We start from the raw sequence: 57,671 nt of genomic DNA, 5'->3' as shown, positions 1-57,671 counted from the left end.
CCCCGGCCGTGGGTGGCCGCGTACAGGTCGCCGTCGGGGCCCCGCTTCAGCTGGAGGACGGCGGTGGTGGGCAGTTCGCCGCCCAGTACCCGCCAGGTGCGGGAGTGCGCCGGGCGGTAGAACACGGCCAGGTCCGTGGCGAGGGCGAGGCCGCCGCCCGGCAGCAGCTTCACCGAGTTCGCCGGGATGTCGGGCAGGTCGGCGGAGATGTCCGTCCAGTGGGCTCCGCCGTCGCGGGACTCGAAGAGGTGGCCCACACCCGCGCCGGGACCCTCGGTCCACTTGCGGGAGAAGCCGTTGACCGCGACGTAGACGTGCTGGGCGTCGGCCGGGTCCACCTCGAAGCCGGAGAGGTAGCGGTTGGGGACGGTGCCGTCGACGGGCAGGTCCAGCTGGTGCCAGCCGGTGCCGTCGGCGTTGCCCACGGCGATGCCGCGTGCGAAGCCCTGGTTGTTGCAGGGGCCGCACCAGGCGGCGTACACCGTGCCGCCCGACGCGGCGACGGCGGTGGCGACATGGCCCGCACCGAGGTCGAAGGCGCTCTTCCACTCGGCACCCGAACGGATCGCGAACCCCTTGGTCTGCACCCAGACGTGGCGCCCGCCGGCCACCCAGGTGCCGGTGTCCTTGGCGTCGGAGGCGAGGGGGGCGATGAAGCGGGCCCCGTCACCGCCGAGGTCCTTGTCGGGCGGGGCGACCTCGTACTCGGTCGCCCTGCTCGGGTCCTTGGTCCAGCTCCCGTCGTTGACGCCGCAGTCCTGGGTCACCCACATGTCGAGGTAGACGTACTCCTCGGCGATGTCGCAGCCATTGGCGGGGTCGGCGATGGTGTCGCCGCCGTCGCCGCCGAAGTCGGAACCCATGACCCTGTCGTGGCCGCGTAGGATCGACTGGCCGTTGTCCTGGAGGCCGCCGGTGACCGAGACGCCGCCGTTGGTGAGGTCCTTGCCGACGCCGACCGAGTAGTACTGAAGGGTGTCGAGGGTGCCGTCGTTGAGGGACTGCCAGTCGTTCGCGTGCCCACCGGCGTCGAGCGTGCCGTTCAGCGGGCGGCGGTAGATGCCGCCGTCGTTGCCGACGTAGGCGTACGCCTTGCCGCGGTACGAGCCGACGGCCACCGCGTGCTGGTCCGCGTGGGTGGTGGGGGAGCAGTCGCCGGTCTGCTTCGCCGGGTCGATGCTCCAGCAGGGGAACCCGAAGTTCCAGTACGGCCCGGGAGTGGACCAGCTCGTACCGCCGTCCTTGGTCTCGAAGACCTCTTCCAGACCGAGGTAGACGTGACCGGCGTCGGTGGGGTCCACCTGGAGGAACTCGTTGTACCAGGACTGGATGCCGGGCATGTATCCCGCGCCCTGGAGCGCGGAGCCCGACGCCCTGAGCCGGGAGTAGTCGGCGATCCGGGTCCACGGGCCGAACGGGGAGCCCGACCTGGACACGTACACGCCCTTCAGGCCGCTGTCCGGGTTGGTGGCCGTCTGGGCCGGGGACTGGTCGACGGCGTACAGACGGGAGCCGTCAAAGGCGGCGGCGAAGGTCAGGTTGCCCACGTCGTCGCTGTTGGTGGGCAGGTCACCGAGGCCGCTGACCGGCTTCCAGCCGCCGTCCGCCTGCCGGGCGTAGAGGCCGTTGTAGGTGTCACCGCCCCGCCAGCCCACCGCGAGGAGGACCTTGGCCGGATCCTTGGGGTCGACCGCGATGTCATTGGCGATGTTCTTGTACGGGGCGGAAGGATCGGACGCCTTCGAACCGCCGGGCAGATACTCGGGGTTCGGGGCGAACTCCAGCTTCCACGGTCCCGCCAGGCGCGTCGTCGAATGCGACCAGACGCCCCGGCTGGTGGCCGCCCACACCGTGGTTCCGGCGAAGCGCAGGGCATGGATGACCGTGGACTCCAGCTCGGCGCCGCCGACCCGGCCGCCGGGGCGGAACTGCCCGTGCCGGGGGTCGGCCAGGACGTACACGCCCGTGCCCACGAAGGAGGTCGCCCCGGTGTTGGCCTCGCCGGTGGCGTACCAGAGCCGCTGGGAGCCGTCGAGGGCGAGCGCGCCGGTGGACAGGGAGGGGAGCGCGTCGGCGATGGGCTGCCAGTGTCCGCCGCCGGTCCTCGAACGGAACACACCGCCGTTGGCGCCGCCCGCGTACACATACCCGTGGTCGTCGGCGGCCACCCCGGTGATCCGCCCGGTCACCTTGCCCGAGCCGCCACTGGAGTTGGAGTTGATGTCGCGGTAGCGCGGATCGTCGGAGTCGTACGTCTTCTGAGTGACGTGGTTCCAGTCCCCGGGCGTGTGCCGCATCGACTGCAACTGGTCCCAGGCCGCGCCGTAGGCCCCGGGAGCGACGACGCCGGGTGCGGTGCGCGCCTCGGTGTACTGGGCGGTTGCCTCGGCGGAGTTCTCCGCCTCGTCGGAGCCGTCGTCCTCGGACGCGGCGAACGGGGACCTGCCCGCGTGCACCGCCTCGATGTGCTGTCGGCCGATGTCGGCCTGGTGGCGCGCGGGCCACGGCGCGGGTCTGGCGCCGTCGGCCGCCGCGAAGGACTGGGCGCCCACCAGTCCGAGGGCGGCGGCTGCGACGGTGCAGGTGATGAACCGCCGGTGCCGTTGGGGCAGCATGCCTTCTCCTCCCTGTGCCGGGCGGCGAGGTGGCCCGGCGCGGGGGAGATTCTTGGCGTGCGCGCGACAGCGCGGGAAGGGGGAGGGGAAAAGCATGGGGCGGAATTTGCTGATCGCGTCGTACGGGATGGTCAACAGGCGTGTGGTGTGGGGGACTTGGGGTCGGGGAGGATCGGGCGTCGGATTGATGGGCGGACCGTGGGCGGGCTGCGCATCAATCCGGGGTGCGCTGGGATCGGTACGCCGGACACGGCCGTACCCGCTGGATCCGCAGGGTCTCGTCACCGACCTCTGCCGACGCGTCCGCCAGGAATTCAGTGCGAAGCAATGGCACGACCTCATCCCCGAGGCCGGTCGCCGCAAGCTCTGCTGACGCCTTCGGCCGTGAACTCCGTGCCGGTTGTTCCTATGTGTCGTCGCGCGGCTCGTCGAGACAGAGGATGACGGTGATGGAGCTGGGGCAGAAGAACACGCTGGCAGCGCTGTGCGTCGCGCGCCCGGGTTCGGCCGGGCCGGTGTCGCGGCCCGCGAGCGTCTGCAAATCGAGGAGTACCACGGCTGTGCCCTCTTTCCGCGGTGTGCCGCAGCGGCTGCTGCTGCCGGAAGTGTAGGAGCCGCCATGGGCCAGGGGCAGCGGAAAACCCGACAGGAAGGGGGCCGGAGGGGTGGGGGCCGGATACCACCCGGACACCCCCGGAGGGGGACGCCGCCCCGGCTCGGGGCCGGGGCGGCGTTTTCGGACGTGTGGTGATGTGCTGAGGTCACACCGGCCGGTGTGGGCGCCGCGTCAGACGACGATCTGGACCGCTTCCAGACGCAGGGCCGCGCCGGTCGTGCCGACGGTGATGGGGTTGCCGTTCTGCCAGCCCATCCAGCCGTAGTTCTGGACATGGGCCTGTGCGCCGACCGTACCGGTGGAAGGACTCAGCCACAGGGCTTCCATGGGGCGGGACTGCCCGGTCGTGCCGACGGTGACGGTCTGACCGTCGGCGCCGCACCGTACGTTCTGCCAGCCGGTGCCCGCCACATGTGCTTGGGCGCACATCCCGCCGACACCGTACGTGGTGATCTCCAGGGCCTCGATGGCCCGGCCCTGCCCCGTGGTGCCGGCCACCTGACCGTTGCAGACGGGGCTCTGCCAGCCGATGCCGGCGACATGGGCGCGGTAACACGCTCCCCGGGCGGCGGTTCTCGCTCCGTGCCCGCGTGCGGCGACGACGGCCTTGGCCGCCTCGGCGGAGGTGCGGGCCGTGGTGTTCTTGCCCGAGGCGTTGAGGGAGCTCGTGTGCGACTGGGCCTGAGCGGCCCCTGCGCCCGCCGCGGCGAGCACAGCCGTGACGGACAGGGTGAGCAGTGTTCTGGCGCTCTTGCTGATGATGCCGTTCACCATGGTTCCCTTCCGTTGCTGGACGACAGGCTCATGTCTAGCGAGCCGGCCAACCTCCGGGCAGTGCTTTGCCGCGCAACGGCCGGGAACCGTGGGGCCGCGGCCAGTTCGCACACCATCCGCTCCCAACCGCGCGGCCCCGCGCGCGGCGAGCACGGGATCGCGGCTCCAGGGTCTGCCGGTCCCTGGATCGGGCGGTCTCTCCCCACGCCCTTTCAGCCCGGCCAGAGTGGTCCCGGGCCGGTGGTTCGGCCCGCCGAACGGATCGGGTTCGTACCTCACGTGGCCCGTACTTCGCAGGAGGAGATGGCATGCCCAAGGTTTCCGCCCAGGACGAGAACCTGACCGTCCTCAACATCTTCACCACCGACGCCCCGGAGAAGCAGGAGGGGCTGCTCGGTGCGATGCGCGAGATCGTCGACGCCGCGGCCTACCCCGGTTGGATGTCCTCCACCGTGCACGCCGGGGTGGACAGGCCGGGCACGGCCAACTTCATCCAGTGGCGCAGCCGCGCCGACCTGGAGGACCGGTACAACGCCGAGGAGTTCGAGCACCGCACCCTCCCGCTCTTCGGTGAGCTCACGACCTCGATCCGGCTGCTCCAGAACGAGATCGCGTACTCCCAGAGCGTGTCGGGCGACCGGGTGGAGATCTCACCGGCGCGCTCCGACTACACGGTGATCGCGGTCTTCGGCGTCGAGGAGAAGGACCAGGACGCGCTCGTCGACTCGCTCGGCCCGTCGATGGCGTTCCTGGACGCCGTGCCCGGCTTCGTCTCGCACACCGTCCTCAAGGGCATCGCCGCCCGCGGCTTCGAGGGCTCCTTCGTGATCTCCTACTCGCAGTGGGAGGACAAGGAGGCGTGGGACGCCTACCAGGCCGTGCCGCAGGACGCGAAGCCCGCTGCCCGCCAGGACGCCGAGCGGCGCACCGCCTCGGTCATGACCTCGGTGGACTCCAACACCTACCAGGTGGTCCACACCCGCGCCGCCGGGGAGTGACGAGCGGCGGCGGGGCCGCTCGCGCGATTGCGCGCCGGCCTCGTCGTGCCGGGCCTACCAGGGCACGGTGTTGCCCTCGTGGTCGAGGAAGCGCAGGCCGGGCTTGCCCTGGTTGCGCTCGATCGTCTCCACCACCCCGGGGACGCTCTCCTCCACGCTGAGGTCGGCGTCGGGGCCGCCGAGTCCGGTGCGGACCCAGCCCGGGTCCATCAGCAGCAGCGTCCGGGTGTCCCCGGTGCGGCGGGCCGCGTAGCACCGCATCAACTGGTTCAGGGCGGACTTGCTGGCCCGGTAGAGGTCCTGCCCGCCTTCCGTGTTCAGGGAGACGCTGCCCTGGTCGGAGGACATGACGCCGATGGTTCCGTGCGGCGCCACCAGCGGGCGGAGCGCTTCGACCACGCGCATCGGGCTGAGCGCGTTGGTGACCATCACGTCGGTGAACATGTCGGTGGGAACGTCTGTGATCGGGAGGTCGCCGCGTGTGATGGCGGCGTTGACGAAGAGCAGGTCGAGCGTGCGCCGCGCGAGCCGTTCGCGCAGCGCCGCGATCTGTCGCGGGTCGGTCATCTCCAGCGACTCGACGGTCAGCCGCCCTCCGGAGGAGTCCGCCAGGTCGTGGAGGCCGGTGCGCCGATCGCCGCGGACCGTGCCGACGACGTCCCAGCCGCGGCGCAGGTACGCGGCGGCGAGCCCGAGGCCCAGGGTGCGTGAGGCACCGATGATGACGGCGGTCTTGCGGGTGTCGGTCATGTGCTGTTCCCTCGTGGTCGGTTCGGGGTGCCGGGGGAGCCGTGGCGGTGCCGCGCACGGCCGTCGTCGGCCGGTGACCGCCCGCCGCGTGACCGGCGGTCCGGGCCTCGCGCTGAGCGTGGCGATCACGCCGCAAGTCTCCGAGCGGTGCGGGGCGGGCGTCCAATACCCTTCGGGCCCCATTGATACCGTGACGGTATGGATCTGGACCTGCGCAAGCTCCGCTACTTCGTCGCGGTGGCCGAGCACCGCCACTTCGGCCGCGCGGCACAAGCGCTGTTCATCGCGCAGCCGGTGCTCAGCAGGCAGATCCGCGCTTTCGAACAGGAGCTGGGGTGCCCGCTGTTCACGCGGTCGACGCGCAGCGTGGAGCTGACTCCCGCAGGGCGGAAGCTTTTTGACGAGTCGTCAAAGATCTCGGCCGTGGTGGAGGGAGCGCTGCGGCGCGTCCACGAGGCGCACCGAGGCGAACAGCGGCTCGTCGTCGGCTTCTCGCCCGGCCTCCATGTGTCGGACGCGATCCGGGCGTTCACGGCGAGCCACCCGGACGTCCAGATCGATGTGTTTCCCCTGCGCTGGTGGGAGCGGGACGCACCGCTGCGTGACGGCCGCGCGGATGTGGCCTACCTCCGGCGCCCCTTCGAGGACGCGGGGCTGCACACCGTCCCCATCGGCCACGAGAACAAGGTCGTCTGCCTGCCCGTGACCCACCGGCTGGCCGGCCGCCGTACGCTCACGACGGCCGACCTCGACGGCGAACGGCTCGTCGACAGCGGCAAGCGGCGGGCGTCCTCGCTGGAGGCGAAGTTCGAACTCATCGCCTCCGGCCAGGGCATCTCACTGGTCCCGGTGAGCGTCGCGGACACCTACTCCCGCCCGGACCTCGTCTATTTGACGGTCACCGACGCACCCCCCGTCGAAACGTGCCTGGCGGTACCGCGGCCCAGCCCCGCCGACGACCTCGTTCCGGCATTCCTGAGCGTCGCGGCGCAGGTGCTGCGGGGGGAATGCGGCGGCGAGCTCCCGCCATTCGGCCGGATGCGCGAAGAAGCCGAGTCAGAGCAGTAAGGCCCTGGTCGGAAGGGCGGAAGGGCCGGGAAATAGGGGTCAGTGGTCCTTTGTGGAATGCGCGAGGAAAATGCGCCGTTCGGCTGGCGCCTGCGACGGTGGGCGTTCGGGAGTATTCCGTTTCCGGTAGCGTCGCGGACAGCCCAGGTCACAGCAGTGACAATCAATCCTTCCGGCTTTGCGAGGCGTGATTTCATGAGTCTGTCCATTCGTAACCAGCTTCCCGGCACCGTCACCTCCGTCACCACCGGTGCGGCGATGGCGTCCGTGAAGGTGCGCCTCGCCGGTGGGCAGGACATCACCGCCGCCATCACCGCCGACGCCGTCAAGGACCTGGGCCTGGCCGCGGGCTCGCCGGTCAAGGCGCTCGTGAAGTCCACCGAGGTCGCCCTCGCCGTCGGCCCGGTCGCGGGCATCTCCATCCGCAACCAGCTCGCCGGCGCCGTGACCGAGGTGTCGACGGGCGGGGCCATGGGATCGGTCAAGGTCCTCGTCGAGGGCGGGGAGCTGACCGCCGCGATCACCAAGGACGCCGTCGACGACCTCGGTCTGAACCCGGGCACTCCCGTCGTCGCGCTGATCAAGTCGACCGAGATCTCGCTCGCCGCCGCCTGATCCCCCCTCTGACCAGCAGGAAGGGCCGCGCCCCCCCCCGCCAGGGAGCGCGGCCCTTGCGCGTACAAGGGGCTCAGGGGCCGTCAGCGGGTCAGAGGGCAGCGGGTCAGAGGGCGACGACCGTCGCCTCGGTCGCCTTGACGCTGGTCCACACGGACACCCCGTCGGCCAGGCCGAGTTCGGCGGCGGCCTGGGGGGTGATCTCGGCGACGAGGTCGGGTGCTTCCTCGGAGGTGACGAGGACCCGCAGACGGCTGCCGCTGCTGGTGATCTCGCGTACGGTCCCGGGCCAGACGTTGCGGGGGCTTCCGGCCGGCTTCTCACGGTGGACGGAGACCGCCTCGGGGGCCACGATCGCCAGCGCCGGGGTGCCGGAGGGCGGCGGGTCGGTGGCCACCAGGACGCCGCCGCCGTCCATCGCGAGGCCCTCCGGGGTGGCGGTGCCCGGCCAGGCGTTGCGGCCGAGCATCCGGGCCACCCAGGGGGAGCGGGGGTGGCGGGTGACCTCGGCGGGTGAGGCGTCCTGGAGGGAGCGGCCCCCGTCGAGTACGAGGACGCGGTCGGCGAGCGAGACGGCCTCCACCGGATCGTGGGTGACGATCAGACAGACGCCGCCGAAGCCGGTCAGATGCGCGCGCAGGGTGTGGCGCACATGGGCGCGCGTGGTCTGGTCGAGCGCGGCCAGCGGCTCGTCGAGGACCAGCAGCCGGGGACGCGCGGCGAGGGCGCGCGCCAGGGCGACGCGGCCCGCCTGCCCGCCGGAGAGCTGGTTCGGCCTGCGGTGCGCCAGCGCGCCGACCCCCAGGCGGTCGAGCCAGATCTGGGCCTCGCGCCGGGCCTCGGCACGCGGTACGCCCTGTGCGCGCAGCCCGTACGCGGTGTTGGCGAGGGCCGTCATGTGCGGGAAGAGGGCGCCGTCCTGGGGCACCCACGCCACGCGTCTGCGGTGCGGGGGCAGGGGGGTCACGTCGGCGCCGCCGAGGGTGAGTTCGGCGTGGGCGCGCGGGGTGAGTCCGAGCAGGGCGCGCAGCAGGGTGGTCTTGCCCGCGCCGTTGGGTCCCACGACGGCGATGGTGGTGCCGGGTTCGGCCGCCAGGGTGAGCCGGGTGAAGCCGGTGACCTCGGCGTGCAGCGCCCAGCGCGCGTCGGAGGGCGCGGGCGGGACGGGCGCGGCGGCGGCGGGCGGCTCCGGGGCGGCCGGTTCCGGTCCGGCCGGTGGGGTGGCGCGGCGGGTGCGGTCGGCCGGGGTGCCGGTCCACCGTCCGCGCAGGGCGATGAGCACCGTCATGGCGATGGCGAGCAGCAGGAGCGAGACGGAGGTCGCGGCCTCGGGTTCGTCCTGGAGCAGGAGGTAGACCTGGAGCGGCAGGGTCTGGGTGGTGCCGGGCAGGTTGCCGGCGAAGGTGATGGTGGCGCCGAACTCGCCCAGTGCGCGCGCCCAGGTGAGGGCGGCGCCCGCGATGACGCCCGGGGCCACCATGGGCAGCGTGACGGTGAAGAAGACCCGGGCGGGCGAGGCGCCGAGCGAGGCCGCCGTCTCCTCGTAACGCGGCCGGAGTCCGCCCAGCGCGCCCTCCAGACTGATGATCAGGAAGGGCATCGCGACGAAGGTCGCCGCGAGGACGGCGCCGGAGGTGTGGAACGGCAGGGTGATCCCGAAGGTGTCCTCCAGCCACGGGCCCAGCACCCCGCGCCGGCCGAAGGCGAGCAGCAGCGCGACGCCGCCGACGGTCGGCGGCAGCACCATCGGCAGCAGCACCAGCGAGCGGACGAACGCCTTGCCGGGGAAGGGGACCCGGGCCAGCAGCCAGGCCAGCGGGACGCCGAGGACCAGGGACAGGCCGAGGGCCCAGGAGGAGACGATCAGGGACAGCTTGAGCGCCTGGACGGTGCCCGGCGAGCCGAGGTGCCCGGCGAGCTCGCCCCATTTCGTCCGTACGAGGATGCCGACCAGGGGGAGCGCGAGGAGCGCCACGGCCAGGAGCGCGGGCACCGCCAGCGCGAGGGGCGGGCGTGCGCCGCGGGTGCGTGCGCCTGATCGTTTCATCGTTGATCCCGAGTCGGTCCCGAAGACAGGCGGTGCGAAGGCGGAGGGGCTGTCCGTTCCCTCGACACGGACAGCCCCCGACCCGAGTGGTCCCGGCCGTTACGGCTTCTGGAAGCCGGCGTCCTGGAGGATCTTCTGGCCCTCGGGCGAGGAGAGCCAGGTCACGAACGCGGCGGCGGCCTCGGCGTTCTTGGAGCCCTTGAGCGCGGCGGCCGGGTACTTGGCGATCGCGTTCTGGTCGTCGGGGATCTGGACCGCGTCGACCTTGCCCTTGGCGCTCTCGGCGTCGGTCTTGTAGACCAGACCGGCGTCGGCCTCGCCCAGTTCGACCTTGCTCAGCACGGCGCGCACGTTGGGCTCCTGCGAGACCGGCTTCACCGTGATCTTCTGGGCGTCGAGGATCTGCTTGCTGTACTTGCCCGCGGGCACCTCGGGGGCGGCCAGGACGACCTTGAGCTTGGTGTCCGCGAGGTCCTTGAGGGCGCCGACCTTGTGCGGGTTGCCCTTGCCGGTGGCGATGACCAGGCGGTTCTTGGCGATGACGGTCGGAGTGCCGGCGTCGGCCTTCACCTTGTCCATGCTCTTGGTGTCGGCGGTGACCAGGACGTCGGCGGGCGAGCCCTGGGAGACCTGGGCGACCAGCTCCTGCGAGCCCGCGAAGGAGAAGGTGAGCTTCGTCCCGGGGTGCGCCTTCTCGTAGGCGGCGCCCGCCGTCTTGAACACGTCGGTGAGGGAGGCGGCGGCCAGGACCGTCAGGTTCGCCTTGGGGGCCGTACCGGCGGAGCCGGACGGGGTGGACCCGCCCGTGTCCTTCTTGTCGTCGTCGTTCGAGCAGGCGGCGAGCGGTACGAGGAGGGCCGCGGTGAGGGCGGCGGCAGCGGCACGGCGGCGGTTGAGGGTGAGGGACATGAGGGTCTGGACTCCTTGGGGACGAACGGAAAGTGCGGAGGTGGGCCGGCCGCGCCCGACGGCCCGGGTCTCTTCGTGCCGCGTGAGGGTCAGGTGCGGTCGATGTGCACGCTGGTCGACTTCACGCGGGCGGTGGCCTGCATGCCGACTTCCAGTCCCAGCTCCTCCACGGCCTCACGGGTGAGGAGGGAGACCAGCCGGTGCGGACCGGCCTGGATGGTGACCTGGGCCGCGATGTCGCCGAGCTTGATCGCCGTGACGATGCCGGGGAAGGCGTTGCGCGCCGAGGTGTACGACGCGTCCTCCTCGTCGCTCTGCGCGATCTCCACGGAGAACGCGGCCAGCGACTTGCCGTCGATCACGCGCCGGCCGCTCTCGTCGCGGTGCGTCGCCACCCGGCCCGCGTCCGCCCAGCGCCGCGCGGTGTCGGGGCTGACGCCCAGCAGGCGGGCGGCCTGGCCGATTGTGTAGGACTGCATGTGCGACACGTTAGGGCGCCCCCGCTCTCATCTGCAACTGCTTCGTGGGAGCCTCCATGGCGAATGAGACCCTCACTGGAGGAAAGGACGAATGAAGTCGGCCTGGGCGTCCTCGCTCCCGCGCGGTCTCAGCTCCGGGGCGCACCGGTCTCCGCGGGCGGGCAGGGGCCGATCCAGATCCCGGTGACCGCGCTGATGTAACGGGCGCCGCAGCGGTCGGAGGGGACGACGAGCTGGGTCCCGGCCGCGCCGAGGTCCTCGTCGTCCATCCGGGTGGCGAGCAGCACGGGCGCGTTCCCGAAGTCGGCGTCGATCTCCGCCCACGACAGGACCGCGTGGTGGCCGTCGCCGCCGCGCACGGCCAGCAGGTAGCGGGAGCGCTCCTTGCGGCGGGCCGGGTCGAAGTCCGGGCGCGCCCGCGCCACGACCTCGCGCAGCAGCGGGCCGTCGAAGGTGTGGTGCTGCGGCCCCGCGGTGGCGCAGTCGAAGACGACCTCGGCGTGGTGCTGCTCCCAGCCCCGGCGCAGGTCGGCCACGGTGAGCGTGGCGGGGTGGGCCACGCTCCCCCAGAGCGCGAAGGATCCGGTGCGGGCGGACCCCGGGCGGGGTGCGGCGCTCGTGCGGCTCATCGTGACTCCCCTTGGGGCGCTCGGTGCGGCGGCTGCGCCCAGTGATACCCGGCCGCCGGAGCGGGGAATCTCGTGTGCCACCCATATTCGGCTCCTCCTCCGGTATTTGTGAGCTTGGTACGAGTGCGCCACTCGCATCGTCCGGTCTATCCGCCAACGGTGCGGGCCGCCCGGTCCAGGGCGAGCCACACCCGGTCGCGGGTGACCGGCAGCTCGGTGAAGCGGATGCCGGTGGCGTCGCGCAGGGCGTTGGCGAAGGCGGGGGCGACCGGGTTGAAGGGGCTCTCGCTCATCGACTTGGCGCCCAGCGGGCCGATGGCGTCGGCGGTCTCGGTGAAGTGGACCTCGGTGCGGGGCACGTCCGCGTACTGGGGGAGGCGGTAGCGGCGGAACGCCGCGGTCGTGACCTCGCCCCGCTCGTCGATCCGCACGGTCTCGAAGAGCGTCGCGCCCAGGGCCTGCGCGACCCCGCCCTCGACCTGGCCCCGGCACTGCATGGGGTTCATGACCTTGCCCGCGTCGGCGGCGTGGACACTGCGCAGGATCCGGATCTCGCCGGTGCCCGGGTCCACGGCGATGCGGAACCACTGGGCGTTGAAGGCGACCGAGCGGGGCGAGCCGCCCCAGTGGCCGTCGGCCGCCAGCTCGTCCGCCGCGCCGAGGGCGTGTCCCGCCTCGTACAGCTCCTTGAGGGTGACGAGCCGTCCGGCGCAGTCCACGGCCTCGGCCCCCAGTACGCACGCGTGGCGCGCCACACCGGTGTGGCGTGCGGCGAGCGTGCGCAGGCGCTCCGCGAGGGAGGTCGCGGCGAGCAGCACGGCCTTGCCCGCGACGACCGTGCCGGCGGAGCCGAACGCTCCGGTGTCATGGCGCACGACGTCGGTGTCGGACTGCCGGATCGCGATCCGGTCCTCGGTGGTGTGCAGCGCCCCGGCGGTGATCTGCTTGTGGACGGTGGTGGTGCCGTTGCCGAACTCGGCGGTGCCGATGGCGATGTCGTACGTGCCGTCCTGGAGCAGGGTGACGCGGGCGTCGGCGTAGTGGCCGCCGGGCGGCCCGGTGGCGATCATCGCCATGCCCGTGCCCTGCCCGACCAGCCACCCCTCGGGGGCCTTCTCCGCGCTGCGGTCCTCCTCGATGGCCCGGCGCACGACGGAGAGGCACTGGTCGAGCCCGTAGGAGGCGATGTGCAGGTCCTCCTCCTCCCCGATGGGGCTGTGCATGGCCTCGCCCGGGCCGATGATGTTCTTCTCGCGGAAGACGAGCGGATCCATGCCGAGGCGGCGGGCCAGCTCGTCCATGACGGACTCCACGGCGAAGGTGACCTGGCCCAGGCCGTAGCCCCGGAAGGCGCCCGCGGGCACGACGTTGGTGTAGACGGAGTAGGCGTCGACCTTCTTGTGCGGGGCGCGGTAGACGGCGAAGGACTCGCCCACGCTGTGGAACATCACCGCCGGTCCGTGGTTGCCGTACGCGCCGGTGTTGGCGACCACCCGCATCCGCACCGCCGTGAGCGTGCCGTCGGCGCGGGCCCCGACCTTGATGCCGATCGTGAACGGGTGGCGCGTCGTGGCCCCGTAGAACTGCTCGGCGCGGGTGTACTCCAGCTTCACCGGCCGCCGCAGCTTCAGCGCGGCCAGCGTGACGATGTCCTCGGTGAGCATCTCCTGCTTGCCGCCGAAGCCGCCGCCCACCCGGCCCGCGACCACCCGCACCTCGTCGTGCGGCAGCCCGTACAGCGCGCACAGGGCCCGCCGGGTCAGGAACGGGGTCTGGGTGGACGACCGGACGGTGAGCCGCTCGCCGGTGCCGTCCTCCTTCGGCTCGAAGTAGGCGACGCAGCCGTGGGTTTCGAGGCTGGCGTGCTGCACCCGCTGGGTGCGGAAGGTCTCCTCGTACACCACGTCGGCCGCCGCGAAACCCTGCTCGACGTCGCCGATCTCGCCGTGCACCTCGCCCGCGACGTTGTTCTCCACCCGCGCGATGCGCACCTCGGGACCCTTGCCCGCGTGGACGACGGGCGCGCCCGGCCGCATCGCCTCCTCCGGGTCGGTCACATGGGGCAGCACCTCGTAGGTGACCTCGATGCGGCGGCAGCCCTCCTCGGCGGCCCGTTCGCTCTCGGCGACCACGGCCGCGACACGCTGGCCGACATGGCGCACCACGTCGTCCAGCACCCGGGTGTCGTCGGGGTCCTCGGTGGGGTGTTCGTGCCGCGCGGAGGAGTACAGGGTCGCCGGCGCGTCCTCGTGGGTGAGGACGGCGACCACCCCGGGGACGCGCAGCGCGGCCGTGGTGTCGATCGCGAGGATCCGGGCGTGCGGATGCGGTGAGCGCAGCAGCTTCAGGTGCAGCAGGCCCGGGACCTCGACGTCGAAGGTGTAGCGGGCGGTGCCCGTGACGACCTGCGGTCCGGCCGGGGCGGCCACGTTGCGGCCCACCGCCTCGCCCGCGCAGGGCCGTTCGACGTGCCGGACGCCGCGCACGGCGTCCTCGACGGCCCGGTAGCCGGTGCAGCGGCAGATGTTGCCCTTGAAGGCGCGCGGCAGGTCGTCCAGTTTGCCGTCGTCGTGCGCGGTGCCCCGCTCGGCCTCCAGGGCCGCGGTGGTCATCAGGAATCCGGCCGTGCAGAACCCGCACTGGTATCCCTGCGCGTCGAGGAACCGCTGCTGGACGGGGTGGAGTTCACCGTTCGGGGCGGCCAGGCCCTCCACGGTCGTGACCGCGCGGCCCGCCGCGCGCACCGCAGGGTAGAGGCAGCTGTGCACCGGCTCGCCGTCCACGTGGACGGTGCAGGCGCCGCAGTCCCCGGCGTCGCAGCCCTTCTTCACCCCGAACCAGCCGCGCTCGCGCAGATACGTGCGCAGACACTGGCCGCCGCGCGGCTCCTCCTCGAAGGGCCTGCCGTTGATGTCGACGTGGAAGCTCATCGGGTCTCCTCCTGGTCGGTGCCGGTCAGTTCGCGCCGCACTTCCTCGGCCAGACGCAGGCCCATGTGCCGCCGCCAGGCGGGCAGTCCGTGGATGTCGTCGAACCAGTCGGCCTCGCCGACGGCCGCCTCGACGGCCCCGCGCAGCCGCCCGGCGCCGGGGGCGAGCGGGAACCAGAACCTGAACGGGCGCACGGTCGCCGCGCTGATCGTCACCGCCAGCGAGCCGTCCACCGGGTCGAGCGTCCCGATCACCAGCGCCCCCGAGCGGCCCAGACCGTACAAGGACGCCTGGCGGAAGGCCGTACGGCACTCCAGCGCGCGCCCGGGCAGGGTGACCGAGCGCAGCAGTTCGCCCTCGGCGAGGTCCTTGGTTCCGGCGCCGGTGATGAAGTCGACCACCTTCACCCGGCGCGTGGAGCCGTCCTGCGCCTGGAGGAGGCACTCGCCGCCCAGGGCCGCGGTGAGCGAGATCATGGGTCCGGCGGGCAGCCCGTTGCAGAGGTTGCCGCCGACGGTCGCCATGTTCCAGATCTTGAACGAGGCGAGGAAGGCGCGGCAGCACTGTTCGAACAGCGGGGCGGCGGGCGCGTCCAGCGAGAGGCGGCCGAAGCGGGACAGCTGGGCGACGGTGCAGGTGGCCGCGATCTCCAGCGAACCGTCCGGGTGCCGGGTGAGCGGCTCCCAGCCCATCCGGCTCAGATCGACCAGCCGCCGCAGGTGCGGCTGCGGCTCGGAGAACAGATACGTCCCCCCGCCCAGCCAGGCGTCCCCGGGCCGCCACGGTTCGCGCCGACGCGCGTCCCGTACGTCCGTGACCGTGTTCAGATCCATCCCTGCCCCCGACCGCCGACCGATGTCTTCAGGCCAGTGAAGCCGGGGGGAGCGCGACGGCACGACTGGACGCGAACCCGGAAAACCTCCACCTCCGCACGGTGCTCGCTGGAGGATCAACCAAGAGCTGTTTCGCGCCTCGGATTGGGCATCTACGATGTCTCTTCTCGCATTCGCCTCGTGAATGTGAGTCCGGGCCCGTCCCGTGACCGCGCAAGGAGCCACCTATGCACGTCGACCACCTCCTCCGTCTGGACCGGCTGGACCTCTCCCTCGTCTGGGGTGACGAGGGCCTGCTCGGCCAGGAGATCGGCGGAGTGACGGCGACCGACCTGGAGGACCCGGCGCGGTTCCTGCAGCCCGGGGAGATCGTGCTGAGCGGTCTGGTGTGGTGGAGCCGGGACGGTGACGCGGCCAAGACCGAGCGGTTCGTCTCCGCGCTGCGCGAGTCGGGCGCGGTGGCGCTGCTCGCCGGTGAGGAGACCCACGGCGAAGTCCCGGACGAACTCGCCGAGGCGTGCCGCAGGCACCGCGTCGCGCTGATAGCCGTGCCCGGTCACACCAGCTTCCGGGCCATCACCGAAGCGGTGTACCTACGGCAGTGGGGCGAGCTGAGCCGCCGCCCCACCGACCACTACGCGCTGGCCGAGAACGTGCGCACCGACCTCGACCGGGCGCTGGAACGGGGCGCGACGGCCGGGGAGTTGCTCGACCGCGCCTTCGCCCACCTCGGCACGCCCGTCTGCCACCTGCTGACCAGCAGCGGCCGTACGGTGGCCCGGACCGGCGAGGCGCCGCCGCTGCCCGCCCGGCGGGCCGTGGAACTCCTGCGGGCCGGACAGGGCACGACGGTCCGCGTGGAGACCGACGCCACCGACTTCGACACCTGGCACCTGCACCTGCCCGAGCCGGGAGCGGTGCCGCCCCGGGTCCTCCAGGAGATAGCCGAACTCCTCGGCCGCCACCGGCTCCGCCTGGAGCGCGGACGCGCGGCGAACACCGCGGCGGCCGGGGACCTCGTTGACGCCCTGGGGGCCGCCCGCTTCGACGCCCAGCGGGTGCGGGACGCGCTGACGGCCTGCGGGCTCGCCGACACCGACACGTACACCGTGGTCGTGGCGGCCTCCGAGGTGAACGGGGGAGCGGGCGGCGACGGCGTGGCCGCGCTCACGGAGGCGCTGCGCCATCTGCCGTCCGCCGCCCTCGCCGTGGCGCACGGCCCCGGCGGCGAGGCGGTGGCGGTCCTCGCGCACGAGCGGGGGACGACACCTGACGTACGGGCGGGGCTGCGCGAGGTGTGGCCGCTGATCCACGGCTGTCGGCCGGAGTCCGAGCTGCACGCCGGGGTGAGCGCCACAACGGACACGCCGGCGGGGCTCAACACCGCACTCGCGCAGGCCGGTTACGCGCTGGCGGCGGCCCGCGCCGCGACACCGGGGACGCCGTGCGTGCTGGGTCTTGGGGACCTGGACGGGCTGGGCCGGCTGATGGCGGGGATCCCCGCCGATGTGCGCGAGGTCTACCGGCAGACGGTCCTGGGGCCGCTGCTGGAGGCCGGGCGCGGCTCGGGGGCGATGCTGCTGGAGACCCTGGAGGTGTTCCTGGCCCACGACTGCTCCTGGGCCAGGACCGCCGAGGCGCTGCACGTCCACGTCAACACCGTCCACTACCGCGTGGAGCGCATCGAGGCGCTCACCGGCAGGGACCTCTCGCGCCTCGACCACAAGGTGGACCTGCGCGCCGCGCTGCTCTGCCGCTGACGGGCGGGCAGCGGGGCGGCAGGAACGCGGACGCCCGGCCGTCGTCACGACGGCCGGGCGACCGCGGTGGGTGTGTCAGATGCGGCGGGCGCCGTAGAAGCTGCCGAGGTAGCTCATCTTCTCGTAGCGGACGAAGGCACCGGGCTTGGGCGCGTGGAGCACCATGCCGTCGCCCGCGTAGATCCCGACGTGCAGAAGGTTGTTGAAGAAGACCAGGTCGCCGGGGGCGAGCTGGCTGAAGCTGACCGGGCTGCCGTCATTGATCTGCGTGTACGTGACGCGCGATATGTGGACGTTGACCTGGGCGAAGGCCCACTGGGTCAGCCCCGAGCAGTCGTAGGAGTCGGGGCCCTCGTGGCCGGACTGGTACGGCTTGCCGATCTGGGTCGCGGCGGCCTTCAGGGCGGCGAAGCCGCGCCCGGACCCGGGCTTCTCGCTGCCCAGGTCGACGCGCTGCCCGGCGTCGCGGCTGGCGCGCTTGTCGTCCTGCTGGATCTTGGCGCGCTCGGCGGCGGTGAGGGTGTTGAGCAGCTTCTGCGCCTCGGCGAGCTTGCCCTGGAACGCCTGCTTGCGCTCGCCGACCGTCTGGCGGACCTTCGCCAGGTCCGCCAGCTTGCGGGTGGCCTCGGCGCGCTTCTGCGCCAGCGTCCGCTGCTTGGCCTGGATGGCCTCCAGCGCCTGGGTCTGCTTGGCGCTCAACTGGTCGACGGCGGACGCCTTGTCGAGATAGCTGTCCGGGTCGGCGGAGAGGAAGAGCGCCAGCGACGGGTCCAGACCGCCGGAGCGGTACTGGGCGCTGGCGAGCGAACCGAGACCGTTGCGCAGGGTGTTGAGCTCGGCCTGGCCGCGGGCCACCTGGTCCTGGAGCGTCGCCACCTCCTTCTGGAGGGTGGTCTGCTTCTCGTTGGCCCCGTTGTACTCCTCGGTGGCCTTCTCCGCCTGGTGGTAGAGCGCGTCGACCTTCGCCTTCACCTCGTCCTTGCTCGGCTTGGCAGGCGCGGCGTTGGCGGCCTGGGAGCTGAGCGCGACGGCCGCGGCGGCTGTGGCGGTGAACACGGTGACACGGGCGCGGCTCGGGTTCTTGGGACGACGGTGGGACCCCACTTAGGGCAGCTCCTTCTTCCTCAGAGCCGCCGAACTACGCAGACATGGCGGCCCCTTCGCCTACACCCCGATTGGGTGATCGATCGCGCGAAGGTTCGAACCACGACCTTAGTGACCATGTTGTGATGGGTTCAAATCCTCGTGAGCAAAATCTGCCGCGCGACGCACAGTTTTTACACACCGTGCGTACGGACCGCACGCACCCGGGAACCCTGCGCAGGGCGGGTGTGCTCCCGCGCCTCCTCCTCGGCGGCACGGGCCAGATACTCCGCCGCGAGGTCGGTGTACCCCTCCCGGTCGGCCAGCCGGTGGGCCCGCTCGAAGTGGTCCCGGGCCTCCACGGGCCGGCCCATCGCGCGCAGCGCCTGCCCGCACAGGTCCAGCAGCATGGCGCGCCGGGCCGCCACCTGGTCCGGCGGAGCCAGGGTGAGTGCGTGCCGCGCGTGGTCGAGCGCCTCCTGGGGGCGGCGGACCAGGAGGTGGCGGCGGGCCACGTGGTAGAGCGTCAGCATCTCGGTCTGCGGGTGGCCCGCGTCGCGTACGAGCGCGGCGGCACGGGTGAACCCGGCGACCGCCCGTTCCCGCTCGCCCAACTGCTCGTGCGCCTGCGCCAGGTTGACGAGCGCCAGCGCCTCGCCCGGCAGGTCGTGGGCCAGCCGGGCCAGCCGCGGCGCGTGCTCCAGCTGGGCCAGGGCCTCGTCGTGGCGTCCACCGTCGCTGAGGACCCAGCCGAGCAGGGTGCGTACGCGCGACTCGGCGTCCGGATCGCCCACCCGGCACGCGGCGTCCAGGGCGTGGCCGAGGGTGGGCTCCCACCCGGCGCGCGGCTGCTGCACGACGAGCGGCCACAGCATCACCCCCAGGCGCCAGGCGCGGTCGGAGTGTCCGGCCACCGCCGCCGCGGCGGTGGCGGCCATGATGTTGCGCCGCTCCTCGCCGTACCACCGCATGGCCTCGGCGCGGTCGGCGAAGGCGAACGGCACGAGCGGCCGGCGGATGTCGTCGGGCAGTTCGCAGCAGGGCTGGCTGCCCGGCTCCGCCGCGGTCGCCGCCGCCAGCGCACCGCACAGATAGTGGTCGAGCAGGCGCGGCAGGGCGTCCGGGCTGCCGCTGGAGGACAGGGAGCGCGCGAACAGCCGGACCAGGTCGTGCAGGGCGTAGCGGCCGTCCGCACGCTGGTCCACCAGGCTCGCGGCCACCAGGTGCTCCAGGGACGTGCGGCCCGTCTCCAGGTCGCAGTCGGCCAGCGCCGCCACCGCCGTGTCGTCGATGTCCGGGCCGATGTGGCGGGCCAGCTGCCGGAACAGGCCGTCGGCGTGCGGGGTGAGCGGGCGCAGGCTCAGCCGCAGCACCGAGACGAAGTCCACGTCGTCGGTGGTGAGCAGGGAGAGCCGGCGGCGCTCGTCACGCAGCTCCTCGGCGGCGTCGTACAGCGAGCGCCCCGGGCGGCCCGCCAGGCGCGCACCGGCCAGGCGCAGCGCGAGCGGCAGACCGTCGCAGAGGTCCACCAGGTGCTGGGCCGCCGCCGGTTCGGCGCCGACGCGCGCCCGGCCGAGGACCGCGCCGAGCAGCCCGACGCCGTCCTGGTCGGCCAGGCGCTCCAGCGGGAGCGTGCGGGCGCAGTCGGTGGCCACCAGGCCGGACAGCCGGTTGCGGCTGGTGACGACGGTGGCGGAGCCGGTGGTGCCCGGCAGCAGGGGCCGCACCTGGGCGGAGGAGCGGGCGTTGTCGAGGACCACCAGGACGCGGCGCCCGTGCAGCAGCGACCGGTACAGACCCTCGGCGGCGCGGGGGCCGTCGGGTATGCCGTCGGGCGCGGTGCCCAGCGCGAGGAGGAAGTCACGTATGACCGACGGCGGTTCGGCGGGAGCCGCGGCGTCGGAGAAACCGTCCAGGTCGGCGAAGAGGACGCCGTCCGGGAACCGCTCGGCGGCCCGGTGCACCCAGTACGACACGAGCGCGGTCTTGCCGATGCCCGCCGGTCCGGTCACCGCGCACACCGAGGGGTCGCCGGTGTCGGCCACGGCCGCGTCCAGGGTGGCGAGTTCGGTGGCGCGCCCGGTGAAGCCGGCCGGGCGGCGCGGCAGCAGGGGCCGGGGCCGCACCGGGGCGGCCGGCGGCGGGGACGGGGGCGCCGCGGGGGAGTCCGCGGCGGGCGCCAGCAGGTCCGGGTCCCCGTCCAGGATGCGCGCGTGCAGCTCCCTGAGCCGGGGCCCCGGCTCGACGCCGAGCTCGTCGACCAGGGCGCGCCGCACCGAGGAGTAGGCGGCCAGGGCGTCGGTCTGGCGCCCGCACCGGTACAGCGCCAGCATCAGCAGTTCGTGCAGCCCCTCGCGCAGCGGGTGTTCGGCCACCAGCGCGGTCAGGCCCGGCACCGCCCGTACGTGCTGGCCCAGTGCCACCTCGCACGCGGCGGCGCGCTCGGCGGCCTCGGCCCGCATCTCGGCCAGCCTCCGGCGCTGGGCCTGCGCGTACGGGCCGGGCAGCCCGGTCAGCGGCTCGCCGTGCCACAGCTCCAGCGCGCGCCGCAGGGCGTCGCGGACCCGGGGGTCGGTGGGGCTCGCCGCCGGCTCCCCGGCCGATTCCACGAGCCGGGCGAAGACGGCCGCGTCGAGCGCCTCTTCGGACAGGGCCATCCGGTAGCCGCCGCTCGCGGCGACGATGACCTCGGACTTGGCGTGGCTGGCCCGCCCGGGGTCCAGGAGTTTGCGCAGCTGTCCCACATAGGTGCGGACCATGCCGACGGCCCGGGCGGGCGGCTGCGCCCCGAAGACCCCGGCCACCAGGTCGGCGACGCCGACGACCTCGGGGGCGCGCAGGGCCAGCATGGCGAGCACGGCACGCTGCTGCGGCCCGCCGAGCGGCACGTCCCGCTCGTCGAGGCGGACGCCCACCTCGCCGAGCACCCGTACGCTCAGCATCGCGGCGCTCCGGAGCACCCGGCAGCGCGGAGGCGGGGCGGACCGGACGGTCTTCTCGCGGGAGCCATGCTCGTGCCTCTCTCGGCCGGGGTACGGGAGCGGGGGGGGGGGGGGGGGGGGGGGGGGCCGGACGGGAGCGGTGACCGCCGCCGGGGGTGCACCAGGGTAATTGATCAGGGTGCGGTGTGATTGGGGCGGTATGCCTGACGGTGTGACGGGGGCGGTGTGCCGGGGGCTCCCTGGCCGTGCCGGACGGCCGGGCGCCGCGCAACCGTGCCCTGCGCCCGGGTGTGGCGGGAGTACGAGTCCGGGGTGGGGTGAAAGGGGTCCACCAAGACGTACGCCCATCACGCGGCGGCTGCCGTGCGGGTGAGCTGCACGGGCTGATGGCGGTGTCCCCGGCCCGCGGCACTTCTCCGGGCCGGGGCGCACGCCTTCGCGCGTCCCGGCCCGGAGCGTGTGCGTGGGGCGGTGTGCCTCAGTGGAACAGGCGGTCGCCGCTGTCGGCCATGCGGTGGGTGGAGCCGTGACGGTTCACCCAGTCGCGGATGAGGTTGATGCTGTTGGCGCACTGCCAGCTGTCGTCGTACTCGCGGACGCCGGTGAAGGCGCCGTAGCCCGCGATGATGCCGTCCACGCGCGCCTCGCCGAGCAACTTGTCGACGTACCAGGGGTCGTTGTAGGTGGTGGTCCAGGACAGGGTGGCCCCGAGCCGTCCGGCGTCACGGTCCTGTGCGCCCTTCTTGAGCTCGGCGCAGGTGTTGTAGGTGGGTTCCGTGCAGTTGCCGAAGCCCTTGGTGATGTCGCTGTCGCCGTAGTCCATCGCACGGCGCCCGGCGGGCAGGCCGGAACCGGACCGGTTGTACGCGCCCATGACCTGGTCGCGGCTGCCGGTCGTCGTGATGCCCTCCAGCGCGCCGAGCTTGCCCTGGAGGCTCTGCCAGCCCCGGCCGCCGACGTCGGGGGTACTGCCGCCGTGGTACTCGTAGAAGCCGTAGAGCACCTGGATCCCGGCGGCCGTGAGCCGCTGCGCCTTGTCGTGGAGTCCGGCGACGCTGCACGCGCGGTTGGGCGCCTCGCCGCAGTAGTTCGGGTCCTTGACGTCCAGCCAGACCAGCGAGAGGCGGCGGCCCGCCTTGGCGTGGGAGACGATGCGGTCGATCATGCTGTCGAAGCTGGGGCCGAGCCGCTTGTCACCGGCCGACGAGCAGTCGTGGTAGGCACGCCATTCATTCGGGTTCCACCAGGCGCAGACGTCGATCTCGATGCCGTTGGCGCCGTGCTTGAGGGCGGCGTCCACCCCGTCGAGGGTGTCGACCCGGTGGGCGATGGCGTAGATGGCGTGGCGCTGGTCGGCCGCAGCCGCCGGTGAGCTGGAGAGCGTGGTGGCACCGATGATGCCGCACAGCGCCGCGACCAGCGCCAGCAGCGTCCGTGGGCCGGCGCCCTGTCGAAGGTGAGTGGTCAAGAAGAGTTCCCCCTCAGAGAGGCATGTGTGGGTGTGCCGGATCGAAGAGCGGCGGGCGGAGTGCGCGGTCGCGCCGCGTACTCCGCCCGCCCACCGGTTCGGTCAGGACCGGTGTACGCCTTTCCCGGACCCTCAGAGCCTGCGCGAATCCCGCCCCCGACCGCCAGGTCGTGGCGGTACTCAAGGACGCGGGAGCACAGACCGGAGGGTTTTCGGGCAGTCGGCCGTGCCCGCGGGGCCCGTGCCGCCGCGCGTTCAGCGCACGTGCACGGTCCGCACCGCGGAGCTCTGGTGGATCCACTGGCGCTTGGAGGTCGGCGAGGACGCCTCGGTGAGCACCGCGCGGTACTGCCACTGGCCGCGGTGGGACGGGCGGACGGTGAAGTCGAGGCTGCCGCCGCCGTTGTAGCCGCCGCGCGAGCAGCGCACGTTCACCCAGCCGCCGGAGCCCGAGCGCTGCTGGACGCAGAAGCGGTTGTACGTGGAGTTGTCGTCCGAGCCGTGCCCGGCGAGGTGGACGGCGGCACCGAGGCGCGCGGTGCGCGGACCGGCGTCGAAGGAGATGTCGGACTTCGCCGAGGCACCTCCGGCCGCCAGAACGAGGGCCGCCGTGGCCATCGTCCCGGCGACCGCCCCCCGCAGTGCCGTACGGCGATTACGCATGATCATGACTTTCCCTCTTCCTTGGTTGCTGCGACGAACGCCGGACCGGTCGGGAATGGTCAGCTCTCGACCGAACCGGCGGACTTTCGCAAGGGAAGAGACAGGAGACGTGGGGGGCGTTGCCCCGGCAATGTCACCGTTTCGAAACACGGCGTGCACGATGCCGTCGGGTGAAATGCCCTTTCGTGCAACGCAGTTGACCTGGTCGCGGTCCGTCGTCGGTGCGGGTCAGCCCGCCGGGTCCCGTTCTGGGGTCAGCGCGGGAGGTGTCCACCGGTCGAGTCGGGGCTTGGCCGATGCCACGCCGTAGTCGCCCTTGAGCTCCTCCGGGATGGCGTACTGCATGATCCGCCCCCGGGTCAGCGCGCTCAGTTCGAAGACCGAGGTGTAGTGGCCCAGCCGGTCGAGCGCCCACGCCCCGAACGGGGAGCGGTCCTCGATGGTCTCCAGGACGCCCAGGAACGCGGGGGCCGCGCGCACCGCCGTGTCCCAGGCGCGCGAGCGCGGCACGTCGAGCCAGTCGGCGGCGGTGTCACCGATCAGGAAGCGGATCATCGCCGGGACCACCGGGTCGAAGAGCGTGCCCGGCACCACCTCCTCGTACAGGTCGATCAACTGCCCTGTCAGGAGGGCGCCTTCGGGGGAGGGGCCCATGTGGCGGGCCATGTAGAGGTCGGAGAAGGCGCGGGCCTGTTCGAGGTCGGCGGGCATGTGCGCGAGGTCGATGCCGAGCATGGCGCCCACCACCCGCCAGGCGTAGAAGTACGCGTCGGCCCCCTCGTTGGACATGTGGATGCCCAGCCGGTGCAGGGCGTCCAGCACCTGGATGGAGAACATCATCTGGCCGCCGATCATGTCCTCCTGGCAGATCGGGGTGCCCAGCGCGGCCACGTCCCAGCGGTTCTCGCGCTGGAGGTGGTGCCGGATGGCGGCGTGCAGCAGGCGGACCTTCTGGGCGGCCGGGATGAAGCGGCTGCCCGCCTCGAACGCGCCGGGCTGCATCAGATAGACGGTGAACTGCCCGGTCTCCGCCATGCGCCGGGAGGGGTACTGCAGCGAGTGGGTGGCGCTCAGCAGCTTCGCCACGTGCGGCACCACGTAGCAGGCGGGCATCGAGGCGAAGGAGAGCGCGGTGGAGATGTGCACGTTGTTGTCGATGAAGAACAGCCGTGCCCGCTCCATCTCGCCCCAGTCCACCCAGGACGGCGGCATCGCGGTCGCCTCCAGATACTCCCGCGCCACGTCCGGCAGCCCCTCCGGCAGCTCCTGCCCGGCCGTGGCGAACCAGCGCATCAGGGTGTTGAAGCGCCCCATGTCGCCGCGCTCGAACAGCTCCGCGACGGTGGCGTCGGCGAGTTCGTCGCCGACCCGGCGCAGCCCGTCGAGGCGCTCTTCGGTGTAGTGGGGAGCGGGACCGGTGGACTCGGTGGTGCTCATGTGCGGCTTCCCTTCGCGGCGTGGGCACTCCGGGGACGGGGAGGCCCGGGGACCGGGGTCGGTGGAGCGGGACTTCAGGCCGTACGGCTCAGCGAGCGGGCGGCCAGCGTGTGCAGGGCGTCGGCCGCGTCCGGGGCGAGCAACCGGGCGGCCCGGGCCGTCTCGACGGCGCGGGCGGCGCGGGCCGCGCGTTCCACGATCAGTTCCTCGACGCCCTCGCGCGCGCCGGTGGCCTCGGCGAGCTCCCGGTAGCGCAGCAACTCCCCGCCGCCGGGGGAGGGGTGGTCGAGCAGCGCGCGCAGCTCCAGCCGTTCCGCGTCGGTGGCCGCCGCCATGGTGAGGGCCAGCAGGACGGTCGGCTTGGCGCCGGTGAGGTCGTCGAGGTTGGACTTGCCGGTCGCCTCCGGCGAACCGAACACGCCCAGCAGGTCGTCCCGGAGCTGGAACGCTTCGCCCAGGGGGATCCCGTAGGCGCTGTACGCCTCCAGCAGCGCGGGCGGTGCTCCGGCGAGCAGGCCCCCGATGTGCAGCGGGTGCTCCACGGTGTACTTGGCGGTCTTGTACCGGATGACCTTCAAGGAGTCGGCCGGGTCGGGCACGGCGGTGCCGCGCCGGGTGCGCAGCACCTCCAGGCATTCACCGGCCACCAGCTCCCGGGCCAGCGCGGCCCACAGCGGCCGGGCGCGGTTGAGGTAGGCGGCGGGCAGCCCGCAGTCCGTGAACAGCTGGCCGGACCAGGAGATGAGCAGGTCGCCGACGAGCAGGGCCAGGGCGGGCCCGGTGTCGGGCCGGGCGTCGCCCAGTGAACGGTGCGCCGTCGCGCGGCCGTGCCGTACGGCGCTGCGGTCGATCAGGTCGTCGTGCACACAGGCGGCGGCGTGCACCAGCTCCAGGGCGGCGGAGGCGCGCACGATGTCGTCGCCGTCGCCCCGGAAGGCCCCGCGCCAGCCCCAGTAGCAGAACGCGGCCCGCAGGCGCTTCCCGGTGGCCGCGGTGTCCCGCAGCACCTCGGCGACGGGTGCCAGCTCGGGGTCGACCGCCTCCAGCAGGGCGCTCTCCCGGTCCGCGAACTCGGCCAGGACCTCATCGACGCGCCGCCGCAGCGGGACCGGGTCGAAGGCCGGGCCACGAGGCCCGCCCTGCGGCATGGTCGCCGCGGTGCTCACCCGGCACCGGGCCCGGCGGCGTCCGCGTCGGCGGCCCCCGCGTCCCCGCTCGGTGGCCCGGCCTGCCGCGCCCGCTCGGCCCGGCGCCGGGCCCGCTGGGCCAGCTCCTCCAGATGTGCCTCCGGTGCGGCGAAGGGGGGCGGGCGCAGTCCGCTGTTGCGGCCCCGCGAGACCAGGTCGTCGCGGGCGTCGGCGGCCAGGCTCAACAGGTCGGACCGCCCCAGCAACTGGCGGGTCCGCCGCACCGCCACCTCGGCCTGCTCCAGTACGAGGTCCAGGGCGCCCGCCATCAGCAGGACGGCCTCCTCGGCCGGTAAGGGACCCTTCGGACCGCCGGTCGCGTGCTCAGTCATGCATACCCCTCGGCTCCGCTCGATGTCCTGAGCGGACTGCCCATCGGCCGGGCCGGTGATTCCGCCGTTCACCCGACCGGGTGATGGGTGCGAGGAGCGGGTCGGCAGACGGAGGGCTCGTCGGCGGCGTGACCACAGGCGCCCGTAGCGCGCGGCTCCGACCTGCGCAACCGGGACGCGGCTGCGATAGTGAGTGGGGCACCCGGGGGGCCGCAGAGGGGAGAACCTCATGCCGAACACCCGGATACCCGTGGTCCTCGTCCATGGCCTGTGGCTCCACGCCACGAGTTGGCAGCCCTGGGCGGAACGATTCGCCGATGAGGGCTACGAGCCGGTGATGCCGGCCTGGCCCGGTGAGCCCGACACCGTCGAGGAAGCGCGCGCCCACCCGGAGGCGCAGGCGGGCGTGGGCGTGGAGGCGATCTCCGCCGCGTGCGCGGCCGTGATCGGGAAGCTGCCCGAGCCGCCCGTGCTGGTCGGGCACTCGATGGGCGGCTTTGTGGTGCAGCATCTGCTGGGGCAGGGAATCGGCCGGGCCGCCGTGGCCATCTCCCCGGGGCAGATCAAGGGCGTCAAGGCGCTGAGCGCGACCCAGGGCAAGGCGGTCTTCCCGATCCTCCGCAACCGCCGCAACGCGGAACGGGCGGTGTCCCTCACCCCGGAGCAGTTCCGGTTCGGCTTCGCCAACGCGGTGTCCGAGGAGGAGTCCGCGGCGCTCCACGACAAGTGGTCGATGCCCAGCCCGGCCCGTCCCCTGTTCGAGCTGGCGCTCGCCAACCTCCACCGTGACTCGCCCGGGAAGGTGGCCACCGGCAACGAGGAGCGCGGCCCGCTCCTCCTGCTGTCCGGCAAGCTCGACCACACCATCCCGGACGTGCTGACCCGCTCGACGCACAAGCAGTACAGGCGCTCCGCCGCGGTGACCGAGTACCAGCGCTTCGACGACCGGGGCCACTCCCTCATCGTCGACAGCGGCTGGCCGGCCGTGGCCGACACCGCCCTGGCGTGGCTGCGGAGGAACCTGCCGTAGGCGAAGGGGCCCTACGGCCGCGTGGCCGGTGCCGTCAGCCGGTGCCGGACGTTGACGGCCGTCGCCCTGGCCAGGGCCGCCGGGCTGAGGAAGCGCAGCGGGCCGATGAGTCGGGAGGCGAACAGGTGCATGTGCCGAGCCGTGGACGCGTCGCGTGCCGCCGCCGAGAAGACCAGCCGTTCGACGGGGTTGAACGGCCGGGCCTTGGCGTAGTCGGCGGCCAGGTACTGGTGGCCCGCCAGCTCGCGGCGGTGTCTGCGGGCGTATGCCGCCAGTGACTTGTCCAGGTCGCCGCGGCCGGTCGCGGCCGGGGCGACCGCCTGTGCCAGCCAGTGGGCGGACTGCAGGGCCCAGCCGCACCCCACTCCCCACAGGGGGTCCCCGGTCAGGGCGGCGTCGCCGATGAGGGCGAGGCCGGGCGCGGTCGGCCTGCGGCTGTGCAGGGGGTAGTCCACCAGTCCGGTGATCTTCGTGATGCGCTCGGCGGCGTCGAGGGGCGGGGCCTCGGGCAGCGCGCGGACGAACGCGGCGAAGCTGCCCTCCAGGTCTTCGCGGAAGGCCGGCAGCCGCTTCTTGTCGGGGAGGACGGCCAGGACCGTCACCCCGTCGTCGTTGGGGAAGGCGTAGGCCATGTCGGGTTCGAGGAACCAGACGTTGGCGATCCCGCCCCGCAGGGGAAGGCCGCGGTAGTGCGCCAGATAGCCGAACCGCGCGTTCTCGTACCGGCGCACCGGCAGTCCGGCGTACTTCGCGACGGAGGAGTCCTTGCCGTCGGCGCCGACCACCAGACGGGCCCGGATCTCGCGCTCGCCCCGGGGCGTCGACACGCGCACTCCCGTGTACCGCCCGCCCTCCCGGAGCACTCCGGTGACCTGGTGGGCGAGGAGGAGGTCGACGCCGGGGGTGCGGGCCGCATGGGATCTGATCAGCGGGTCGAGGGTGCTGCGCCGCACGTTGTACCCGTAGGGGAGCTCGGGGCCCGCGGGTGCGGCCTTCGGCTCGATCCACCCCCAGCGGGTGTACCAGCGGGCCCTGTTGGGGACGGCTCCGGCCTTCTCCAGCGCGGGTATGAGACCGAGTTCGTCCAGCACCGGGTAGGCGTTGGCGGTGAGGGAGTGGGTGCACAGCACCTTGTACGCGGCCGGGTCCGAGCGGCGCTCCAGCAGCGCGACCCGGGCGCCGCGCCGCGCGAGCAGGATCGCCGCCGCGCAGCCGGCGAGGCTGGCTCCGCCGATGACGACGTCGTACCCGTCATCCGCGCTTTCATCGCTGGTCATGCGCCGATCGCCCCCTTCGGGTGGTGCCGTGCACGGAAGTTGCCGCAGTGCCACTCCTGTCAGGCTCATGATCGGTTGTCAAGACTCCGCACATGGACAACGGTCACATGCATTCGACACTTGATGATTGGCGCGCATCTATTGACGTCAATCGTTCAGGAAATTTATGGTCCCAGGGCCCCTCGCAGGTGAACCAGAGTGACGGAGAACAATGACGTACTCCCTCGGCGTGCGACCGCGTACCGCCCGGCTGGCCGTGGTGCTGCTGGCCGGAGCCCTCGTCACCTCCGCACCGGCGGCGGCCTCGCAGCCCGTGCCGAAGACGGCCGACACCGCCGCGACCTGCCGGGGCGGCGACGACTGGACGCTCACCGCCACCCGGATGGACGCGGCGGACACCCACCACGCCTACGTCGGCAACGGCTATCTGGGACAGCGGGTGCCGCCCAACGGCGCCGGATACGCCGACAGCACCGCCAAGACCGGCTGGCCGCTGTTCACCCCGCGCTACGACGGCTCCTTCGTGTCCGGCCTGTACGCGCACAACCCGTCGACCGCGGGGGACCGGCAGGCCGTCGCGGCGCTGCCCACCTGGACCGGGCTGACCGTCGGCACCGGGGGAGCGGGAGGGGACACCTTCAGCTCTTCGACAGCGCCCGGCCGCATCTCGCACTACCACCAGTCGCTCCTCCAGCGCTGCGGGATCGTGCGCACCTCGCTCACCTGGACGGCCGCCGACGGCCGCCGCACCGACCTGGTCTACGAAGTGCTCGCCGACCGCGTCCACGCGCACATCGGCGCCGTACGGGTCGCGATGACCCCGCACTGGAGCGGCGAAGCGACCGTCACCGACACGCTCGACGGCCGCGGCGCACGCCGCATCCGGCAGACCGGCGGGGGCGACCGCAGCGGCGGACGCCGCGACGGCCGGACCGCACCGACCATGGACGTCTCCTTCCGCACGGACGGCACGGACGTGGACGGCGCCCTCGCCTCCACCCTGCTCCCCGGACGCGCGGCCCACGGCGCCCGCACCCGACGGGCGGACCCGGCAAGGGAGTTGAGCGCACAGCAGGCCGTCACCCTGCCCGTCCGGCGCGGGCAGTCGTACGACGTCACCAAATACGTGGGCATCGACACGGCCCTCACCTCGCGCGCGCCGCGCCGCGACGCCACCGCCGCCTCCCAGCGCGCCGCCGACCTGGGCTGGGACGCCCTGCTGCGCTCCCACACCGCCGCCTGGGCGCGGCTGTGGCGCGCCGACATCGAGGTACCCGGCCGGCGCGACCTGCGGTCATGGGTGCGCTCCGCCCAGTACGGGCTGCTCTCCAACACCCGCGAAGGCGCGGCCAACAGCATCGCTCCGACCGGTCTGACCAGCGACAACTATGCGGGTCTCGTCTTCTGGGACGCCGAGACGTGGATGTACCCCGGCCTGCTCGCCACCCGTCCCGAACTCGCCAGGACCGTCGTCGACTACCGCTACCGCACCCGCGCCGGGGCCCGTGAGAACGCCCGGAAGCTCGGCTACTCAGGGTTGTTCTACCCCTGGAACAGCGGGAGTTCGGGCAACCTGGCGCAGGAGTGCCACAGCGTCGACCCGCCGCACTGCCGCACCCAGATCCACCTCCAGTCCGACATCTCCCTCGCCACCTGGCAGTACTACCTGGCCACGGGGGACACCCACTGGCTGCGCGAGCGCGGCTGGCCGGTGCTGCGCGGCATCGCCGAGTTCTGGGCGGGCCGCGTCACGCCCGACCAGGACGGCGGCTACTCCGTCAAGGACACGGCGGGTCCCGACGAATACAGCAACGGCGTCGACGACGCGGTCTTCACCAACGCCGGTGCCGTCACCGCCCTGCGCCACGCCGCCCGCGCCGCCGAACTCCTCGGCGAGCAGGCGCCGCCCGCCTGGCAGCGGATCGCCGACCGCATCCGCATCCCCTACGACGCGCACAGCAAGGTCTTCCAGCAGTACGACGGCTACCGCGGCAGCACCATCAAGCAGGCCGACACGGTGCTGCTGATGTACCCCCTGGAGTGGAGCATGCCCGAGGGCTCGGCCGCCGCCACCCTCGACTACTACGCCCAGCGCACCGACCCGGACGGCCCGGCCATGACGGACTCGGTCCACGCGATCGACGCCGCGGGCATCGGGGAGCCGGGCTGCTCCACGTACACCTATCTGGAGCGGTCGATCAAGCCGTTCGTCCGCGGCCCCTTCGGCCAGTTCTCGGAGGCGCGCGGCGACAAGGCGGGCGCCGAGGACCCCCTGGCGGGCTCGCCCGCCCATGACTTCCTCACCGGCAAGGGCGGCTTCCTGCAGGTCTTCACCCATGGCCTGACGGGCATGCGGATGCGGGAGGACCGCCTCCACCTCGACCCGATGCTGCCCCCGCAGCTGGCCGGCGGCGTCACCCTGCGCGGTCTGACCTGGCAGGGACGCACCTTCGACGTCGAACTCGGCGCCCACCACACCACCGTGCGCCTCACCGGTGGCGCGCCGATGACCCTCGACACCCCCCAGGGCGAGCGGATCGTCGGCGCGGGCCACCCGGCCGTCCTCAAGACCCGCCGCCCCGACCTCGCCCCCACCACCAACGCGGCCCGCTGCACCACCGCCACGGCCTCGTCCGAGCAGCCCGGCATGTACGCGGGCGCCGCCGTCGACGGCAACCCGGCCACCGCCTGGGTCCCCGACAGCGCTTCCGGCCGGCTGACCGCGGACCTCGCCCGGCCCGTCCGGGTCGGCGCGGTCACCCCCACCTGGAAGGGTGCCGCGCCCGCCGCCTACGCCGTCGACCTCTCCCTCGACGGCCGGCACTGGCGGCGCGCGGTGACGGGCGACCCGCGGCTCGCGCGCTATGTGCGGGTGACCGTCCAGGGCGACGCGGCGGCCGGACAGCACCCGGGCGTGGCCGAGCTGACAGTGGAGCAGCCGGTGTCCGCGGCGGCGTCAACGAGGGCGACGGCCAGATGATCCGTTGTGCGGGGAGCGGGCGCCACGGCGTGCCATGCTCCTAGCATGACTGAGCGCGAGGAGTCGCTGGGGGCGGCATCGGGGAGCGTTGGCTTCGGCGCGGAGGCGGACACCTCCCTCTTCTCCTCCAGTCGTTACGTGTGCGTGCGGGAGCCGGCGGCCAGGGGCGAACAGCCCTCCGCCGGGCGGGCATCGGCCGTGCAGGAGGTGCTGGACGGGATCCCCGGCTCGGCGATCTTCCTGCGGCCCGTCCTCGGGGCGGACGGCGCGGTGGCGGACTTCCGCATTCTGGCCGCCTCGCCCGAGGCGATCGACATCGGGGCCCGCCGGGGCAGGGAACTGGTCGGGCTGAGCGTCCTGGAGACCTATCCGACGGTGGCCGGGACCGAGCTGTGGGAGGGCTACCTCCAGGCGCTGGAGACCGGTGTCCGCTACGAGGGGCGGCCCTTCGAGTACGAGGAGGTCCTCGCCGGCCTGCCGCGCCTGTCCCGCTTCGCCGTACGGGCCGCCGCCTGCCAGGACGGCCTGATCGTCTCCTGGGTCCGGCTGGACAGCGGCGAGCGGGAGCGGCGCAGGCTCACGGTGATGCAGCGGCTGGGCGGAATGGGCTGGGCCGACTGGGACCTCACGCGTGACGTCATCACGTGGTCGGAGGAGACCTACGCCATTTTCGGCAGGGACCCTTCCCTCGGGCCGATGACGCTGGAGGAGCTGCCCGCCCATGTCCTGGTCGAGGACCTGCCGGAGCTGGGCCGGGCCGTGCGGCGCCTGCTGGCGGACGGCCGCTCCATCGACCACACCTTCCGGATCGCCCTCCCCCAGGGGGGAGTCGGGCATGTGCGGATCGTCGCGGAGAGCGTGGTGGACGCCCAGGGCACACCGGTGGAGGTGCACGGCTTCTTCCAGGACGTGAGCGCCGCGAAGCGGGCCGCGGAGCGGCTGCTGGAGCACGAGGAGGCGGCGCTGGCCCAGCGCGGCGTACTGGCCGCCGAGCGCGAGCTGGCCGCCCGCCTCCAGCACGCCCTGCTGCCCCTGCCCCAGCAGTCGCTGCGCCTGGCCGGGCTCACGGTGGACGTCGCCTACCAGCCCCTGGTGGAGGGGCTGAACGTGGGAGGCGACTGGTACAGCGCCATCGAACTGCCCGACGGCAGCGCCCTGCTGGTGGTCGGCGATGTGGCGGGCCATGGGCTGGACGCGGTGGCGACCATGGCCCAACTGCGCTTCGCGGCCAAAGGAATGGCGGTGAACGGCACACCCCTGGACACGATCCTCACCCGGCTCAACACCCTGCTGCTGCACACCTCCGAGCGGAACTTCCGCACCGCGACCATGATCATGGCCCGGTACGAGCCCGCCACGTCCGTGCTGACCTGGGTGCAGGCCGGGCACCTGCCGCCCCTGCTCGTGCGCCGGGGCAGACCCCGCTACCTGCCGGCCCCGCAGGGCGTCCTCCTCGGCGCGACCACGGACGTCCGCTACGAGGCGTCGACCCTCCACCTGCTCCCGGGCGACCAGTTGCTGCTCTACACCGACGGCCTGGTCGAGAATCCGGGCGAGGACCTCGACGACGGCCTGGCCCGGCTGGCGCACGCCACCGCGGCACACGTCGGCGGCACGCGCGTCCTGGACGGCATCCTGGACGCCCTCGTCACGCCCGCCACCCGCCACGACGACATCTGCGCGCTGCACGTGTGCCTGTGAGTGGTGGCCGGGGATCCGAGGGCCGCCGGGTTCGCGGCCGGGGTGTGTCAGGTGGCGGAACCGGCGGCGGCGCCCGTCTTGAGGTCGGGCCCCCAGCGCTTGAGGGACTCTTCGAGGTCGAGGGCGCCGGGGCGGGCGTTCTCGTCCGCCGTCGGCCAGTCCTCGCGCGGCACCCGCCACATGATCTCGAACTCGTTGCCGTCGGGGTCCTTGGCGTAGAGGGACTTGGAGACCTGGTGGTTGGTGGAGCCGACCAGGGCGCCGCGCTGGTTGATCTTCTCGGCGATCTCGACCAGTTCGCCGAGTGTCCCCACCTCCCAGGCCAGGTGGTAGAGGCCGACGCGGCCCTGCTCGGGCCCGGGCGCGTCCGGCCCGACGGAGAAGAGCCCGAGGTCGTGGTCGTTGAGGGTGCCCTCGGCGCTGAGGAACGCGGCCCGGCCGGGGATGTCGACGTCGAGCCGGAAGCCGAAGACGTCGGTGTAGAACTCGACGGCTCGTGCGACGTCGCGTACGTAGAGCACCGCGTGGTTGAGGCGGCGGACAGGCATGGGATCTCCCTGGGGCGGTGGGGCGCGAAGTGGTGACCTCGGTGGCGACGATAAAACAATGTGAGAGTTCAAGTAAATACCCTCACGTGCGGCAACGGCCGGTGACGGAGTGTGCCGCCCCTTGAGGGCTACAGTGACAAGATGTTCTCCTCTCGCAAAGTACGGAAAGAGGACGTCTGGGACGGCGTCGTCACGGACAAGACGCGCCGCGCCACCGACGGCTCGAACCTCTACCACTACGTCGAAATCCGCCTCCAGGACGGCACCTCCAAGAAGGTCCGCGTCGAGAAGGCGCTGTGGGAGTCGCTGACGCCGGGCGACCGCCTCGTCAAGGAGGCGGGCGCCGAGGAGCCGGCCCGGACGGCGCCGTAGTCCTCCCGTTCAGCGGGGATGTCCGGCGGCGTCCGTTCCGGCCGGGCCCGGTCGTCTGATCCAGAGCGTCAGGAGCACCGACGACAGGGCCGCGAAGGCGCACCACGTCGAGATGTACTCCCGGCGCCACAGGGTGAACGAGACCGCCGCTCCGACGCCCACCAGGACGCCGAACAGGACGAGACCGCGGTCGCCCGCGAGGAGCAGGGAACCGATGGTGGCCAGCAGATAGCCGGCGACGATCAGCTCGGAGTGCGGCAGGCCGAGGGAGTACCCGACGGTGTGCCCGCGGATCTCGGCCGTGACGGTACGGGTCGCCAGCGTGTGAGCGAGCGCCGCCGAGGTCGCGGCTCCCGCGGCCAGGGGTACGAGCAGGCGGCGGCGCGCGCCCGCCGGTGCGGCGCACAGGACGGCGACCGGCACCCACAGCGCCAGCAGCGGCAGGGCGATGACGGCCCAGGCGACGGTGGCGGGCCCGGTACCCCCGTTCCGGTGCCAGACCTCGGCCTCGATGATCTGGTGACCGCCCAGCAGCACGGGCAGCGCGGCCAGCGGCAGGGTCCGGGGGCGGCGGACCGCCGAGGCGACCGCGACCGCTCCCACGGCCGTGATGCCCGCGCCCGCGACCAGGTCGGCTGTCGCGCTCCAGCACATGGCGCCAACCCTACGGCCCCGCGCGCCCCACGCACCCCGGGCGGATGCCGAGTGGTGGGGCGCGCCGGTCACTTCTCCCTCCGCTGCCGGGGTGGTGGTGGCCGGGCCGCGTACGGATGCGGTCACCGTCGGTGATCAAGACTTCCGAATAACGGACAGAGCGGACGGAAGATCGCGAGATCGTCTCACAATCAGGGGTACTTCGATCTCAGCAATTGGACAGGCCCCACCCTATGAGCCGGACACTGACCTCCCCTTCCCCGCAGCGGGAGCAGCAGCAGGACGAGCACCCGCAGGGCACACCGCTCTCCAACGGGCTCAAGCAGCGACACCTCTCGATGATCGCTCTCGGTGGTGTCATCGGGGCCGGGCTCTTCGTCGGCTCGGGCGCGGGCATCGCCGCCGCGGGGCCGTCGATCGTGCTGGCGTACGCGCTCTCCGGCGTCCTGGTGATGTTCGTGATGCGGATGCTCGGCGAGATGTCCGCCGCGGACCCGGCCTCCGGGTCGTTCTCCGTGCACGCCGAGCGCGCGATCGGGCCCTGGGCCGGGTTCACCGCCGGCTGGATGTTCTGGACCCTGCTCGTCGTCGGAGTGGGCATCGAGGCGATCGGCGCCGCCCACATCATGCAGGGCTGGTTCCCCGGGACCCCGTCGTGGCTCTGGGTGCTGGCGTTCATGGCGCTGTTCTGCGGCGCCAACCTGGCCGCCGTATCGAACTTCGGCGAGTTCGAGTTCTGGTTCGCCGCCCTCAAGATCGGTGCCATCGCGCTCTTCCTCGCGCTGTGCGCACTCGCGGTACTGGGCGTGCTGCCCGGCACCGATTCCCCCGGCTCGGCACACCTCGTGCACGACGGCGGATTCCTGCCCACCGGAGTCAGCGGACTGCTCGTCGGACTGCTCGCCTCGGTCGTCGCCTACGGCGGTCTGGAGACGGTGACCATCGCGGCGGCCGAGTCGGACGACCCGGTGCGCGGCGTGGCACGGGCGGTGAAGACCACGATGTGGCGGATCGGCATCGTCTACGTCGGCTCGATGCTGGCGATCGTCACCCTGATCCCGTGGAACGACCCGGCCGTCACCGAAGTCGGCCCGTACGCCGCCGTCCTGGACCGGCTCGGCGTCCCCGGCGGCGCGCGGATCATGGAGGCCGTCATCCTCGTCGCGCTGCTGTCCGCGATGAACGCCAACATCTACGGATCCTCGCGCATGGCCTACTCGCTGGTCGCGCGCGGCCAGGGCCCCGCCTTCCTCGGCAGGATCTCCGGCCGGGTCCCGCGCCGAGCGGTGCTCGCCTCCTGCGCCTTCGGCTTCTTCGCCGTGCTCCTGTCGTACTGGTGGCCCACCACCGTCTTCGCCTGGCTGCTCAACATGGTCGGTGGAGTCGTGCTGATCGTGTGGGGCTTCATCGCGGTGTCCCAGCTGGTGCTGCGCCGCCGCCTGGAGCGCGAGGCGCCCGAGAAGCTCACCGTCCGGATGTGGCTCTTCCCGTATCTGACCTGGGTGGCGCTCGCGGGTGTGGTGGGCGTGCTGGTCCTGATGGCCGTCGACTCCGGGACGCGGGTCCAGGTCTACTTCACCGGCGGCCTGGCCCTCGCCCTCGCCGCGATCGGCTACACGCGCCAGCGCCTGGCCGCGGGCCGCTGAACCACGGGACCGGCCGGGGCAGGAGCACAGGAGCAGGGGGCGGGGCCGACGACGGTCCCGCCCCCTGCTCCTTCGGCGCCCGGTTCCCCGTCGTCCTTGAGGGGATCGACGGAGCGGGCGAGCGCCGGCACGCCCACGCTCTTACGGGGCTTCGCTCTTTCGAGGGATGACGCAAGGCCGTCCGCGGAGCGGCGGGCGGAAATACGCGCCGCAGCCGGAGGGAGGGCTCGGTGAGGAACCGTCAGTGAGCCACCGGGAGCGGTGCGGGCGTCCCGCGGTCGGCCGGAGACGTCGCCTCGGCGGCCTCGCGCACCCCGCCCGCGACCACCGCGCAGGTAAAGGCGATCGCGAGTGCCTTCCAGCTCCAGGAGGCGAACACGATCACCGGGAGGACGAAAAGCGCATGGACGGCGGAGAGGGCGAACGCTCCGCGTGCCCAGCCTCCGCCGACGGACGCGCGACGGGCAACCGTCCAGTGGCGCCACCACAGTCCGGCGGCCGTCGCCGCGAGCCCGGCCATCACGGCGGCGCCGAGCCGGGCCAGTTCGGCATCGGTCACCCCGCCGGGCTCGGGCGGAGTCGAGCCGTTCGTGTGCACGCTCAGCGCGATCGCGGTCCAGCCGATGGCCGCCGCGCCGAGCAGGGCGGCCAGGCCCACGGCGCGCCGCCGGGGCCAATGCGTTGGAGAGGGAGGAGAGTTCGAATCCATGGCTGATTCTAGCCATCGCTGCCGTGGCCACGCCCCGGCCCCGTCCGCGGCGCCCGGCGGCGGACCGGCCGGCGTGCTTCTGGCGGCCGTCCGCCGTGAGTTGTCGCTGATCCTTCGCGGTATTGTCCGTGATCGGTAACAGAGGCAGCCCTCGGCATGTGTCCGTCGTCCTGGCAGGTGGTCGCAAGGGCGACCACCGATCGGCGAAGGACTTGCGGGAGAGGGGCGGGGCATGGCGCGGCACGTTGGCGGGCGGGTCTGGTACGGCAAGGTGGTCGGGGCGGCGCTGGGGGTGGTGGTGCTGGCCACCGGTGCCTCGGTGTGGACCGCGCAGGCCGGTGCCGCAGGAGAATCCCCCGCCAAGGCAGCCGCGCCCAAGGCGCCGGACAGCGACGTCAAGCGGGTCGCCACGAGCATCGCCCACTCCTCGGAGGCGGGGGCGAGCGGTGTGAACATCACGATCGACGACGGCCCCGACCCCAGGTGGACGCCGCAAATACTGGACCTGCTGCGGGAGTACGGGGTGAAGGCCACCTTCTGCATGGTGGGCACCCAGGCGCAGGCCCACCCCGACCTCGTCAAGAAGGTGGTCGCGGACGGACACCGGCTCTGCGACCACACCGTCTCGCACGACACCGCCATGGACAAGAAGTCCCAGGCGTACCAGTCGCGGCAGATCCTCGACGCCGAACGCATGATCACCGAAGCGTCCGGCGGCGTCCGGCCCCTGTACTACCGCGCCCCCGGCGGCGCGTTCACCCCGTACAGCCGTGAACTCGCCGCCTCCCGGGGCATGCGCCCGCTGGGCTGGAACGTCGACAGCAAGGACTTCGAGCGCCCGGGCACGAACGCCATCGTCAACACCGTCGAGCGGGAACTGCCCAACGGGCCCACCCTGCTCTTCCACGACGCGGGCGGCGACCGCACCCAGACGATCCAGGCCCTGCGCCGCATCCTCCCCAAGCTCAAGGAGCAGGGCCACGCCTTCGGTTTCCCCGTGCACTGAACTTCCCCGTGCGCCGGGGTCCTTCGCTAGCCCGGCATCCGGAAGCCGCCGATGCTCTCCTCAAGGAGTTCGGCCAGCCTCAGCGGGGTGCGGTCCTCGAACATCGGGCCGATCAGCTGGACCCCGACCGGCAGCCCCTCGGGGGAGGGACCGGTCGGCACGGCGGTGGAGGGCAGCCCCGGCATGGTCGCCACCCCGGCCCAGACGAGCTGGTCGTAGTACGGGTACGGGACGCCGTCGATGTCGAGGTGGCGCCCCATCGCGTCGGTGTGGTCGTGCGGGAACGCGGGCGTCGGCGTGATCGGGCACACCACGGCGTCGAACTCGGTGAACAGCCGCCGCCAGGCTTGGCGGTGGAGCTCGCGGCGGTCGTTGGCCTCGATCCAGTCGCGGTGGCTGAACGCCATCGCGCGCAGCCGTGTCGAGGCCAGGCTGTGGTCGTCGGCGTCCAGGCCCGCGGCCAGGGTCCGCATCTGCTCGTACACCTCGACGGGAAGACGGGCGGCGGCGCCGGAGAACAGCAGCCGCGTGTAGACCAGCGCGCCCTCGGTGAGGTCCGGCAGCAGCGGGCTGTGCCGCGCGACGTGGGCCCCGGCGGCGGCCAGCGCGTCGGCCACCCGGCCCACGCCCGCCCGCACGGCGGATCCGGTCGGGATGAGCGGATGCTCGTCGAGAACCAGGACCCGGAAGTCTCCGAGACGTTCGTGCCGCGCGGGCGGCAGCCTCGTCTCGTACGCGATGCCCTGCGTCAGCGGGTCCGGCCCGGCCATCACGTCGAGCAGGAGCGTGAGGTCGCGGGCGGTGCGCGCCATCGGCCCGACGACCGCGAGATCGAGATCGGTCGGCAGCGCCGGGGCGGACGGCGTGACCATGCCCCGGGGCGCCGCCAGCCCGAGCGTCGGCTTGTGCGCGTAGACACCGCAGAAATGTGCGGGGGTGCGCAGGGAGCCCGCGATGTCGGAGCCGATCGACAGCGAGCCGAACCCGGCCGCCAGGGCCGCCGCCGACCCGCCGGACGACCCGCCCGACGTACGGGTGTGATCCCAGGGGTTGTTGGTGGTGCCGTAGATCTCGTTGAAGCTCTGCACGTCCTGCAGTCCCACCGGCACATTGGTCTTGCCGAGCACCACCGCGCCCGCGGCCCTGAGCCGTGCCACCTGTACCGCGTCCTCGGCCGGCACGTGGTCCCGGTGCTCGGTGATGCCCCAGGTCGTCGGCAGTCCGGCGATGTCGTAGGACTCCTTGACCGTCACCGGAACGCCGAGCAGCGGACGGTCCTCCCCGCGGGCGCGGGCCGCGTCGGCCTCGCGGGCCGAGGCCCGCGCGCGGTCGAAGTCCGGCACGCAGATCGCGTTGATCGCCTTGTCGAGCCGTTCGATACGGGCGATCGCCTCTTCCGTCAGTTCCACCGAGGTCACCTCACCGGCGCGCAGGGCAGCGGTGACTTCTTCGGCCGTCGCGAAATTCCAGTCCATGGAACGACCGTAACGGCCGTCCGGGAAGGGCATGAAATACGTTTTCGCGCAACGGATCGGGGCCTCGGGGAAGCGGTGGACGCGGGATCCGAGCCACCCCTGGGCAGGGCGGTGCGCGGGGAGGCGCGACCCTGTCGGGTGGTGGGCCCGTCGCTGTCTACCGGCCCTGGACGCGGAGGGCGACGAGGATCAAGTCGCGCAGCTCGTCCGGGGCGTGGGGGTGCCGGCCCGCGGCGATCTCGGCGAGGGTGCTGAAGTGCCCGGGGTACACCATGACGGGCAGGTCGCGGCGGGCGAGGCAGCAGAACACGGCGAACTCTTCGAGGAAGTAGGCGCTGGACACGTCGATGCGCCGCTGGCGTTCGGCCCCGTCGACCGTGGGGGAGCGCTTGGCGTGGTAGGCCCGCCCGAAGGCTTCCACCGAGGCGCGGAAGTCGTCGTCCTTGGTGAACAGGGTGCGCAGGGCGTAGTGGAACTCCCCGTACTCCTCGGTCGCCTGGATCTTTGAGCAGGTGACGAAGGTGAAGTCGGTCGTGCCCCGGTAGGTGTCCAGGACGGGCTGCTGGGTCCGCGTGAACTGGCGGCCCAGATCGAGGGCGTGGGCCAGCGCGCTGTCCGGGTCCATGCCGCGGGTGGAGGCCAGGGTGAGGCGGTGGATGCTGTCGCCGACCAGCACGGTGCAGCGCGAGAAGCGGCGTGAGACCCAGGTGAGCATGCTGGTGAACTTCGCCGGTGTGAAGCTGCTGTTGTCGAGGCTGACGCCGAGGAAGCACGCCTCGTGGTCCACGAAGGTGTCGTGGTGGGCGGCGGGGGAGACCGACTGGAGCGCGGTGCGGTACTGGGTCCGGCGTCTCTTCTCCACGGGGGTGGTGGGGTGGGAGGGGGTGCGGGAGTCGGTGGGGTTGTTGTCCATGGTTGATGGCCCTTCCGCCTGAAGGTGTGGCTGGATCGCACTGGTTGATCTGTCTGATGACGACTGATCAAGAAGCGTTGCCCCGCTCTCCGGATCACGCCCGAAGGGGCAGAGGCGGGGGCAGCCGGTCCCTGACTCCGTCGACCTCGGGTCCCGCCCGCAGGGGCGCGTGACCCGACGCACGCGGGCACATGTGGTGCCCAGGCACCAGGAGGGGTGTGCCGCTGGTCCGCACGCACCAGCACGGGTCGGGGGCGGGAGACGATGTCCGGCACGGCGCCGGGAGCGAGGGTGGAAGGCGCGCGCATCACACGCGTTCCCCTTGCCCAGCGGTGTTTGGAGTGATTGAAAAGTGGTGACATCACCTCACGGTGGGTCCGAGACGGCCCAGTCCACGGCAGACCGGCAGCACGGCGTGGAAGGTCCATCGACCGGCGTGCGACGTCAGCCGACCGGCGTGGCCCCGGGCCGCCACTCAAGGCTCGCGGTCGGCGCCCTCGGTGTGCTGGCGCTCGCTCTCGGCGCCCTGCAGTCCGTGGTGGAACCCGCACTCCCGCTGCTGCAGGGCGAGTTGGGCGTCAGCTCCTCCCAGGGCGCCCTGGTGGGCAACACGTTGCTCGTCACCGGCGCGGTCGTCGCACCCGTGGCGGGCAAGCTCGGCGACCGCTACGGCGGGAGGCGCGTACTGGTCCGGCTGATGGCCTTGGTCGCGGCGGGTGGAGTGCTGGCCGCGACGGCACCCAACCTGCCGGTGCTGCTGATCGGCCAGGTCCTGCAAGGCGTCATGGTGGGCGCCCTGCCCCTCTCCTTCATCCTGGTGCGCACCCACCTTCCGCCCAGGAAGTCGCCCGTGGCGATCGGCCTGGTGATGGCGCTCTTCACGGGGGGCGGCATGGTGGGGACACTGATCGCCGGTCCGCTCGCCGAACGGCTCTCCTGGCACTGGATGTTCGCCTCGCCCACGATCGCGATCGTCGCGACGACACTGGTCGTGGTCCGGACCATGCCGCCCGACCCACCGGCCCCGGCGGACACCGCCATCGACTGGGCCGGAGCGGTCCTGCTCAGCGGCACCCTGCTCGTGTTCATGCTCGGGCTCGTCACGGTGAGCGGCCCCGGCCTGTCGCCCCTCGCGTGCGGTGTCCTCACCCTGGTCGTGGGAGCCCTTGCCGCCGGGTGGGTCGCCGTGGAGCGCCGTGCGGCGGCGCCGATGGTCGATCTGCGCATGCTGGCAACGCCCGCGATGGCGAGGGCCTGTGTGCTGACCTTCGTCCTCACCGTCAGCTCCGGAATGCTGCTCTTCCTGCTTCCGCAGCTGTTCGCCCTGCCCGCCGACGGGTACGGCTTCGGGGCGAGCACCACCGGCATCGGGCTGTTCCTGCTGCCCGGCGCCCTGGCCGGGGCGGTGAGCGATTCCCTCGGCGGGATCGCGGCGCGGCGGTTCGGCCCGCGTGGAGTGGTCCTCGCGGGCTCGGCCGTCACGGCGGCCACGATGCTCGCCCTGGCCCAACTGCACTCCGCTGCTTGGCACTTGGTCCTCGCCAAGGCGCTGACCGCGTGCGCCACGGGCGTCGCCACGACGGCGCTGCTCGCCGCAGCCGCGACCGCCGTCGCTGCCAAGGACACCGGCATCGCCACCAGCCTGCTCGTGGTGACGCGAGTGGTCGGCGTCGCCCTGGGTGCCCAGGTCGGCGGTGCGGTCCTCGACGCCGGGGCCGGTCCGGCGGGCCGGCCGATGGAGTCGGCCTTCGTCACGGGATTCGCCGTCGCGGGCCTGGTGGCCGCGCTGGCCATGCCCGTCGTCCGCGTCACGAAGAGGGGAATCGAGAAATGACGTTCACCGTTGCGTCGGCAGACGCGCGTACGGCCGGCAGGCGCAGCGTACTGATCTGCGGCGCCGGCATCGCCGGACCCGCCCTCGCCCACTGGCTGCACCGGGCCGGGTTCGCGGTCACCGTGGTGGAGGAGGCGGGCACACCGCGCGCCGGTGGCTATCCGATCGACATCCGCGGCACCGCGACCGAGGTGGTCCGGCGGATGGGGATACTTCCCCGACTGCGCGCGGCGCACATCGACTCGCGGCGCTGCACCTTCCTCGACGCCAATGGTCGTGAAGTGGCCGCGCTCCGCCCGCACAAGGTCGTCGGCGGCGTCGAGGGAGCGGACCTGGAGGTGCGCCGCGGTGACTTGGCCACCGTCCTGCACGCGCTGGTGCGCGACGACGTGGAGTTCCTCTTCGACGACTCACTCCACACCCTCGACCAGTCGGCCCACGGGGTCGACGTCACCTTCCGCAGTGGGCACCGGCGTACGTTCGACCTGGTGGTCGGCGCCGACGGGATGCATTCGGCCACACGGGAGCGTGTGTTCGGCCCCGAGGAGCACTTCCAGCGCCACCTCGGTTACTGCTTCGCGGTGTTCACCATGCCGAACACCCTCGGGCTCTCCCACGAAGTCGTGCTGTGGAACACCCCGGGCAGGGCCGCGGCCCTCTACGCCGTCGGTGACGACCACCGGCTCCACGCCTTCCTCACCTTCCACCGGCCGCACCCACCGCTCGGCGCCCTCCGTGACCCCGGCGCCCAACGGGAGCTGCTCGCCGCCGCCTTCGCGGACGCGCGGTGGGAGGTGCCCGCCATGGTCGCCGCCCTGCGCGACGCGGACGACCTGTTCTGCGACACGGCCGGTCAGATCCGTATGCCCCACTGGTCCGCGGGCCGTGTCGCGCTGGTCGGCGACGCCGCGTACGCGCCCTCGTTCCTCACCGGACAGGGGTCGAGCCTCGCGCTGGCCGGTGCGTACATGCTCGCCCACGCCCTGGCCGCCCACCGGGACCACACCGAGGCGTTCGCCGCCTACGAACGCGGGGTACGCGGGTTCGTCACCCTGAACCAGGCCCTGGTCGACCACGGCGCGGCCACGCTCTTCCCCACCACGGCACGCGCCTTGGAGCAGCGTGACACCCGGCTGCGCGCACTCGTCACCCTGCCCGACACACCGCCGCGACGGGCCCACTCGGCCCTGGCGCTGCCCGAGTTCGCCCGGGAGTGAGGTTACGTGGAGGGGCCGTCGGGGGTGGCCTGCGCCAGGCCCGTGCGGTACGCGATGACGACGAGCTGGGCCCGGTCGCGGGCCTCCAGCTTCGTCATGGCGCGCTGCACGTGGGCGCGGACGGTGAACGGGCTGAGGAACATCCGCTCGGCGATCTCCTGGTTGGACAGACCGGTCGCGACCAGGCCCACCATCTCGCGTTCGCGCGGGGTGAGCACGGCGAGCCGTTCGGGGCGGTGCGCCGGGGTGTCGTCCGGCGTGGCCAGGAACCGGGCCACCAGCGAGCGGGTCGCGGCCGGGGACAGCAGGGTCTCGCCGCCGGCGATGGTACGGACGGCGTCCAGCAGCTCCTCGGCGCCGATGCCCTTGCCGATGAAACCACCGGCCCCCGCCCGCAGCGCCCGGGCCACGTACTCGTCGGTCTCGTACGTGGTGAGGATCAGGATGCGGCTGTCCCGCAGCTCCGGGTCCGCGCAGATCCGCGAGGTGGCGGTGAGACCGTCGACCTCGGGCATGCGGATGTCCATGAGCACCACGTCCGGGCGCAGCTCGCGGGTGAGCCGCACCGCCTCCCTGCCGTCCCCGGCCTCGCCGACCACGGTGATGTCGTCGGCGGAGTCGAGGAGCAGCCGGAAGGCGCCGCGCAGCAGTGCTTGATCGTCGGCGAGCAGCACCCGGAGGGTCATGACGCCTCCCCGGCGTCTCGGTGCTGCTTCATGGTGTGTCCCCGGCCTCTCCGTCGCCCGCCCGTCCGTTGTCCGACTGTCGCTCGCCCGGTCCCGTGTTGCCCGGTTGCCCGCCGCCCGGCACTCCGTCAGGCCCGGGGCCCTCGCCGGTCGCCGGTGTCGCGTCCCTGGCGCGCGGCAGGGGGAGTCGGGCGGAGACGAGGAAGCCGCCCTCCGGACGTCTGCCCGCGGTGAGGTGGCCTCCGATCGCGACGGCGCGTTCGCGCATCCCGATCAGCCCGTACCCGGGGGTGCTCGGTCCCGGGGCCGCGCCCGGAGCCGCATGGGCGCCCCCTCCGTCGTCGGCGACGGTGACGGTGACGCGGTCGCGGTGCCAGACGAGGCGCACCCGGGCGCTGGTGGTACCGGCGTGCTTGGTCACGTTGGTCAGGGCCTCCTGGACGATCCGGTAGGCGGTGAGGTCCACGCCCGGCGGCAGCGGTGTGGCCGCGCCCTCCTCGTGCACCGACACCTCCAGGCCCGCGCGGCCGAAGGAGTCGAGGAGCGCGGGGAGCCGGGCGAGCCCGGGCGCCGGTTCGGCGGGGGCGGGGGCGTCTCCCGACTGGCGCAACAGGCCGACCGTGGCCCGTAGTTCGTCGAGTGCGTGCCCGGTGGTCTCGACGAGCTCGCGCAGGCTCTTCCGGGTCTGCTCGGGGCGGGCGTCGAAGAGGTGGGCGGCCACCGTGGCCTGGGCGTTGGCCAGGGTGATCTGGTGGGCCACCAGGTCGTGCAGCTCCCGCGCGATGCGCACCCGTTCCGCGTCCACCCTCCGGCGCGCCTCGCTCTCCCGGCTCTGTTCGGCGCGCAGGGCCCGCTCCTCCACCGCCGCCAGATAGGCCCGCCGGTTGTGTGCCGAGTGGCCGAGCACGCCCGCGACCAGGGGGAACGCGGCCACCGCCGCGATCCTGCTCGCGTCCTGCCACGACAGCGCCCCCAGCAGGGGGGCGGAGGCGACCAGAAGCGCGGCGGAGGTGAGTGCCACCGCGCCGGCCGCGTGCCGCTCGGTGCGGGCCGTGAGCGAGTGCGCGGTGAGGACGGCGGGGACCACGACGAGGGGGCTGAGCAGCAGCCCCGCGAGCGGCGCTGCCATCCCGCTCGCGGTGGTGACCGCCATGGCGGCCAGCGGCGCCCGGTGCCGCGCGGGCAGCACGGCACAGGACACCAGGGCGAGGAGATAGGCGGCGGCGGGCGGCGCGGCCAGGGTGTCGCCGCCGTCCCGGAGCGTGCCGCCGAGGAGGCAGAGCGCGAAGGCCGCCGCCGTGAGCGCGGCCTCCCGCCACCATCCGCCGGGTATCCGGGGTCCGGCCCCGCCCGAGTGCGCCATGGCCGCTCAGTACCGGGAGCGGCCGACGGGCTGTCGTGTAGCCGCCGCGTCCGGCCCGGTCGTCAAGGCCGGTGCGGAGCCGGTGAGTTGTTCGCCCTCGATGTCCACGTTCGGCAGCACGCGGTCCAGGATACGGGGGAGCCGCCAGGCGCGGTGGCCGAGCAGGGCCAGGACCGCGGGCGCGACGGCCAGGCGGACCATGAACGCGTCGAAGGCGACCGCGGCGGCCAGACCGACGCCCATCGTCTGGACGGTCGGGTTGTTCATGCCGACGAATCCGGCGAACACGCTGATCATGGTGGCCGCCGTGGCGGCCACCACCCGTCCGCTGTGCCGGAACCCGGCGACGATCGCCTCGTCGGGGGACGCGCCGTGGGCGTACGCCTCCCGCATCCGGGTGAGCGGGAAGACCTCTCCGGTAGAGAAACTTCGCCACTTGTCGATCACTCCAGACATCGCCGGCAAGGGAAGGCGCGTGTGATCCACGCGTTTTCCACCCTGGTCCGTGACGTCTCGCCGGGCATCGTCTCCCGGCGCCCACTCGTCCTGGTGCGATCGGACCGGCGGCGCACGCGTCCTGGTGCTCAGGCACTACGCGCGCGCCCGCGTGCCGGAGGCGTCCACGCGGCGGGAACCGCCCTCGGCCCGATGGCGGCCAAAGAGAAAGCGAGGAGAACGCTCTCCTCGCCACTCTCAAGTTATAGCGCGAAGGGGGGCTTGCGGCAAGGCCCCGGGGCTGGCGCACAATCATCGGCCGAAGCCACCACCTGCGGAAACGAAGGGCACTGCGCACCCACGCGCACGTGTCCGACGAGAGGTCCGACGGATCGGGAGGCGACGGTGATTCGATTTTTGCCACCGCGGTGCGTACGAGCACTGCTGCCCGGAGGTTGCGCAGATGACTGAGCCGTACGTAGAGGATCTTCAGGAGGTCGACGAGTCGCTGATCGCGCTCGTCGGCGGGAAGGGTGCGCACCTGGGCGGCCTGTCGGGGATCGACGGCATCCGCGTGCCGGACGGCTTCTGCGTGACGACGGACGCCTTCCGGCGGATCATGGCGCAGGCCCCGTCCGTCGGGGACCTGCTCGACCGGCTGGCGCTGGTGAACCCCGACGACCGGGAGGCGGTCCGGGTCCTGAGCGCGGAGGTCCGCCGCACGGTCGAGCAGACCCCCGTGCCGGACGACGTGGCGAAGGCGATCACCGGCGCGCTCGCCCGCTGCGGCGAGCGGGCCGCCCACGCCGTCCGGTCCAGCGCCACGGCGGAGGACCTGCCGACGGCGTCCTTCGCCGGTCAGCAGGACACGTATCTGAACGTCATGGGGCCGGCTGCGGTCCTGGAGCACGTCCGGCGGTGCTGGGCCTCGCTGTTCACCGAGCGGGCCGTCGTCTACCGCGCGCGCCACGGCATCGACCACCGCCTGGTCCACATGGCCGTGGTCGTGCAGCGGATGGTCCTCCCGCGGGTGTCCGGCGTCCTGTTCACCGCCGATCCCGTCACGGGCGACCGGACGGTCGCCACCGTGGACGCCGGTTGGGGACTCGGCGAGGCGCTGGTCTCCGGCCTGGTGAACCCGGACGTCTTCAAGGTGCGCCGCGGTGAAGTCGTCGCCAGGACCATCGCGGCGAAGGAGCGTGCCGTCCACGCCGTGCCCACCGGCGGTACGCGCGAAGTGGCGGTCGACCCGGGCCGGCAGCGGCAGCCGGTGCTGACGGACGCGCAGGCGGTGGAGCTCGTACGGCTGGGTCGGCGGATCGAGGAGCACTTCGGCCGCCCGCAGGACATCGAGTGGTGCCTGGACGACGACGGCTTCCAGATCGTCCAGAGCAGGCCGATCACGACGCTGTTCCCCGTTCCCGAGACCGACGACCAGGACAACCACGTCTACCTCTCGGTCGGCCACCAGCAGATGATGACCGACGCCATGAAGCCCCTGGGGCTCTCCGTGTGGCAGCTGACGGCGCTCGCGCCGATGGAGCAGGCCGGTGGGCGGCTGTTCGTCGACGTCACCCGGCGGGTGGCCTCGCCCACCGGCCGCGCGGCCCTGCTCGACCTCATCGGGCGGGGAGACCCGCTGGTCAGGGACGCGCTGGAGACCGTCCTCGGGCGCGAGGACTTCATTCGGACGGTGCCCGACGAGAGTCCCGCCGGGCCGCCGAGGAGCGGCACGCCCGACGAGATCCCCACCGATCCGGGCATCGTCACCGAACTGATCGAGCGCAGCCGGGCGTCCGTCGGCGCCCTGGAACGCGACATCCGGGCGAAGAGCGGACCCGCGCTCTTCACGTTCCTGCTGGAGGCGTTCGCGGAGCACAAGCGGGTCCTGAGCGATCCGCTGAGCATGCGGGCGATCATGGCGGGGATGGAGGCCACCTGGTGGCTCAACGACAAGCTGGGGGAGTGGCTGGGCGAGAAGAACGCGGCCGACACGCTCACCCTGTCCGCTCCCGGCAACATCACCTCGGAGATGGGGCTGGCGCTGCTCGACGTCGCGGACGTGATCCGCCCGTGGCCGCAGGTCGTGGCGTTCCTGCGGGGCGTCGAGGACGACGGCTTCCTGGCGGACCTGGCGAAGCTCCCGGGCGGGGCCGAGGCACGCGAGGCGATCGAGGCGTACCTCGACCGGTACGGCATGCGCTGCGTCGCCGAGATCGACATCACCCGGCCGCGTTGGAGCGAACGCCCCAGCACGCTCGTGCCCGTACTCCTCGACCACATCAGGAACTTCGGTCCGGGCGCCGCCGAGCGGCGCTTCGAGGAGGGCCGACGGAAGGCGTCGGCCAAGGAGCAGGACGTACTGGCCCGGCTGCGGGCCCTGCCGGACGGGGAGCGGAAGGCCGGTGAGACCAAGGAGATGATCGACCGCGTCCGGACCTTCATCGGATACCGGGAGTACCCCAAGTACGGCATCATCAGCCGCTACTTCGTCTACAAGCGGGCCCTGCTGGAGGAGGCCGGGCAGCTGGTGCGGGCCGGCGTGCTGGCCGAGCGGGAGGACTGCTTCTACCTCACGTTCCAGGAGTTCCAGGAGGCGGTGCGCACCCACGAGGTGGACGGCGGGCTCGTCCGGCGGCGCAAGGACGCGTTCCGCTCCCACCAGGCGCTCACCCCGCCCCGGGTGCTGACCTCGGACGGCGAGGCCCTCGACGGGGCGTACCGGCGCGACGACGTACCGGCCGGCGCCCTGGCCGGACTGCCGGTCTCCGCGGGCACGGTCGAGGGACGGGCCCGGGTCGTCCTGGACATGGCGGAGGCCGACGTCCGGGCGGGCGACATCCTGGTCACCTCCTACACGGATCCCAGCTGGTCACCGCTGTTCGTCGGCATCGCGGGCCTGGTGACCGAGGTGGGCGGTCTGATGACCCACGGCGCGGTCATCGCCCGGGAGTACGGTCTGCCGGCCGTCGTGGGCGTGGCCGGGGCCACCCGGCTGATCCGGGACGGGCAGCGGATCCGGGTGCACGGCACCGAGGGGTACGTCGAGATCCTGCCCTGAGCGGTCACGCCCCGGCCCGGAAAAAGGGGGAAGGGGCGGCGCGCCCCCCACAGGCGCACCACCCCTTCCCCGGTCCGTGCGGTCAGAGCTTCAGCCGGTGCACCCCTCCCTGCACCGTGCCCACGTACAGCCAGCCGCCCGCCGCCGCCAGGCTGGTGGCGTTGAGGTTCTGCAGGCCGGTGGAGATGTTGTGCCAGCTGCGACCGCCGTCGGTGGAGCGCAGGACGCCCCGGCCGCCGCGCGGCAGCGCCGCGTCCCAGGAGCTGGTGGCCGCCGCGTAGAGGGTGCCGTCCACCTGGAGGATGTCGCTGACCCGCAGCGGCAGTTGGCCGGTGTCGCCGGTGCGGAAGGTCCGGCCGCCGTCCGTCGACACCTTGATCGCGTCGCCGCCGGTCAGCATCTTCGACCCGGCGAACTCGATGGTGTCCACCCGTCCGTCGGCGACCTTGGTGATGTCGTCGCCGCCGTTGTCGGACCGGTAGAGGCCGTCGGGCGCGCCCAGCCACAGCCGGTCGGGCCTCTTCGGGTCGCCCGCGACGGCGGTGAAGTACGTCCGGTCCTGCAGGAGGTTCTTCCAGGTGGCGCCGCCGTCCTCGGTGGCGAACAGCCCCTTGCCGAGCAGGTTCGCGTACGAGACGTACACGCGGTCGGGGTCGGCGGGGTGCACGGCCAGGGCGTACACCGCGCCGTTGCTCTCGCCCTTCTGCTGCCAGGTGGCCCCCGCGTCGCCGCTGCGCTCCAGGTGGAAGTCGCCCCAGGCGCCGGTGCGCACCCGCCACACGATCCGCGGGTCCTTGGCGGAGGTCTGCAGCAGCCGGGTCCCCGCGCCGATCATGCCCTCGCCGCCGGTGGTGCCCCACTCGGCGCCGGAGACCGGCAGCTTCGCGCGGTGCGTGCCCTGCGGGCCGGCCGCGAGCAGCCGGTCGCCGCTGAGGGCGAGGGCGTTGACGGTGCCGCCCTGGACGCCGAGGCGCCGGTAGTCCTTGCCGTCGGGGGTGCCCCGGTAGACGCCGGCCGCGTCCGAGGAGACGGTCAGCGAGCCGTCGGCCCAGCGGTCGAAGTCGGAGGTGGTGGAGGCCGGGTTGGCGGCCGGGATGGTGCTCCACCTGCGGCCGTGGTCGCGGCCGACGCGGATGTCCTTGCCGTACCCGGCGTACATGTCGCCGCCGGTGATCGTGAGACCGGTGCCGCCGTATCCGTGGTTGTCGAGCGTGGCCCACGTCCGGCCGCCGTCGAAGGAGCCGACGATGCCGGAACCGACCTCGTACATGGCGACGACCTGGCGGTCCGCGACGACGGTGACCGCGACCCGGCCGTCGGGCGACTCGTACACCTTGGTGGCCTTGCCGAGGGTGCCCGAGGACAGGCCGTCGCGCTTCCACAGCGACTTGCCCGCCGAGAAGTAGAGGCTGTCGCCGCCGATCGCCACGTCGTAGACGGCGTCGACGGGGATCCCGAGGGGCTCGCTGCTCCAGGTGTCGCCGCCGTCCTTGCTCAGGAGCAGGTCGGTGGCGGTGACGGCGAGCAGGGTTCTGCCCGACTCGTCGGTGAGGAAGTCGGTGATGCGGGCGTCGGGGGTGGCGAGCGTCCGCCAGGTGCGTCCGCCGTCGTCGGTGCGCAGGATCGAGCCGGTGCGCGGGATGCCGGAGGAGCTGTTGGACGCGTACCACCAGCGCTTGGCGTCGTGCGGGTCGATGACGGTGAAGGCGCGGCCCGCGACATTGCCCAGCGGCAGCCTGGTGTGCTGCTGCCAGGTGGCGCCGTTGTCCTGGGTGGACCAGGGGCCGGCCTTGTCGTACTGGGTGAGGACGGCGGCGCCGGGGGCGCTCGGCGCGGTCGTGATGTCACCGCTCTCGGAGTTGGGGCCGACGGGCTGCCAGCGGTTGCCGCGGCTGCTCGCGGGGGTGACCTCGAAGCCGTCGCGGTTGCTGGTGAGCGTCTTGCCGTCGGTGGTGCGTCCTTCGGCGGTCACCAGGTGGGCGCCCTCGCCGCGGCCGGTGATGTCCGCCTGGTAGACGTTGGCGGTGCGCGGCCGGGTGGTGACGGTGTAGGGCCTGCCGTGCGGCGGGGTGACGGTGAGCACGGGCGGCTTCGCCAGCGGTGCCGGGGTGATGACGACGGCGGTGGACGTGCCGTCGCTCGGGTCGGGGCCGGCCTGGAGGAACAGCTGCCGTACGACGAGGAGGTAGGGGACGCGCAGCGCGGCGCCGCGCTCGGGGGTGACGGTGACCGTGCCGCTGATCTCGGCCTCGCCCGCCGGGCGTTCGGCCCGCAGGGTCACGGTCGCCGACGCGCTGCCGCCCGCGGGGACGCGCAGGGTGTCCGGGCTGACCCGCGCCGGGCCGCTCGCCCTCAGCCGTACGGTACGGGCGCGGGTGCCGGAGTTGGTGACGGTGAGCTTCTGGCTGCCGCCGACCGTACGTCCGGCGAGGTCGGCCAGGCCGTAGGAGAGGGAGGCCGGGGTGGTGGTGATGCCGGTGTCCGCCCGGTCGGCCGCGGCGGCGACGTCCAGGCGGCCGGAGCCGACGGTGCTCGCCCCGGGGCCCTTGAGCTGCTTGGTGGAGCCCACCAGCTCGGAGGTGACCTTCGCCGGGCTCTCACCGGGGTGCAGCTGGCGCAGCAGGGCGGCGGCGCCGGCGGCGTGCGGCGCCGCCATCGACGTACCCGACATGCGGTAGTAACCGGGCTCGTAGAGGGACTTGGGGATGGTGGAGCGGATGTCGTAGCCAGGCGCGACCAGGTCGGGCTTGAGGTTCCACCGCTGGCCCGGGCCGCGCGAGGAGAACGAGGCGATCTGGTCGGTGACGTCGGTGCCGCTGACGGTCACCTGGACCCGGCCCTTGGCGAGCCGGCGGCCGAGTTCGCCGTACTGGGTGTCGTCCATGCCCAGCATCACCAGGCGGTCCATGCGCAGCGAGTCGCCGGAGTCCTTGAGGGAGGGCTGCGCGGCGAGCGGGACCGAGCCGTCGGGGGAGGGCGCCCGCCGCGCCGGCGGGGCCTCGGCGAGCACCGGTCCGCTGCTCCCGGACGGTCCGCCGATCAGCGCGACGGCGCCGCGCCGCTCGGCCTCGCGGGCCATCTCGATCTCGGGCAGGTACAGGTCCTGCGAGGACTGGGCCACCAGCATGTTGACGCGGACGGCCTTGCCCTTGACGTCCCCCGCGCGCTTCCAGTCCTCCTCGCTGCCCCGCCCGACGTCGACGAGGTCGGCGGTGAAGGGCCTGGCGGGCGGGTTCGCGGACACCATCCCGCGGTACGTCTGGATCTTCTCGCCGCCCTTGTAGGCGGCGGTGGGTATGCGCAGCCCGCTGATGGAGGCGCCGACCGCGATGACGCCGTCGGCGGCGCCCGGCGTGCTGATGGTGCCCTTGGCCGGTCCCTCGTTCCCGGCGGAGGCGACGACCACGACTCCCGCCCGGACGGCGGCGGTCGCCGCCGCGCCCAGCGGGTCGGTGCCGTCCCCGTAGCCGCCGAGGCTCATGTTGATGACGTCGGCGCGGTGCGGATTGGCCGGGTCGACGGCCGCCTCGATGCCCGCCACGATGTCCGAGGTGTAGCCCTCGCCCGCGTCGTCCATGACCTTGTACGCCAGCAGGTTCGCGCCCGGCGCCACACCGGTCACGCCGCCCTTCTCGGCGGCCCGGCCCGCGATGATGCCGGCGACGTGGGTGCCGTGGCCGTTGTCGTCCATCGGGTCGCCGTCGCGGTTGACGAAGTCGTAGCCGCCGACGACCTTGTGGCCCTCGCCGAAGCCGCCGCCGAGGTCGGGATGGCTGTAGTCGACCCCGCTGTCCAGGACGGCGACGGTGACGCCCTTGCCGTCGGCGCCGTTGCCCGCCGGGTCCTTGCGGCGCCACACCTGCGGCGCGTTGATCAGCGGCACGCTCGTGTCGGTCAGTACGCGCATCTTGGCGTCGGGAACCACGGAGGCCACCCCGGGCAGCCGCTTGAGCGCGGCGACCTCGGAGGACTTCACCGTCACGGCGACCGCGTTGAGCAGCAGGCTGAGGCTGCGCGGCGAACCGGGGCGCAGCCCGGCGCCCTTGGCCCGGTCGAGGAACGACTTCTGCCGCCCGGCGACGGCGGCACGGTCGGTGCCGATCGCCCGGGCGTCCGCGGAGCGCAGCACGCCCTTCCCGGCAGCGGCGGCCTCCCCGGTCAGCGTGACGATGACGCGCTGCTCGGGATCGTGGCGGGGGTCCGCGGTGGCGGACTGGGGTACCGCCGAGAGCAGACCGCCGAGTACGGCGGCCGCCACTGCGGCGGTGAGGGATCTACGAGGGGTCATGCCAGACCAAGTAATCGGAATTCAGTGGTCCAGACAACGATTTGGCCTGGCCCATTGCTGTCCCTGGCACATACGGGCCAGGATCCTGGCCATGTCCCAGCTGACCGCCGCAGGCATCGACCCGTTCGACGAGAGCGTCTACCGGACGATCCTGGTCCGCCACACCGCCGCTCCCGCGGAGCTGGCCGACGACCTGTCCTGCTCCACCGAGCGGGTCGCCCGCGCCCTGGACCGGCTGCGCGAGAACGGCCTGGTGGGGCGGCTCGCCGGAACGCGCCGCCGGTACGCGGCCATTGAGCCGGGCGCGGCCCTGGAGTCCCTGGTGCGCTCCCGCACCGCGGACCTGGACGCGGTACGGGCGGCGGCCGGAGAGCTCTCGCGGCTGTTCACCACGGCCCAGCGGGGCGGCTCCGAACAGGTCGAAGTCATCACCGGCGGCGAGGCGTTGGGCCGCTGGTTCGTACAACTCCAGCAGGAGGCGCGCGAGGAGGTCATCACGCTGGACCGCCCGCCGTACGCCCTCACCACCTCCAACCCCGTCGAGGCCACCGCGCTCACCCGGGGCGTGCGCTACCGCGCCGTGTACGCCCCCGAGGCACTGGAATGGCCGGGCGTGCTCGGTGACATCCGCGAACTGGTGGCCCACGGCGAGCAGGCGCGGGTCCTGCCCGGCCTGCGGATCAAGCTGGCCATCGCGGACCGGCGCCTCGCCCTCATGCCGCTCTCCCTCGACTTCTCCACCGAGGTACGGGCGGTCGTCATCCGCCCCTCCGCCCTGCTGGACGGGCTGATCGACTACTGGGAGCTGTGCTGGCGCACGGCGACCCCGCTGGACGCGCCCGCCGAGGACCCGCTCGGCGAGGAGGACCGCCAGATGCTCACCCTGCTGGTCGGCGGGCTCAAGGACGAGGCGATCGCCCGTCAGCTGGGCTGGTCGGTGCGGACGATGCGGCGCCGGATCAGCCGCCTCCACGAGGAACTGGGCGCGGCCAACCGCTTCCAGGCGGGGGTGATCGCGGCCCGGCGGGGCTGGATCTGAGGCATCGCCGCACAGGGCCGCCCCACCCCGCCCCACCGCCCGCGCCGCTTCCGCCGGATGACGCGTCGGCCCCTCACCAAGGGCCTGGCAGGATAGCCACGACGCTGTGAACAGGCATTTCGTCGGTGTCCCGGTCCACTGGGCGGACCGGGACGGCGGCGGAGCGGACAAGGGAGACCATGAACGTCGGCGCCGCAGAGGCAGGCACGGGAGACATCCGGGGCAGGGCGCGCGAGCTGGAGGCGATCGGCCGGCTGGTCGAGGCCGCGGACGGCGACGGCCCCAAGGTGCTCGTGCTGACGGGCGAGCCGGGCGTCGGCAAGAGCACCCTGCTGGACCGGGCGGCGGCCGAGGCCCGGGCGCGGGGCCGACGCGTGCTGCGGGTCAGGGGCTGCGAGGGCGAACAGGGCCTCGGCTTCGCCGGGGTGCACCAGCTGCTGCGCCCGGCGCTGCGCGATCTGGACCGGCTGCCCGGCCGCCAACGCGACGCCCTGCGCGAGGCGTTCGGTACGGGGGGCGGTGACGGGCGGCAGTCCCCGGACCCGCTGATGATCAGGACCGGTGTGCTGACGCTGCTCTCGGAGGCGGCGACGGAACGTCCGGTGCTCATCGTCGTCGACGACGCCCAGTGGCTGGACGTGGGCTCCCTCGACGTGCTCGCCTTCGTCGCCCGGCGCCTGGAGGGCGAGCGCATCGCGCTGCTGCTCGCCGCCCGGGACGAGGCCGTCCCCGCGCGGTTCGACCGCGACTTCCCGCATCTGACGACGGGTCCGCTGGACCGGGTGGCCGCCGGGCTCCTGCTGGACGAGCAGCCGCAGCCGCCCCGGGGCAAGGCCCGCGCCCAGATACTGGAGCAGGCCGCCGGGAACCCGCTGGCTCTCATCGAACTCGCCCGGGCCCGCGCGAAGGAGCCCGGCCGGGCGAGCGGCCCGATCGGCTCGCTCCCGCTCACCGCCCGGCTCGAACGGCTCTTCGCGGCCGATCTGCCCGGCCTGCCGCCGGAGACCCGGCGCGCGCTGCTGCTCGCGGCGGCTGCCGGCATGGACCGGCTCTCCGACGTCCTGCACGCGGCCCCCTGCCTGGACGACCCCGAGGTGTGGCGCCCCGCCGAAGAGGCCGGGCTGGTGCGCGTCGAGAGCCGGGGCGCGGGCGTGCACGTACGGCTGCGCCATCCGCTGGTGCGGGTGGCGGTCTACCAGTCCGCCTCCTTCGCCGACCGCCAGGAGGCCCATCTGGCGCTGGCGGCGGCCCTGGCGCACGAACCCGACCGCAGGGCCTGGCACTTGGCGGCGGCCTCGGTGGGGCCGGACGAGGCGATCGCCGCCGACCTGGCCGAGAGCGCCGACCGCTTCACCCGCCGGGGCGGGCACGCGGCGGCGGCCACCGCCCTGGAGCGGGCGGCGGAGCTCACCCCGGACCCGGACCGCCGGGCGGGCCGCCTGCTCGCCGCGGCCACCTCCGCCATGTACGCCGGGCACCCGCAGTGGGTCGGCGAGATCGCGGCCCGGGTCGCCGCCCTGACGCAGGACCCGCGGCTGCTCGCCGAGGCGTCCTTGCGGGCCGGGTGGTCGCGGGCCGTGACGCTCGCGCACGACGACGCGCTGCGGTTCCTGCTGCCGGTCGCCGAATCCATGGCCGTCCGGGCGCCCGCGCTGGCCCTGGACGCCCTGAGCACGGCGGCGACCTCGGCGCAGAAGTCCGGCGATCCCTTCCACCTCGCCGAACTCGAACGCATCGCGGCCCTGATCACGGCGGAGCCGGAGCACAGCGGCAGGCTGTGGACGGCGGCGGTGGCCCGTCCCTTCGCGGAGCGGGAGCGGGCGCTGGAGCGGCTGCACCGCATGGTGGACGCCCGGCGGGACGGCGCGTTCGCCTACGCCGACCTGCTGATGCTGGGCGGCACGGCCTGGATCCTGGACGAGACCGGCCTTGCCGTACGGCTGCTGGGCCGGGCCGCGGACCACCACCGCACCGCCGCCCGCGCGGCCACCAACTGCACGGTGGCCCAGGCCCTCGCCGTCGCGCTGTTCGAGAGCGGCGACTGGGCGGCGGCGCGGTCGGCCGCCGAGGAGGCGTTCAGCATGGCCACGGAGGCCGAGGCGGACAACATCTCGGTGGGAGCACAGACCCTCCAGGCCGCGCTGCGCGCCGTCCGCGGCGACCACGCCGGGGCCCGGGCGCAGGCCGTCGAAGCGGTGCGCGGCGTCGACCTGCGCGGCTCGCGCAGCCTGTACGTCCGGCACTGCCACACGCTGGGCCTCGCGGCGCTCGCGGAGGGCGACCACGAAGCCGCGTACGAGCACCTCCGACGCGTCTTCACCCAGGACGTGCCCGCGGCCCCGGTGCATCGGCACGCCTCGCCCTACCTCCTCGCCGACCTCGCCGCCGCCGCCGTCCGCGCCGACCGGGTGGCGGACGCCCGGGCCGTGCTGGCCGCCGCGGAGGAGAGCGTGGGCCCCCTCCGCTCCGCCCGGCTGGACGCGGTCGTGCACCGGGCCCGGGCGCTGCTGAGCGAGCCCGACGACGCCGAACCCCACTTCCGAGCGGCGCTCGCCGACCCGGCGGGCGCCCGATGGCCCTTCGAACACGCCTTGGTCCAGCTGGACTTCGGCGAGTGGCTGCGGCGGCGCAGACGGTCGGCGCGGGCGCGCTCGCTGCTCGGCAGCGCGCTGGAGGTCTTCGAACGGCTCGACGCCCGGCCGTGGGTGGAGCGCGCCACCGCCGAACTGCGGGCGGCGGGCGCGGTGGTGGCGGAACCCGCGGCGCCCGGCGCGGTCGCCGGGCTCACCCCGCAGGAGCTCCAGATCGCCCAGCTGGCCGCGGAGGGACTGACCAACCGGGACATCGGGGCCCGGCTGTATCTGTCGCCCCGCACCATCGGCTTCCATCTGCACAAGGTGTTCCCGAAGCTGGGCATCACCCGGCGCGCCCAGCTGCGCGATGTCCTCGGCCCCTGACCGGGATCCGGACCCCTGGCGCACCGGGGGCCGCGCGGCTCAGTGGCCGGGCGGCCGCCAGTCGAGTACGGGGGCGAGCCCGCCCAGGACGGCCGAGTCCGGCGTCATGCGCAGCAGCAGGTCGCGCAGGGCGGTGGCGGGCGCCGAGCGCCACTGGGCGACGGCGCCGATCCGCCGGGAGCGCCGTGCTATCCGCTGGGTACGGGGACGCCGGGCCAGGTCGTACGCGGTCAGCGCGGCATCGACGTCCGGCCGGGTGTCCAGGAGCGCGGCGAGCGTCACGGCGTCCTCCAGCGCCTGGTTGGCGCCCTGGCCCAGGTTGGGGGTCATGGCGTGCGCGGCGTC

42 protein-coding genes and 1 pseudogene (2 of these 43 running past the window's edge) are annotated in these 57,671 nt (G+C 73.1%); 15 read left to right on the top strand and 28 right to left on the bottom strand.

The window, feature by feature from the left end; genetic code table 11:
- The 3 genes from AB5J87_RS01995 to AB5J87_RS01985 all read right to left on the bottom strand — a co-directional run.
- Positions 1-2,615, bottom strand: partial view of a glycosyl hydrolase gene (locus AB5J87_RS01995; protein ID WP_369373206.1) — the 5' portion only. The gene continues 37 nt to the left of window position 1, outside the view; the window shows 2,615 of its 2,652 coding nt (coding positions 1-2,615); its start codon is at positions 2,613-2,615; its stop codon lies off the left edge, out of view.
- Positions 2,616-3,021: 406 nt separating this feature from the next.
- The gene (locus AB5J87_RS01990) at positions 3,022-3,171 is read right to left on the bottom strand and encodes a SapB/AmfS family lanthipeptide (protein WP_369373204.1); all 150 of its coding nucleotides are present in this window, start codon (positions 3,169-3,171) and stop codon (positions 3,022-3,024) included.
- Between the two features lie 231 nt (positions 3,172-3,402).
- Complete coding sequence (locus tag AB5J87_RS01985) at positions 3,403-4,005, bottom strand: polysaccharide deacetylase (RefSeq protein ID WP_369373202.1); 603 nt, start codon at positions 4,003-4,005, stop codon at positions 3,403-3,405.
- Positions 4,006-4,313: 308 nt separating this feature from the next.
- Between AB5J87_RS01985 and AB5J87_RS01980 the strand changes: the two genes are divergently transcribed.
- On the top strand, positions 4,314-5,003 hold the full coding sequence (locus tag AB5J87_RS01980) for an antibiotic biosynthesis monooxygenase (protein ID WP_369373199.1): 690 nt from the start codon (positions 4,314-4,316) through the stop codon (positions 5,001-5,003).
- A gap of 54 nt (positions 5,004-5,057) precedes the next feature.
- Here the strand turns inward: AB5J87_RS01980 and AB5J87_RS01975 are convergent, their stop codons facing one another.
- A complete protein-coding gene (locus tag AB5J87_RS01975; protein ID WP_369373197.1) occupies positions 5,058-5,753 on the bottom strand; it encodes an SDR family oxidoreductase in 696 nt (231 codons plus the stop codon).
- A 198-nt stretch (positions 5,754-5,951) separates the two neighbouring features.
- On the opposite strand from AB5J87_RS01975, the gene AB5J87_RS01970 reads away from it, so the two are divergent.
- Together AB5J87_RS01970 and AB5J87_RS01965 are read left to right on the top strand one after the other, a co-directional pair.
- Positions 5,952-6,821: a LysR family transcriptional regulator gene (locus AB5J87_RS01970; RefSeq protein ID WP_369373194.1), complete on the top strand. Its 870-nt coding sequence runs from the start codon at positions 5,952-5,954 to the stop codon at positions 6,819-6,821.
- 195 nt (positions 6,822-7,016) lie between these two features.
- Positions 7,017-7,436 carry a molybdopterin-binding protein gene (locus AB5J87_RS01965; RefSeq protein WP_369373192.1) on the top strand — a complete coding sequence of 140 codons (420 nt, stop codon included), beginning with the start codon at positions 7,017-7,019 and terminating at the stop codon, positions 7,434-7,436.
- A 106-nt stretch (positions 7,437-7,542) separates the two neighbouring features.
- On the opposite strand, the gene AB5J87_RS01960 is transcribed toward AB5J87_RS01965, so the two are convergent.
- The 6 genes from AB5J87_RS01960 to AB5J87_RS01935 all read right to left on the bottom strand — a co-directional run bounded on the left by AB5J87_RS01960 (position 7,543) and on the right by AB5J87_RS01935 (position 15,263).
- A complete protein-coding gene (locus AB5J87_RS01960) occupies positions 7,543-9,483 on the bottom strand; it encodes an ABC transporter permease (RefSeq protein WP_369373189.1) in 1,941 nt (646 codons plus the stop codon).
- A 99-nt stretch (positions 9,484-9,582) separates the two neighbouring features.
- A complete protein-coding gene (gene modA, locus AB5J87_RS01955; protein WP_369373187.1) occupies positions 9,583-10,392 on the bottom strand; it encodes a molybdate ABC transporter substrate-binding protein in 810 nt (269 codons plus the stop codon).
- A gap of 89 nt (positions 10,393-10,481) precedes the next feature.
- On the bottom strand, positions 10,482-10,871 hold the full coding sequence (locus AB5J87_RS01950; RefSeq protein WP_369373185.1) for a molybdopterin-binding protein: 390 nt from the start codon (positions 10,869-10,871) through the stop codon (positions 10,482-10,484).
- Between the two features lie 128 nt (positions 10,872-10,999).
- A complete protein-coding gene (locus AB5J87_RS01945; RefSeq protein ID WP_369373182.1) occupies positions 11,000-11,500 on the bottom strand; it encodes a molybdopterin-dependent oxidoreductase in 501 nt (166 codons plus the stop codon).
- 146 nt (positions 11,501-11,646) lie between these two features.
- A complete protein-coding gene (locus AB5J87_RS01940) occupies positions 11,647-14,430 on the bottom strand; it encodes a molybdopterin-dependent oxidoreductase (protein ID WP_369373179.1) in 2,784 nt (927 codons plus the stop codon).
- Positions 14,427-15,263, bottom strand: coding sequence for a xanthine dehydrogenase family protein subunit M (locus AB5J87_RS01935; protein WP_369373177.1), 837 nt, complete (start codon positions 15,261-15,263; stop codon positions 14,427-14,429). The genes AB5J87_RS01940 and AB5J87_RS01935 overlap by 4 nt, the downstream gene beginning before the upstream one ends.
- Positions 15,264-15,490: 227 nt before the next feature.
- Here AB5J87_RS01935 and AB5J87_RS01930 point away from each other — a divergent pair, with 227 nt between their 5' ends.
- The gene (locus AB5J87_RS01930) at positions 15,491-17,023 is read left to right on the top strand and encodes a PucR family transcriptional regulator (RefSeq protein WP_369373175.1); all 1,533 of its coding nucleotides are present in this window, start codon (positions 15,491-15,493) and stop codon (positions 17,021-17,023) included.
- A gap of 75 nt (positions 17,024-17,098) precedes the next feature.
- Here AB5J87_RS01930 and AB5J87_RS01925 read toward each other — a convergent pair whose 3' ends face one another.
- The 7 genes from AB5J87_RS01925 to AB5J87_RS01895 all read right to left on the bottom strand — a co-directional run bounded on the left by AB5J87_RS01925 (position 17,099) and on the right by AB5J87_RS01895 (position 26,135).
- Positions 17,099-18,127, bottom strand: a complete 1,029-nt coding sequence (locus tag AB5J87_RS01925) for an NlpC/P60 family protein (RefSeq protein WP_369373173.1) — start codon at positions 18,125-18,127, stop codon at positions 17,099-17,101.
- A gap of 173 nt (positions 18,128-18,300) precedes the next feature.
- Positions 18,301-21,048, bottom strand: coding sequence for a BTAD domain-containing putative transcriptional regulator (locus AB5J87_RS01920; protein WP_369373171.1), 2,748 nt, complete (start codon positions 21,046-21,048; stop codon positions 18,301-18,303).
- A 478-nt stretch (positions 21,049-21,526) separates the two neighbouring features.
- The gene (locus AB5J87_RS01915) at positions 21,527-22,516 is read right to left on the bottom strand and encodes a phospholipase (protein ID WP_369373169.1); all 990 of its coding nucleotides are present in this window, start codon (positions 22,514-22,516) and stop codon (positions 21,527-21,529) included.
- Between the two features lie 255 nt (positions 22,517-22,771).
- On the bottom strand, positions 22,772-23,185 hold the full coding sequence (locus AB5J87_RS01910; protein ID WP_369373167.1) for a hypothetical protein: 414 nt from the start codon (positions 23,183-23,185) through the stop codon (positions 22,772-22,774).
- A gap of 222 nt (positions 23,186-23,407) precedes the next feature.
- Positions 23,408-24,616, bottom strand: a complete 1,209-nt coding sequence (locus AB5J87_RS01905) for an oxygenase MpaB family protein (protein ID WP_369373165.1) — start codon at positions 24,614-24,616, stop codon at positions 23,408-23,410.
- A 74-nt stretch (positions 24,617-24,690) separates the two neighbouring features.
- Entirely contained in the window at positions 24,691-25,764 is a 1,074-nt protein-coding gene (locus AB5J87_RS01900; RefSeq protein WP_369383328.1) for a polyprenyl synthetase family protein, read from the bottom strand.
- A 14-nt stretch (positions 25,765-25,778) separates the two neighbouring features.
- Positions 25,779-26,135 (bottom strand): hypothetical protein, encoded by a 357-nt coding sequence (locus AB5J87_RS01895; protein WP_369373163.1) that lies wholly within the window; start codon positions 26,133-26,135, stop codon positions 25,779-25,781.
- Between the two features lie 229 nt (positions 26,136-26,364).
- On the opposite strand from AB5J87_RS01895, the gene AB5J87_RS01890 reads away from it, so the two are divergent.
- Positions 26,365-27,165, top strand: coding sequence for an alpha/beta hydrolase (locus AB5J87_RS01890; protein WP_369373161.1), 801 nt, complete (start codon positions 26,365-26,367; stop codon positions 27,163-27,165).
- A gap of 11 nt (positions 27,166-27,176) precedes the next feature.
- Here the strand turns inward: AB5J87_RS01890 and AB5J87_RS01885 are convergent, their stop codons facing one another.
- Positions 27,177-28,442 carry an NAD(P)/FAD-dependent oxidoreductase gene (locus AB5J87_RS01885; RefSeq protein WP_369373159.1) on the bottom strand — a complete coding sequence of 422 codons (1,266 nt, stop codon included), beginning with the start codon at positions 28,440-28,442 and terminating at the stop codon, positions 27,177-27,179.
- 211 nt (positions 28,443-28,653) lie between these two features.
- Here AB5J87_RS01885 and AB5J87_RS01880 point away from each other — a divergent pair, with 211 nt between their 5' ends.
- Positions 28,654-31,422, top strand: a complete 2,769-nt coding sequence (locus AB5J87_RS01880) for a glycosyl hydrolase family 65 protein (protein WP_369373156.1) — start codon at positions 28,654-28,656, stop codon at positions 31,420-31,422.
- Positions 31,423-31,467: 45 nt separating this feature from the next.
- The gene (locus AB5J87_RS01875; protein ID WP_369373154.1) at positions 31,468-33,123 is read left to right on the top strand and encodes a PP2C family protein-serine/threonine phosphatase; all 1,656 of its coding nucleotides are present in this window, start codon (positions 31,468-31,470) and stop codon (positions 33,121-33,123) included.
- Positions 33,124-33,170: 47 nt separating this feature from the next.
- Here the strand turns inward: AB5J87_RS01875 and AB5J87_RS01870 are convergent, their stop codons facing one another.
- On the bottom strand, positions 33,171-33,671 hold the full coding sequence (locus AB5J87_RS01870) for a VOC family protein (RefSeq protein WP_369373152.1): 501 nt from the start codon (positions 33,669-33,671) through the stop codon (positions 33,171-33,173).
- A 141-nt stretch (positions 33,672-33,812) separates the two neighbouring features.
- On the opposite strand from AB5J87_RS01870, the gene AB5J87_RS01865 reads away from it, so the two are divergent.
- Entirely contained in the window at positions 33,813-34,043 is a 231-nt protein-coding gene (locus AB5J87_RS01865; protein WP_369373150.1) for a hypothetical protein, read from the top strand.
- A 9-nt stretch (positions 34,044-34,052) separates the two neighbouring features.
- Here the strand turns inward: AB5J87_RS01865 and AB5J87_RS01860 are convergent, their stop codons facing one another.
- Positions 34,053-34,697: a DUF6629 family protein gene (locus tag AB5J87_RS01860; protein WP_369373147.1), complete on the bottom strand. Its 645-nt coding sequence runs from the start codon at positions 34,695-34,697 to the stop codon at positions 34,053-34,055.
- A gap of 233 nt (positions 34,698-34,930) precedes the next feature.
- Between AB5J87_RS01860 and AB5J87_RS01855 the strand changes: the two genes are divergently transcribed.
- Complete coding sequence (locus tag AB5J87_RS01855) at positions 34,931-36,343, top strand: amino acid permease (RefSeq protein ID WP_369373144.1); 1,413 nt, start codon at positions 34,931-34,933, stop codon at positions 36,341-36,343.
- Between the two features lie 241 nt (positions 36,344-36,584).
- Here the strand turns inward: AB5J87_RS01855 and AB5J87_RS01850 are convergent, their stop codons facing one another.
- The gene (locus AB5J87_RS01850) at positions 36,585-37,001 is read right to left on the bottom strand and encodes a hypothetical protein (RefSeq protein ID WP_369373142.1); all 417 of its coding nucleotides are present in this window, start codon (positions 36,999-37,001) and stop codon (positions 36,585-36,587) included.
- 283 nt (positions 37,002-37,284) lie between these two features.
- Between AB5J87_RS01850 and AB5J87_RS01845 the strand changes: the two genes are divergently transcribed.
- Positions 37,285-38,058 carry a polysaccharide deacetylase family protein gene (locus AB5J87_RS01845; protein ID WP_369373140.1) on the top strand — a complete coding sequence of 258 codons (774 nt, stop codon included), beginning with the start codon at positions 37,285-37,287 and terminating at the stop codon, positions 38,056-38,058.
- A gap of 26 nt (positions 38,059-38,084) precedes the next feature.
- On the opposite strand, the gene AB5J87_RS01840 is transcribed toward AB5J87_RS01845, so the two are convergent.
- Positions 38,085-39,533 carry an amidase gene (locus tag AB5J87_RS01840; protein ID WP_369373138.1) on the bottom strand — a complete coding sequence of 483 codons (1,449 nt, stop codon included), beginning with the start codon at positions 39,531-39,533 and terminating at the stop codon, positions 38,085-38,087.
- Between the two features lie 157 nt (positions 39,534-39,690).
- The gene (locus AB5J87_RS01835; protein ID WP_369373136.1) at positions 39,691-40,446 is read right to left on the bottom strand and encodes a tRNA-dependent cyclodipeptide synthase; all 756 of its coding nucleotides are present in this window, start codon (positions 40,444-40,446) and stop codon (positions 39,691-39,693) included.
- Between the two features lie 436 nt (positions 40,447-40,882).
- Between AB5J87_RS01835 and AB5J87_RS01830 the strand changes: the two genes are divergently transcribed.
- Both AB5J87_RS01830 and AB5J87_RS01825 read left to right on the top strand, forming a co-directional pair.
- Positions 40,883-42,280, top strand: a complete 1,398-nt coding sequence (locus AB5J87_RS01830; protein ID WP_369373133.1) for an MFS transporter — start codon at positions 40,883-40,885, stop codon at positions 42,278-42,280.
- A complete protein-coding gene (locus AB5J87_RS01825; RefSeq protein WP_369373131.1) occupies positions 42,277-43,497 on the top strand; it encodes an FAD-dependent monooxygenase in 1,221 nt (406 codons plus the stop codon). Before AB5J87_RS01830 ends, AB5J87_RS01825 begins: the two co-directional genes overlap by 4 nt.
- A gap of 2 nt (positions 43,498-43,499) precedes the next feature.
- On the opposite strand, the gene AB5J87_RS01820 is transcribed toward AB5J87_RS01825, so the two are convergent.
- The 3 genes and pseudogenes from AB5J87_RS01820 to AB5J87_RS01810 form a co-directional block, all read right to left on the bottom strand.
- Complete coding sequence (locus AB5J87_RS01820; RefSeq protein WP_369373129.1) at positions 43,500-44,183, bottom strand: response regulator; 684 nt, start codon at positions 44,181-44,183, stop codon at positions 43,500-43,502.
- A gap of 28 nt (positions 44,184-44,211) precedes the next feature.
- A complete protein-coding gene (locus AB5J87_RS01815) occupies positions 44,212-45,546 on the bottom strand; it encodes a sensor histidine kinase (RefSeq protein WP_369373127.1) in 1,335 nt (444 codons plus the stop codon).
- A gap of 6 nt (positions 45,547-45,552) precedes the next feature.
- Positions 45,553-45,960: pseudogene (locus tag AB5J87_RS01810) on the bottom strand (MMPL family transporter); the annotation flags it as partial.
- Positions 45,961-46,444: 484 nt separating this feature from the next.
- On the opposite strand from AB5J87_RS01810, the gene rph reads away from it, so the two are divergent.
- Positions 46,445-49,042, top strand: coding sequence for a rifamycin-inactivating phosphotransferase (gene rph / locus AB5J87_RS01805; RefSeq protein ID WP_369373124.1), 2,598 nt, complete (start codon positions 46,445-46,447; stop codon positions 49,040-49,042).
- An 82-nt stretch (positions 49,043-49,124) separates the two neighbouring features.
- On the opposite strand, the gene AB5J87_RS01800 is transcribed toward rph, so the two are convergent.
- Complete coding sequence (locus tag AB5J87_RS01800; protein ID WP_369373122.1) at positions 49,125-53,330, bottom strand: S8 family serine peptidase; 4,206 nt, start codon at positions 53,328-53,330, stop codon at positions 49,125-49,127.
- 91 nt (positions 53,331-53,421) lie between these two features.
- On the opposite strand from AB5J87_RS01800, the gene AB5J87_RS01795 reads away from it, so the two are divergent.
- Together AB5J87_RS01795 and AB5J87_RS01790 are read left to right on the top strand one after the other, a co-directional pair.
- The gene (locus AB5J87_RS01795; protein ID WP_369373120.1) at positions 53,422-54,369 is read left to right on the top strand and encodes a helix-turn-helix domain-containing protein; all 948 of its coding nucleotides are present in this window, start codon (positions 53,422-53,424) and stop codon (positions 54,367-54,369) included.
- A 179-nt stretch (positions 54,370-54,548) separates the two neighbouring features.
- Positions 54,549-57,326 (top strand): AAA family ATPase, encoded by a 2,778-nt coding sequence (locus tag AB5J87_RS01790; protein ID WP_369373117.1) that lies wholly within the window; start codon positions 54,549-54,551, stop codon positions 57,324-57,326.
- Between the two features lie 39 nt (positions 57,327-57,365).
- Here AB5J87_RS01790 and AB5J87_RS01785 read toward each other — a convergent pair whose 3' ends face one another.
- Positions 57,366-57,671 carry the 3' end of an FAD-dependent monooxygenase gene (locus tag AB5J87_RS01785; RefSeq protein WP_369373115.1) on the bottom strand. Its footprint extends 867 nt past the window's final position, so the window shows 306 of its 1,173 coding nt (coding positions 868-1,173); the start codon falls outside the window, past its right edge; its stop codon occupies positions 57,366-57,368.

This window comes from Streptomyces sp. cg36 (genome assembly GCF_041080675.1).
Lineage (GTDB): Bacteria > Actinomycetota > Actinomycetes > Streptomycetales > Streptomycetaceae > Streptomyces.
This window is presented reverse-complemented; position numbering and strand designations above follow the sequence as displayed.

Coding starts and splice junctions, on each gene's coding strand:
- AB5J87_RS01885 (WP_369373159.1), bottom strand. CDS start 28,442: ATGACCAGCGATGAAAGCGCGGATGACGGGTACGACGTCGTCATCGGC.
- AB5J87_RS01910 (WP_369373167.1), bottom strand. CDS start 23,185: ATGATCATGCGTAATCGCCGTACGGCACTGCGGGGGGCGGTCGCCGGG.
- AB5J87_RS01790 (WP_369373117.1), top strand. CDS start 54,549: ATGAACGTCGGCGCCGCAGAGGCAGGCACGGGAGACATCCGGGGCAGG.
- modA (WP_369373187.1), bottom strand. CDS start 10,392: ATGTCCCTCACCCTCAACCGCCGCCGTGCCGCTGCCGCCGCCCTCACC.
- AB5J87_RS01920 (WP_369373171.1), bottom strand. CDS start 21,048: ATGCTGAGCGTACGGGTGCTCGGCGAGGTGGGCGTCCGCCTCGACGAG.
- AB5J87_RS01835 (WP_369373136.1), bottom strand. CDS start 40,446: ATGGACAACAACCCCACCGACTCCCGCACCCCCTCCCACCCCACCACC.
- AB5J87_RS01815 (WP_369373127.1), bottom strand. CDS start 45,546: ATGGCGCACTCGGGCGGGGCCGGACCCCGGATACCCGGCGGATGGTGG.
- AB5J87_RS01875 (WP_369373154.1), top strand. CDS start 31,468: ATGACTGAGCGCGAGGAGTCGCTGGGGGCGGCATCGGGGAGCGTTGGC.
- AB5J87_RS01795 (WP_369373120.1), top strand. CDS start 53,422: ATGTCCCAGCTGACCGCCGCAGGCATCGACCCGTTCGACGAGAGCGTC.
- AB5J87_RS01820 (WP_369373129.1), bottom strand. CDS start 44,183: ATGACCCTCCGGGTGCTGCTCGCCGACGATCAAGCACTGCTGCGCGGC.
- AB5J87_RS01870 (WP_369373152.1), bottom strand. CDS start 33,671: ATGCCTGTCCGCCGCCTCAACCACGCGGTGCTCTACGTACGCGACGTC.
- AB5J87_RS01965 (WP_369373192.1), top strand. CDS start 7,017: ATGAGTCTGTCCATTCGTAACCAGCTTCCCGGCACCGTCACCTCCGTC.
- AB5J87_RS01845 (WP_369373140.1), top strand. CDS start 37,285: ATGGCGCGGCACGTTGGCGGGCGGGTCTGGTACGGCAAGGTGGTCGGG.
- AB5J87_RS01970 (WP_369373194.1), top strand. CDS start 5,952: ATGGATCTGGACCTGCGCAAGCTCCGCTACTTCGTCGCGGTGGCCGAG.
- AB5J87_RS01940 (WP_369373179.1), bottom strand. CDS start 14,430: ATGAGCTTCCACGTCGACATCAACGGCAGGCCCTTCGAGGAGGAGCCG.
- AB5J87_RS01895 (WP_369373163.1), bottom strand. CDS start 26,135: ATGACTGAGCACGCGACCGGCGGTCCGAAGGGTCCCTTACCGGCCGAG.
- AB5J87_RS01945 (WP_369373182.1), bottom strand. CDS start 11,500: ATGAGCCGCACGAGCGCCGCACCCCGCCCGGGGTCCGCCCGCACCGGA.
- AB5J87_RS01900 (WP_369383328.1), bottom strand. CDS start 25,764: ATGCCGCAGGGCGGGCCTCGTGGCCCGGCCTTCGACCCGGTCCCGCTG.
- AB5J87_RS01935 (WP_369373177.1), bottom strand. CDS start 15,263: ATGGATCTGAACACGGTCACGGACGTACGGGACGCGCGTCGGCGCGAA.
- AB5J87_RS01880 (WP_369373156.1), top strand. CDS start 28,654: ATGACGTACTCCCTCGGCGTGCGACCGCGTACCGCCCGGCTGGCCGTG.
- AB5J87_RS01890 (WP_369373161.1), top strand. CDS start 26,365: ATGCCGAACACCCGGATACCCGTGGTCCTCGTCCATGGCCTGTGGCTC.
- AB5J87_RS01975 (WP_369373197.1), bottom strand. CDS start 5,753: ATGACCGACACCCGCAAGACCGCCGTCATCATCGGTGCCTCACGCACC.
- AB5J87_RS01985 (WP_369373202.1), bottom strand. CDS start 4,005: ATGGTGAACGGCATCATCAGCAAGAGCGCCAGAACACTGCTCACCCTG.
- AB5J87_RS01865 (WP_369373150.1), top strand. CDS start 33,813: ATGTTCTCCTCTCGCAAAGTACGGAAAGAGGACGTCTGGGACGGCGTC.
- AB5J87_RS01950 (WP_369373185.1), bottom strand. CDS start 10,871: ATGCAGTCCTACACAATCGGCCAGGCCGCCCGCCTGCTGGGCGTCAGC.
- AB5J87_RS01825 (WP_369373131.1), top strand. CDS start 42,277: ATGACGTTCACCGTTGCGTCGGCAGACGCGCGTACGGCCGGCAGGCGC.
- AB5J87_RS01905 (WP_369373165.1), bottom strand. CDS start 24,616: ATGAGCACCACCGAGTCCACCGGTCCCGCTCCCCACTACACCGAAGAG.
- AB5J87_RS01980 (WP_369373199.1), top strand. CDS start 4,314: ATGCCCAAGGTTTCCGCCCAGGACGAGAACCTGACCGTCCTCAACATC.
- AB5J87_RS01800 (WP_369373122.1), bottom strand. CDS start 53,330: ATGACCCCTCGTAGATCCCTCACCGCCGCAGTGGCGGCCGCCGTACTC.
- AB5J87_RS01960 (WP_369373189.1), bottom strand. CDS start 9,483: ATGAAACGATCAGGCGCACGCACCCGCGGCGCACGCCCGCCCCTCGCG.
- AB5J87_RS01840 (WP_369373138.1), bottom strand. CDS start 39,533: ATGGACTGGAATTTCGCGACGGCCGAAGAAGTCACCGCTGCCCTGCGC.
- rph (WP_369373124.1), top strand. CDS start 46,445: ATGACTGAGCCGTACGTAGAGGATCTTCAGGAGGTCGACGAGTCGCTG.
- AB5J87_RS01930 (WP_369373175.1), top strand. CDS start 15,491: ATGCACGTCGACCACCTCCTCCGTCTGGACCGGCTGGACCTCTCCCTC.
- AB5J87_RS01860 (WP_369373147.1), bottom strand. CDS start 34,697: ATGTGCTGGAGCGCGACAGCCGACCTGGTCGCGGGCGCGGGCATCACG.
- AB5J87_RS01855 (WP_369373144.1), top strand. CDS start 34,931: ATGAGCCGGACACTGACCTCCCCTTCCCCGCAGCGGGAGCAGCAGCAG.